The sequence below is a fragment of the Luteimicrobium album genome, from assembly GCF_030161555.1.
Taxonomy (GTDB): Bacteria; Actinomycetota; Actinomycetes; order Actinomycetales; family Cellulomonadaceae; genus Luteimicrobium; species Luteimicrobium album.
In genome coordinates this window covers 681,277-738,947 of the sequence record NZ_BSUK01000001.1, presented here as the reverse complement: position 1 = coordinate 738,947, position 57,671 = coordinate 681,277, and the positions used below count along the sequence as shown (strand labels likewise).

47 protein-coding genes, 1 tRNA gene and 8 pseudogenes (2 of these 56 only partly in view) are annotated in these 57,671 nt (G+C 73.1%); 39 read left to right on the top strand and 17 right to left on the bottom strand.

Going from position 1 to position 57,671, the window contains the following annotated elements:
* Positions 1 to 26, top strand: the 3' end of a protein-coding gene (locus tag QQK45_RS22875; protein WP_431310355.1) for a class I SAM-dependent methyltransferase. The gene continues 940 nt to the left of window position 1, outside the view; 26 of the gene's 966 nt are visible here — the last part of the coding sequence; its start codon lies off the left edge, out of view; the stop codon is at positions 24 to 26.
* Between the two features lie 49 nt (positions 27 to 75).
* Here QQK45_RS22875 and QQK45_RS03685 read toward each other — a convergent pair whose 3' ends face one another.
* Positions 76 to 561: a MarR family winged helix-turn-helix transcriptional regulator gene (locus QQK45_RS03685; protein ID WP_284294939.1), complete on the bottom strand. Its 486-nt coding sequence runs from the start codon at positions 559 to 561 to the stop codon at positions 76 to 78.
* A 57-nt stretch (positions 562 to 618) separates the two neighbouring features.
* On the opposite strand from QQK45_RS03685, the pseudogene QQK45_RS21870 reads away from it, so the two are divergent.
* Positions 619 to 1,287, top strand: a pseudogene (locus QQK45_RS21870) (LLM class flavin-dependent oxidoreductase); the annotation flags it as partial.
* Positions 1,173 to 2,975: an FAD-binding oxidoreductase gene (locus QQK45_RS03680; protein ID WP_348525145.1), complete on the top strand. Its 1,803-nt coding sequence runs from the start codon at positions 1,173 to 1,175 to the stop codon at positions 2,973 to 2,975. The pseudogene QQK45_RS21870 and the gene QQK45_RS03680, both read left to right, overlap by 115 nt.
* 49 nt (positions 2,976 to 3,024) lie before the next feature.
* Here the strand turns inward: QQK45_RS03680 and QQK45_RS03675 are convergent, their stop codons facing one another.
* Positions 3,025 to 3,636 (bottom strand): GtrA family protein, encoded by a 612-nt coding sequence (locus QQK45_RS03675; protein WP_284292102.1) that lies wholly within the window; start codon positions 3,634 to 3,636, stop codon positions 3,025 to 3,027.
* 24 nt (positions 3,637 to 3,660) lie between these two features.
* Here QQK45_RS03675 and QQK45_RS03670 point away from each other — a divergent pair, with 24 nt between their 5' ends.
* Positions 3,661 to 3,843: a hypothetical protein gene (locus tag QQK45_RS03670; protein WP_284292101.1), complete on the top strand. Its 183-nt coding sequence runs from the start codon at positions 3,661 to 3,663 to the stop codon at positions 3,841 to 3,843.
* Between the two features lie 95 nt (positions 3,844 to 3,938).
* Here the strand turns inward: QQK45_RS03670 and QQK45_RS03665 are convergent, their stop codons facing one another.
* From QQK45_RS03665 to QQK45_RS03650, 4 genes are all read right to left on the bottom strand, one after another.
* Positions 3,939 to 6,047, bottom strand: coding sequence for an ArnT family glycosyltransferase (locus QQK45_RS03665; RefSeq protein ID WP_284292100.1), 2,109 nt, complete (start codon positions 6,045 to 6,047; stop codon positions 3,939 to 3,941).
* Positions 6,044 to 7,357: a bifunctional glycosyltransferase family 2/GtrA family protein gene (locus QQK45_RS03660; RefSeq protein ID WP_284292099.1), complete on the bottom strand. Its 1,314-nt coding sequence runs from the start codon at positions 7,355 to 7,357 to the stop codon at positions 6,044 to 6,046. Before QQK45_RS03660 ends, QQK45_RS03665 begins: the two co-directional genes overlap by 4 nt.
* A 116-nt stretch (positions 7,358 to 7,473) precedes the next feature.
* Positions 7,474 to 8,085: a sensor histidine kinase gene (locus QQK45_RS03655; protein WP_284292098.1), complete on the bottom strand. Its 612-nt coding sequence runs from the start codon at positions 8,083 to 8,085 to the stop codon at positions 7,474 to 7,476.
* Complete coding sequence (locus QQK45_RS03650; protein ID WP_284292097.1) at positions 8,052 to 8,747, bottom strand: histidine kinase dimerization/phospho-acceptor domain-containing protein; 696 nt, start codon at positions 8,745 to 8,747, stop codon at positions 8,052 to 8,054. The genes QQK45_RS03655 and QQK45_RS03650 overlap by 34 nt, the downstream gene beginning before the upstream one ends.
* On the opposite strand from QQK45_RS03650, the gene QQK45_RS03645 reads away from it, so the two are divergent.
* The gene (locus tag QQK45_RS03645; protein WP_284292096.1) at positions 8,721 to 9,104 is read left to right on the top strand and encodes a hypothetical protein; all 384 of its coding nucleotides are present in this window, start codon (positions 8,721 to 8,723) and stop codon (positions 9,102 to 9,104) included. The genes QQK45_RS03650 and QQK45_RS03645 overlap by 27 nt on opposite strands.
* A gap of 151 nt (positions 9,105 to 9,255) precedes the next feature.
* On the opposite strand, the gene QQK45_RS03640 is transcribed toward QQK45_RS03645, so the two are convergent.
* From QQK45_RS03640 to QQK45_RS03630, 3 genes are all read right to left on the bottom strand, one after another.
* Positions 9,256 to 10,029 carry a response regulator transcription factor gene (locus QQK45_RS03640; RefSeq protein ID WP_284292095.1) on the bottom strand — a complete coding sequence of 258 codons (774 nt, stop codon included), beginning with the start codon at positions 10,027 to 10,029 and terminating at the stop codon, positions 9,256 to 9,258.
* Positions 10,030 to 10,092: 63 nt separating this feature from the next.
* A complete protein-coding gene (locus tag QQK45_RS03635) occupies positions 10,093 to 11,256 on the bottom strand; it encodes a hypothetical protein (protein ID WP_284292094.1) in 1,164 nt (387 codons plus the stop codon).
* A 2-nt stretch (positions 11,257 to 11,258) separates the two neighbouring features.
* A complete protein-coding gene (locus tag QQK45_RS03630) occupies positions 11,259 to 12,041 on the bottom strand; it encodes a TetR/AcrR family transcriptional regulator (protein WP_284292093.1) in 783 nt (260 codons plus the stop codon).
* 125 nt (positions 12,042 to 12,166) lie between these two features.
* On the opposite strand from QQK45_RS03630, the gene QQK45_RS21865 reads away from it, so the two are divergent.
* The 15 genes and pseudogenes from QQK45_RS21865 (at position 12,167) to QQK45_RS03545 (ending at position 30,027) form a co-directional block, all read left to right on the top strand.
* The gene (locus QQK45_RS21865) at positions 12,167 to 14,758 is read left to right on the top strand and encodes a glycoside hydrolase family 3 C-terminal domain-containing protein (protein WP_348525144.1); all 2,592 of its coding nucleotides are present in this window, start codon (positions 12,167 to 12,169) and stop codon (positions 14,756 to 14,758) included.
* Positions 14,759 to 14,858: 100 nt separating this feature from the next.
* Positions 14,859 to 16,553 (top strand): ABC transporter substrate-binding protein, encoded by a 1,695-nt coding sequence (locus tag QQK45_RS03610; protein ID WP_284292092.1) that lies wholly within the window; start codon positions 14,859 to 14,861, stop codon positions 16,551 to 16,553.
* Between the two features lie 183 nt (positions 16,554 to 16,736).
* Positions 16,737 to 17,915, top strand: coding sequence for an ABC transporter ATP-binding protein (locus QQK45_RS03605; RefSeq protein WP_284292091.1), 1,179 nt, complete (start codon positions 16,737 to 16,739; stop codon positions 17,913 to 17,915).
* Positions 17,912 to 18,892 carry an ABC transporter permease gene (locus QQK45_RS03600; protein WP_284292090.1) on the top strand — a complete coding sequence of 327 codons (981 nt, stop codon included), beginning with the start codon at positions 17,912 to 17,914 and terminating at the stop codon, positions 18,890 to 18,892. The genes QQK45_RS03605 and QQK45_RS03600 overlap by 4 nt, the downstream gene beginning before the upstream one ends.
* A 2-nt stretch (positions 18,893 to 18,894) precedes the next feature.
* Positions 18,895 to 19,995, top strand: coding sequence for an ABC transporter permease (locus QQK45_RS03595; protein WP_284292088.1), 1,101 nt, complete (start codon positions 18,895 to 18,897; stop codon positions 19,993 to 19,995).
* Positions 19,992 to 20,657 (top strand): annotated as a pseudogene (locus QQK45_RS03590) (ABC transporter ATP-binding protein); the annotation flags it as partial. The gene QQK45_RS03595 and the pseudogene QQK45_RS03590, both read left to right, overlap by 4 nt.
* Before the next feature lie 185 nt (positions 20,658 to 20,842).
* Positions 20,843 to 21,082, top strand: coding sequence for an oligopeptide/dipeptide ABC transporter ATP-binding protein (locus QQK45_RS03585; RefSeq protein WP_284294937.1), 240 nt, complete (start codon positions 20,843 to 20,845; stop codon positions 21,080 to 21,082).
* A 111-nt stretch (positions 21,083 to 21,193) separates the two neighbouring features.
* On the top strand, positions 21,194 to 22,255 hold the full coding sequence (locus tag QQK45_RS03580) for a phosphatase PAP2 family protein (RefSeq protein ID WP_284294936.1): 1,062 nt from the start codon (positions 21,194 to 21,196) through the stop codon (positions 22,253 to 22,255).
* Positions 22,256 to 22,295: 40 nt separating this feature from the next.
* Positions 22,296 to 25,024 (top strand): annotated as a pseudogene (gene topA, locus QQK45_RS03575) (type I DNA topoisomerase).
* Between the two features lie 322 nt (positions 25,025 to 25,346).
* The gene (locus QQK45_RS03570; protein WP_284294935.1) at positions 25,347 to 26,303 is read left to right on the top strand and encodes a Gfo/Idh/MocA family protein; all 957 of its coding nucleotides are present in this window, start codon (positions 25,347 to 25,349) and stop codon (positions 26,301 to 26,303) included.
* Between the two features lie 53 nt (positions 26,304 to 26,356).
* Positions 26,357 to 27,031: a dTMP kinase gene (gene tmk, locus QQK45_RS03565; protein ID WP_284292087.1), complete on the top strand. Its 675-nt coding sequence runs from the start codon at positions 26,357 to 26,359 to the stop codon at positions 27,029 to 27,031.
* A complete protein-coding gene (locus tag QQK45_RS03560) occupies positions 27,028 to 28,188 on the top strand; it encodes a DNA polymerase III subunit delta' (RefSeq protein ID WP_284292086.1) in 1,161 nt (386 codons plus the stop codon). Before tmk ends, QQK45_RS03560 begins: the two co-directional genes overlap by 4 nt.
* Before the next feature lie 488 nt (positions 28,189 to 28,676).
* A pseudogene (locus QQK45_RS03555) lies at positions 28,677 to 29,702 on the top strand (alpha/beta fold hydrolase); the annotation flags it as partial.
* Positions 29,597 to 29,860, top strand: coding sequence for an alpha/beta hydrolase (locus QQK45_RS03550; protein ID WP_284294934.1), 264 nt, complete (start codon positions 29,597 to 29,599; stop codon positions 29,858 to 29,860). The pseudogene QQK45_RS03555 and the gene QQK45_RS03550, both read left to right, overlap by 106 nt.
* Before the next feature lie 94 nt (positions 29,861 to 29,954).
* Positions 29,955 to 30,027: transfer RNA gene (locus QQK45_RS03545), tRNA-Thr, on the top strand.
* Between the two features lie 105 nt (positions 30,028 to 30,132).
* Here the strand turns inward: QQK45_RS03545 and QQK45_RS03540 are convergent.
* Positions 30,133 to 30,915 carry a class E sortase gene (locus QQK45_RS03540; protein WP_284292085.1) on the bottom strand — a complete coding sequence of 261 codons (783 nt, stop codon included), beginning with the start codon at positions 30,913 to 30,915 and terminating at the stop codon, positions 30,133 to 30,135.
* 240 nt (positions 30,916 to 31,155) lie between these two features.
* Here QQK45_RS03540 and QQK45_RS03535 point away from each other — a divergent pair, with 240 nt between their 5' ends.
* The 3 genes from QQK45_RS03535 (at position 31,156) to QQK45_RS03525 (ending at position 32,300) form a co-directional block, all read left to right on the top strand.
* On the top strand, positions 31,156 to 31,626 hold the full coding sequence (locus QQK45_RS03535) for a hypothetical protein (protein WP_284292084.1): 471 nt from the start codon (positions 31,156 to 31,158) through the stop codon (positions 31,624 to 31,626).
* Positions 31,623 to 31,790, top strand: a complete 168-nt coding sequence (locus QQK45_RS03530) for a hypothetical protein (RefSeq protein WP_284292083.1) — start codon at positions 31,623 to 31,625, stop codon at positions 31,788 to 31,790. The genes QQK45_RS03535 and QQK45_RS03530 overlap by 4 nt, the downstream gene beginning before the upstream one ends.
* Before the next feature lie 69 nt (positions 31,791 to 31,859).
* Entirely contained in the window at positions 31,860 to 32,300 is a 441-nt protein-coding gene (locus QQK45_RS03525; RefSeq protein ID WP_284292082.1) for an OsmC family peroxiredoxin, read from the top strand.
* A gap of 22 nt (positions 32,301 to 32,322) precedes the next feature.
* On the opposite strand, the gene QQK45_RS03520 is transcribed toward QQK45_RS03525, so the two are convergent.
* Genes QQK45_RS03520 through QQK45_RS03510 form a run of 3 tightly spaced genes read right to left on the bottom strand, consistent with a single transcriptional unit; the run spans position 32,323 to position 34,053 of the window.
* Entirely contained in the window at positions 32,323 to 33,129 is an 807-nt protein-coding gene (locus QQK45_RS03520) for an NAD-dependent epimerase/dehydratase family protein (RefSeq protein ID WP_284292081.1), read from the bottom strand.
* A gap of 17 nt (positions 33,130 to 33,146) precedes the next feature.
* On the bottom strand, positions 33,147 to 33,368 hold the full coding sequence (locus tag QQK45_RS03515) for a hypothetical protein (protein WP_284292080.1): 222 nt from the start codon (positions 33,366 to 33,368) through the stop codon (positions 33,147 to 33,149).
* A gap of 52 nt (positions 33,369 to 33,420) precedes the next feature.
* Complete coding sequence (locus QQK45_RS03510) at positions 33,421 to 34,053, bottom strand: TetR/AcrR family transcriptional regulator (protein WP_284292079.1); 633 nt, start codon at positions 34,051 to 34,053, stop codon at positions 33,421 to 33,423.
* Between the two features lie 138 nt (positions 34,054 to 34,191).
* On the opposite strand from QQK45_RS03510, the gene QQK45_RS03505 reads away from it, so the two are divergent.
* Both QQK45_RS03505 and QQK45_RS03500 read left to right on the top strand, forming a co-directional pair.
* Entirely contained in the window at positions 34,192 to 34,986 is a 795-nt protein-coding gene (locus tag QQK45_RS03505; RefSeq protein WP_284292078.1) for a hypothetical protein, read from the top strand.
* Positions 34,983 to 37,286 (top strand): YhgE/Pip domain-containing protein, encoded by a 2,304-nt coding sequence (locus QQK45_RS03500; RefSeq protein ID WP_284292077.1) that lies wholly within the window; start codon positions 34,983 to 34,985, stop codon positions 37,284 to 37,286. The genes QQK45_RS03505 and QQK45_RS03500 overlap by 4 nt, the downstream gene beginning before the upstream one ends.
* A gap of 279 nt (positions 37,287 to 37,565) precedes the next feature.
* On the opposite strand, the gene QQK45_RS03495 is transcribed toward QQK45_RS03500, so the two are convergent.
* The 3 genes from QQK45_RS03495 to QQK45_RS03485 form a co-directional block, all read right to left on the bottom strand.
* Positions 37,566 to 38,552 (bottom strand): IS110 family RNA-guided transposase, encoded by a 987-nt coding sequence (locus QQK45_RS03495; protein ID WP_284292076.1) that lies wholly within the window; start codon positions 38,550 to 38,552, stop codon positions 37,566 to 37,568.
* A gap of 392 nt (positions 38,553 to 38,944) precedes the next feature.
* A complete protein-coding gene (locus QQK45_RS03490; RefSeq protein WP_284292075.1) occupies positions 38,945 to 39,619 on the bottom strand; it encodes a DoxX family protein in 675 nt (224 codons plus the stop codon).
* Entirely contained in the window at positions 39,616 to 40,239 is a 624-nt protein-coding gene (locus QQK45_RS03485) for a TetR/AcrR family transcriptional regulator (protein WP_284292074.1), read from the bottom strand. The genes QQK45_RS03490 and QQK45_RS03485 overlap by 4 nt, the downstream gene beginning before the upstream one ends.
* A gap of 142 nt (positions 40,240 to 40,381) precedes the next feature.
* Between QQK45_RS03485 and QQK45_RS03480 the strand changes: the two genes are divergently transcribed.
* The 3 genes and pseudogenes from QQK45_RS03480 (at position 40,382) to QQK45_RS03470 (ending at position 44,474) form a co-directional block, all read left to right on the top strand.
* Complete coding sequence (locus QQK45_RS03480) at positions 40,382 to 41,008, top strand: GNAT family N-acetyltransferase (protein ID WP_284292073.1); 627 nt, start codon at positions 40,382 to 40,384, stop codon at positions 41,006 to 41,008.
* 200 nt (positions 41,009 to 41,208) lie between these two features.
* Positions 41,209 to 44,096: pseudogene (locus QQK45_RS03475) on the top strand (FAD-binding and (Fe-S)-binding domain-containing protein).
* Positions 44,097 to 44,166: 70 nt separating this feature from the next.
* Positions 44,167 to 44,474 (top strand): annotated as a pseudogene (locus QQK45_RS03470) (thiamine-binding protein).
* A gap of 34 nt (positions 44,475 to 44,508) precedes the next feature.
* Here the strand turns inward: QQK45_RS03470 and QQK45_RS03465 are convergent.
* Positions 44,509 to 45,132, bottom strand: coding sequence for a hypothetical protein (locus tag QQK45_RS03465; protein ID WP_284292072.1), 624 nt, complete (start codon positions 45,130 to 45,132; stop codon positions 44,509 to 44,511).
* A gap of 422 nt (positions 45,133 to 45,554) precedes the next feature.
* Between QQK45_RS03465 and QQK45_RS03460 the strand changes: the two genes are divergently transcribed.
* From QQK45_RS03460 to QQK45_RS03415, 11 genes and pseudogenes are all read left to right on the top strand, one after another.
* Positions 45,555 to 46,295: a restriction system modified-DNA reader domain-containing protein gene (locus QQK45_RS03460; RefSeq protein WP_284292071.1), complete on the top strand. Its 741-nt coding sequence runs from the start codon at positions 45,555 to 45,557 to the stop codon at positions 46,293 to 46,295.
* 164 nt (positions 46,296 to 46,459) lie between these two features.
* Positions 46,460 to 48,811, top strand: coding sequence for a lysylphosphatidylglycerol synthase transmembrane domain-containing protein (locus QQK45_RS03455; RefSeq protein WP_284292070.1), 2,352 nt, complete (start codon positions 46,460 to 46,462; stop codon positions 48,809 to 48,811).
* A 479-nt stretch (positions 48,812 to 49,290) separates the two neighbouring features.
* Positions 49,291 to 49,437: pseudogene (locus QQK45_RS22870) on the top strand (hypothetical protein); the annotation flags it as partial.
* A gap of 96 nt (positions 49,438 to 49,533) precedes the next feature.
* Positions 49,534 to 50,091, top strand: a complete 558-nt coding sequence (locus tag QQK45_RS03450) for a DeoR/GlpR family DNA-binding transcription regulator (RefSeq protein ID WP_284292069.1) — start codon at positions 49,534 to 49,536, stop codon at positions 50,089 to 50,091.
* A 146-nt stretch (positions 50,092 to 50,237) separates the two neighbouring features.
* The gene (locus QQK45_RS03445; RefSeq protein WP_284292068.1) at positions 50,238 to 51,341 is read left to right on the top strand and encodes an ABC transporter substrate-binding protein; all 1,104 of its coding nucleotides are present in this window, start codon (positions 50,238 to 50,240) and stop codon (positions 51,339 to 51,341) included.
* 297 nt (positions 51,342 to 51,638) lie between these two features.
* A complete protein-coding gene (locus QQK45_RS03440; RefSeq protein WP_284292067.1) occupies positions 51,639 to 53,117 on the top strand; it encodes a sugar ABC transporter ATP-binding protein in 1,479 nt (492 codons plus the stop codon).
* On the top strand, positions 53,110 to 54,081 hold the full coding sequence (locus QQK45_RS03435) for an ABC transporter permease (RefSeq protein WP_284292066.1): 972 nt from the start codon (positions 53,110 to 53,112) through the stop codon (positions 54,079 to 54,081). The genes QQK45_RS03440 and QQK45_RS03435 overlap by 8 nt, the downstream gene beginning before the upstream one ends.
* On the top strand, positions 54,078 to 55,097 hold the full coding sequence (locus tag QQK45_RS03430) for an ABC transporter permease (RefSeq protein WP_284292065.1): 1,020 nt from the start codon (positions 54,078 to 54,080) through the stop codon (positions 55,095 to 55,097). Before QQK45_RS03435 ends, QQK45_RS03430 begins: the two co-directional genes overlap by 4 nt.
* Before the next feature lie 100 nt (positions 55,098 to 55,197).
* Positions 55,198 to 56,567: pseudogene (locus QQK45_RS22865) on the top strand (MGH1-like glycoside hydrolase domain-containing protein); the annotation flags it as partial.
* Between the two features lie 75 nt (positions 56,568 to 56,642).
* On the top strand, positions 56,643 to 57,287 hold the full coding sequence (locus QQK45_RS22860; protein ID WP_431310319.1) for a glycosyl hydrolase family 65 domain-containing protein: 645 nt from the start codon (positions 56,643 to 56,645) through the stop codon (positions 57,285 to 57,287).
* On the top strand, positions 57,284 to 57,671 hold the 5' portion of the coding sequence (locus tag QQK45_RS03415) for a LamG-like jellyroll fold domain-containing protein (protein WP_284292062.1). The gene runs 665 nt beyond the window's last position; 388 of the gene's 1,053 nt are visible here — the first part of the coding sequence; its start codon is at positions 57,284 to 57,286; the stop codon falls past the right edge of the window. Before QQK45_RS22860 ends, QQK45_RS03415 begins: the two co-directional genes overlap by 4 nt.

The following is a 57,671-nucleotide window of genomic DNA, read 5'->3' as shown; positions in this document are numbered from 1 at the left end:
ACGGGTTCGTGACCCCGGCTCCCTGACGGAGGACCGGCAGCCGGGCCGGGTGCGGCTCGGCGGTGGCTGACGACCTCAGGCCGGCGACGACGACGCGTGCGCCGAGCGCCGGACGAGCCGCTGCAGGAGCTCGCGCTCGTCGTCGTCGAGCCCACAGAGCACGGACTCCTCGGCGACGCGCACGGCGTCCTCGAACCGGCGCAGCGCGGCGCGCCCGCTGGCGGTCGCGACGACCCGGCGCGCGCGCCGGTCGTGCTCGGCCTCGCGCCGCTCGACGAGGCCCTCAGCGACGAGGTCGTCGAGCAGGTAGGTCATGACCGTCCGGTCGATGCCGAGCGACTCGGCGAGCGCGGCCTGCGTGGGCGGCTCGTCGTGCACCACGGCGCCGAGCACCTGGAACCCGCGCGGGCCGTGGGGGATGCCGGCGAGCGCGAGGTCGACGGCGTCGTGCCAGCGGCGCAGCAGGATCCCGAGGGACTGCCCGAGGTCGACCCGGCGGCAGGCGTCGCTCACGGAGGAGCCGGACGCCGCCGGGCTCGTCGGGGTACCGAGGTTCGTCATGGTCACGACACCAGGATACGCTGGAATAGTCTGTTGGGAAGATCAGTTGCCGAACAGATGATTGGGCGGACCGACCGCCACAGCGAACGGAGCAGCATGAGCGACTACGGCCACGACCTCGTCTTCGGGTCCTTCCTCACCCCGCAGGCGGGCTCGCCCGACGACGTGGTCGGCCTCGCCGTCCTGAGCGAGGAGGTCGGCCTCGACCTCGTGACGTTCCAGGACCACCCCTACAACGCCGGGTTCCTCGACACCTGGACGCTCCTGTCGTTCGCCGCGGCCCGCACCGAGCGCGTGCACCTGTCGCCCAACGTCGCCAACCTGCCCCTGCGGCCGCCGGCCGTGCTCGCGCGCGCCGCCGCGAGCCTGGACCTGCTCTCGCACGGCCGCGCCGAGCTCGGCCTGGGCTCGGGCGCGTTCTGGGACGGTGTCGCCGCGATGGGCGGCACCCGGCTGACCCCGGGCGAGGGCGTCGACGCGCTCGAGGAGGCCATCGACGTCATCCGCGGCATCTGGGACGCCGACGACCGCACCGTCCTGCGCGCCGGCGGCGAGCACCACCACGTCGCGGGCGCCCGTCGCGGGCCGCGTCCCGACCATGCGATCGGCCTGTGGCTCGGCGCGTACAAGCCCCGCATGCTCCGGCTCACCGGTTCCCGGGCCGACGGCTGGCTCCCGTCCATGGGCTACCTGCAGCCCGGCGACCTGGCCCGCGGCAACGCCGTGATCGACGAGGCGGCCCAGGCAGCGGGCCGCGACCCGCGCGAGGTGCGGCGCCTGCTCAACGTCAACGGCCGGTTCCGGCCCGACGGCGCAGGCTCGGGCACGACCCACGGCGGCGGCGCGATCGACGGTCCCGTCGCGCACTGGGTCGACGAGCTCGTGCAGCTCGCGCTCGAGGACGGCGTCGGCACATTCATCCTGGGGTCGGACGACCCGCACGACCTCACCATCTTCGCCCAGGAGGTCGCGCCCGCGGTGCGCGAGCAGGTCGCAGCCGAGCGTGCGTCGTCGGGCACGGCGACCGGACCCGTGCGCAGCCCACGCGCGCTCGCGCTCCGCAGCGCCGGCATCGACTACGACGCGATCCCCGCTCGGCTGCGCGACGCGGCCGTCGAGCCGGGGACCGCGACTACGCGCACCAGCGCTCCGGCTACATCCGCGGCGGCAACCCCGGCCTCGTGCTGCGGGCGCACGACGCGCAGGACGTCGTCGAGGGCCTCGGCTTCGCGCGCGAGCAGCAGGCGCGCGGCGCGTGGGACGGCGCCGGCCGCCTCCCGTTCTCGGTCCGCAGCGGCGGCCACGGCATCTCCGGGCTGTCGACGAACGACGGCGGGATCGTCCTCGACCTCAAGGCCCTCGACGAGGTCACCGTCCTCGACCCGGCGTCGCGCCGCGTCCGGATCGGTGCCGGTGCGACCTGGGGCCACGTGGCCGAGGCGCTCGCCGAGCACGGCTGGGGCATGAGCTCGGGCGACTTCGGCGACGTCGGCGTCGGCGGGCTCGCGACCGCGGGCGGCATCGGGTTCATGGGCCGCAAGCACGGCCTGACGATCGACCACGCGGTCGCGTACGACGTCGTGCTGGCCGACGGCACGCTCGTCCACGCCACCGCCGACGAGCACCCCGACCTCTTCTGGGGGATGCGCGGCGCGGGCGGCGGGCTCGGGATCGTGACCGCGGTCGAGCTCGAGGTCTACGAGGTCCCGCCCGTCGTGCTCGCAGTGATGCTCTACGACGCGTCGGACGCGCGCGGGCTCCTCGAGGCGTGGGGCACGGCCGTCGAGGAGGCGCCGCGCGAGCTCACGAGCTTCCTCACCTTGCAGCCGGGGCGCGGCGAGACTCCGGGCCTCGCGCAGGCCATGACCGTGATCGCGTCCGACGACGTCCGGCTGGCCGAGCGGGCCCTCGAGCCCCTGCTCCGGGTCGGGCCGGTGCTGCAGCAGCAGGCGCAGCTCGCGCCGTACGCGGCGGTCGTCGCGCCGCAGGACGCCCCGCACGTGTCCGACGGCCCCGGCGGCACGTTCCGCAACACCCTCGTCGACCACCTCGACGACCGCACCGCGCGCGCCGCGGCCGACGCGTTCGAGACCGGCGGATTCCAGATGTTCCAGGTGCGCGCCGTCGGCGGGGCCGTGAACGACCTGGCGTCGGACGCGACCGCGTACGCGCACCGCGACGGGCAGCAGTTCGACGTGTCGGGTGTGGGCTTCGGGCACCCGGGGCTCCTCGACGCGGCCTGGGACACCGCGATGGACCCCGTCGCGCACGGCGAGTACGTGAGCCTGTCGACGGACCGCCGTCCGGAACGGATCGAGCGGGTCTATCCGGGTGCGACGCTCGAGCGGCTGCGCGACCTCAAGCGCCGCTACGACCCGGAGAACGTCTTCGACCGCAACCTGCCGCTCCTCTGACGCCGTACTACTTCGCGAGATACCCCGCCGGGGGCCAAAGTCGCAGGGGTCAGCGGGTGGGGGTGGAGCACGCCTCGCGCGGCGTGAACACCCAGAACCGGAAGAGCAGGAACCGCAGGGCGGTCGCGGCGAGGTTCGCGAGGCACAGCACGCCGAGCTCGAGGACGTGCGACGAGCCGGGCACCAGGACGCCGAGGAGCGCGAGCGCGCCCGACGTCAGCCCCCAGCCGAGCCCGAACACGAGCAACCCCTGCCCGTGGTGCCTGGCGGCCCCCTCGCGTCCCCGGACGCCGAACGTGTGCCGGCGGTTGAGCGCGGTGTTGAGGACGGCGGCGACGAGCTGCGCCGCGAAGTTGGCGGTCTGGTCGCCCCACGCGTCGGACAGCGTGAGGTAGAGCAGCGCGTAGACCGTCGTGCAGAGCGCGCCGACGCTCACGAAGCTGAGCATCTGGGCGAGGAGCGCCGCGTGCGGGTGGGCGGCGTGCGCGTGCGCGTGGCCTGGCCCGCGCTTGGCGACGCGCCCGGGCAGCGCGGCCTGGACGACGGCGAAGGGCACGCGCCCGATGACCAGGTCGCGGACGAGCACGGCGGCACCCCACAGGTTGCCGGTGGTCCCGGCGACGGGTTCCTCGTGGGCGTCCGAGCCCACGTCGAGGCTCACGCCCGGGGCGGTGCGGAGAGCCGCGTGGGTGACGTTCCGGGGGTCGAGCGGTGGACGCGCCGCACGGAGCGGTGCGCCTGGCTCGTCACCGCCGGAGGCCCTGTCGGCCTCGGCGCCGAGGTCGTCGCGGTCATGGTGGAGACGATCTTGCCACTGATTTTCGGTGCCTCCGACCACGCCTGGGAGTTCGGCGGAAGCACACCGTGAGCACCCTGGACACCGCCCGCCCCGCTGAGTGCGGAACTTTTGTGCGACACGCCCGGCGTGTCGCACAAAAGTTCCGCACTCAGCGGGGGCGGAGCTCACCGTGCCGAGTCCGTCGCGCCGCTGCTCAGGTCGTAGATCGTGACGCCGCCGACGGTCTGCGACTGGAACGTCTCCTCGACCCACGACGCGATCTGCGACGCCGCGTCCGACCCGCCCATCGAGGCTACGAATCCGCCGGATCCCGATCCGACGTAGTAGTGAATCTTCCCTTCGGCGACGTCCGTCTGGAACTGGGCGAGCGTCGGGGACGGGTCGGACCCGTTGAAGCCGCCGATCGGCATGACGGACTCGCCGGACGCGAGCTGGTAGCTCGCGGCGTTCTGCGACCCGGTGGTGGCCGCGGCCCAGTCGTACTCGTCCGCGTCGGTCTGGAGGAGCGTCGTGAGCTCGCTGCCCACGGAGGTGCCGTCGAGCAGGCCGCCCATGCCGCCGCCGAAGCCGGGAAGCTGGTTCTGGCCGCCGGTGCCCGCGCCGCCAGGACCACCCTGGCCGCCGGGACCGCCTCCACGACCGCCACCGGGGAACCCGCCACCACCCCCGCCCGGGCCGAATCCGGTGGACTCGACGGAGGGGCCCGCCGTCGGGAGCGAGCCGGTGTGGCCTTCCGTGAGCGTCTGCACGGAGTACGCGGCCGGACCGGCGAGCCCGACGACGACGGCGACCGCGGCCGCCCCGCGCAGGACGACCCGCCCCGCCGGGTCGCGGGTCCCGATGAGTCGGCCCGCGACGAGGGCGACCGCCGCGACGAACCCGCCGAACAGCACCACGACCCGCAGCCACGGCACGAACGAGGACGAACGGTCGAGCAGCACGTACGACCAGACGGCGGTGCCGAGCGTCGCGACGGCGAGCAGGCCGACGGCCCACCACGAGTCCCGGCGCCGCCACCACTCGGCCGCCCCGGCCCCGACGAGCGCCGCGAGCGCGGGGGCGAGCGCGACGGTGTAGTACGCGTGGAAGATGCCCGACATGTAGCTGAACACGAGCCAGGTCACGACGAGCCAGCCGCCCCACGCGACGTACGACGCGCGGCGCAGGTCGGTGCGGCGGGCGCGCGCCGTGAGCACGAGCCCGGCGACGAGGAAGAGCGCGGCCGCGGGCGCGAGCCACGCGATCTGCCCGCCGAACTCGGAGCCGAACAGGCGCCCGAGGCCGGTCGCGCCCCACATGCCGCCGCCCGTGCCCCCGCCGCCTCCGCCGACGGACCCGGTCTCGTTCCCGGTGATCCGGCCGAAGCCGTTGTACCCGAACGTGAGCTCGAGGAACGAGTTGTTCTGCGAGCCGCCGATGTAGGGCCGGGACCCCGCCGGCACGACGACCGTGAGCAGCACCCACCAGCCCGCGGTGACGACGAGCGCGCCCACCGCGAGCAGCGCGTCCCGGATCCGCCGCCCGACGGAGACGGGCGCCGCCCACAGGTAGGCGACCCCGAGCCCGGGCAGGACGAGGAACGCCTGGAGCTGCTTGGTGAGGAACCCGAGGCCGATCGCGGCTCCCGCGAGGAGCATCCAGCGGGTCCGGCCGTCCTCGACGGCACGCAGCACGCAGTACGTCGCCGCGGCCATGAGCGCGACGAGGAGCGCGTCGGGGTTGTCGAACCGGAACATGAGCGTCGCGACGGGCGTCAGCGCGAGGGCCGCGCCGGCGAGGAACCCGGCGCTCGTCCCGAAGGAGCGGCGCACCGCGGCGAACACGAGCCACACGCTCGCGACGCCCAGCAGCACCTCGGGCACGAGCACGGACCACGTGTTCAGCCCGAAGACCCGCACGGACAGCTCGGGCAGCCACAACGAGGCGGGCGGCTTGTCGACCGTGATCGACCCGGCCGCGTCCGACGAGCCCCACAGGAACGCCGACCAGCTCTGCGACCCGGCCTGGATCGCGGCCGTGTAGAACGAGTTGGACCACCCGTTCGAGCCCAGGTTGATCAGCCAGAACGCGGCCGTCGCCACGAGCATCCCGAGCACCCCGAAGCGCGCGGGGCGGCTCAGGCGCCCGGGGCGGGCGCCGTCGTCGGGCGGGGTGGGCAGGCCCGACGCCGGTCCCTCGCCCGCCTGCACCGTCCCGGCCGGGGCGGGGGTGACGGGAGAGACGGTGGCGGGCCCGGCAGGGGGCGACACGTGGGTCGTGAAGGGGACGGTCATCGGGACACCTCCGAGGTGCGGGGCGCGAAGACCCAGGAGCGGAAGAGGACGAAGCGCAAGAGCGTGGCCACGAGGTTCGCGGCACACAGGACGACCAGCTGGACGAAACCGGACGCCCCGGGGGACGCGGCGTGCAGGACCGCGAGCGAGCCGGCGGTGAGCGCCCAGCCGAGGGCGAAGACCACGAGACCCTGGCCGTGGTGCCGGGCGGCTCCGGTGCGCCCGCGGATCCCGAACGTGTGCCGGCGGTTGAGGCCCGTGTTGAGCACGGCGGTGACGGCGAGGCCGACGAAGTTGGCCCACTGCGACCCGAGCGGCTCGCGGAGCACGAGGAACAGCAGCGCGTACGCGAGCGTGCACACGACGCCGACGACGCCGAAGCTCAGGATCTGGTTGAGCAGGGTCTGGCGGCGGGTGAGCGCAGGCTGGGCGTCCGACGCGCGCCGCGGGAGCGCGGCCCGGACCTCGTCGAGGGGGATCCGGCCGGCGTTGAGGTCGCGCACGAGGCGCCAGATGCCGCGGAGGTCTGCGGTCGCGGTCGCGACGATGTCGACGCGGCTGTCGGGGTCGTCGACCCAGTCGACGGGCACCTCGTGGATCCGCAGGCCTGCGTGCTCCGCGAGCACCAGCAGCTCGGTGTCGAAGAACCAGCCGGTGTCCTCGACGAGCGGAAGGAGCTGGCGGGCGGCGTCGGCCCGGATCGCCTTGAAGCCGCACTGCGCGTCGGAGAACCGGGCGTGCAGCGTGCCGCGCAGCAGGAGGTTGTACCCGCGCGAGATCAGCTCGCGCTTGGGACCCCGGACGACCCGCGAGCTCGCGCTGAGCCGGGACCCGATCGCGACCTCCGAGTGCCCCGACAGGAGCGGGGCGACCAGCGGGAGCAGGGCCGCAAGGTCAGTCGACAGGTCGACGTCCATGTAGGCGAGCACCGCGGCGTCGGACGAGCCCCACGCCGCGTGCAGCGCGCGGCCCCGGCCCTTGGCGTCGAGGTGCACGACCCGCAGGCCGGGGAGCTCGTCCGCGAGACGGAGCGCGACGGCGAGCGTGCCGTCGGTCGAGGCGTTGTCGGCGATCGTGAGGCGCGCCGGGAACGGCAGTCCGCCCGTCACGTAGGCGTGCGCCCGGCGGACGGACGCCTCGAGCGTGCGGGCCTCGTTGTACACGGGGATGACGAGGTCGAGCGCGAGACCCGTGGCGGGGTGCTCGCCGGCGGCGCCGGCGGGAAGGCGTCGGGGTGTCGGTCCCGGCGGCCCGGACGTCGCGACCTCGGGCGGCGGGGCCGCCTCGTGGGGGAGCTGTGTCGTCGTCATGCCCACGACGATCCGCCGCGGACCTCAGCCACCCCCGGCAGGTCCTGTGAGCCGCCGATGAACGCCGAGGGTGACGTTGCGTGGTTGGGGTCGCGGGTGTGTCGCCTCGACGCGAGTCAGCGCGTTTCGTCCGAGTCAGCGGGAAATCCGCGCTGACTCGCGTGATTCGCGCTGACTCGGGTGCGTGGGAGCCGCACGGTGAAGGTGGTGCCGGTGGGCCGGCCGTTCGACGCGGTCGTGCTCTCGACCTCGATGGTGCCGTGGTGCGCGAGCACGATCGCGTGCGCGATCGCCAGCCCCAGCCCCGTCGACCCGCTGACGCGGTTGCGCGACGTGTCGCCCCGGCTGAAGCGCTGGAAGAGGTCAGGCACGAGGTCCGCGGGGATCCCGGGGCCGTCGTCCTGCACGATCACGACGACGTCGTCCGCGTCCGCGCGCACGCCGACCCGCACCCGGGTGCCGGGCGGGGTGTGGACGCGCGTGTTCCCGACCAGGTTCGTCAGCACCTGGCGGAGCCGGGCCTCGTCGCCGACAACGACGAGGTCGTCCCGGGCGTCGTCCACGGTCTCGAGGGTGTCGAGCGCGTCGAGGTCCAGCGTGGCGAGGTCCACGGTCTCGACGGCCGCGCCGTCGTCGGGGTCGCCGCCCAGGTCGAGCTCGTAGCGGTGGTCCGGGGAGGCTGCGTGCGCGTCGGTCACGGCGTCGACGGCGAGCGCGGTGAGGTCCACGGGCACGCTGTCGAGGGGGCGTCCGGCGTCGAGGCGCGCGAGCAGGAGGAGGTCGTCGACGAGCACGCCCATGCGCGACGCCTCGGACTCGATCCGGTCGAGGGAACGCGCGGTGGTGTCCGGCAGGGACTCGGGGAGCGGCGGACGAGCTCGGCGTAGCCGCGGATCGACGCGAGGGGCGTCCGCAGCTCGTGGCTGGCGTCGGCCACGAACTGGCGGACCTGCGTCTCGGACCGGTGCCGCGCGGCCAGCGACGTGCCGACGTTGTCGAGCATGCGGTTGAGAGCCGCACCGACCTTGCCGACCTCGGTGCGCTCGTCCGTGTCGCGCGGGTCGACGCCGTGCAGCGCCCCGACCTCGCCCTCGGCGAGCGGGAGCTGGGAGACGTGCTCGGCGACGTCGGCGACGCGGTCGAGCGGGGCGAGCGAGCGGCGCACGAGCAGCGAACCCACGACCCCCGCGATCACGAGGCCGCCGAGCGCGAGCGCGACCTCGAGGAGCACGAACTTCTGGATGGTGGCGTCCATCGTCGCGGTGGGGAGCGCGGTGATCGACGGCTGGCCGGTGCGGGTGGTCGTCGCGATGACCCGGTACGAGCCGAGGTCGCCGACGGAGACCTGGTGGACCTTGCCGTCGTGGGGCACCGCGACCAGGTCGGCCACCTCGTCGTCGCTGAGCGCGACGAAGCAGCCCGACTCGTCGAAGAAGCCCGCGTCGACGACCGTCCCGCCGGAGTAGAAGACGACGATCTGGCCCGCGCCCTGCCCGGGTGGCGGCGTCGACCCGCCCGGCAGGTTCGAGGTGTCGCCGCAGCGGGCGGCGAGCTCCTGCGCGTACTGGGTCCGACGGTCGCCGGGGTGCTGCCGGACGCCGCGCCGCCGTCGTCGGGGTCGGCGCTCGTCGAGCCCGAGCCGGTCGCGCCGCCGCCTGCCGATCCCTGCCCGGACCCCGAGCCGGGCGTCGCGCCACCCCCGCGGCCCGGGAAGTTCGACGACCGCTCGGAGGCGGCGCGGAGCTGATCGTCGAGCTGCCCGCTCAGGGAACCGCGCAGCGCGAGCGCGGAGACCACGGCGAGGACGGCGAGCAAGGCCACGAGGACCCCGGTGACCACCAGGACGAGCTGGCGGCGCAGGGTCAGGGGCCCCCGCGCGTCGGCGGCCCGGGGCAGCCTCACGCGCCGCGCGTGCCGGCCCCGACGGGGGCCCCGGCCTGCGACACGGCGGGCTTGAGCACGTAGCCCACGCCGCGGAGCGTGTGGATCATGGGCTCGCGGCCGGCGTCGATCTTGCGGCGCAGGTAGGAGATGTAGAGCTCGACGATGTTGGCCTGGCCGCCGAAGTCGTACTGCCAGACGCGGTCGAGGATCTGGGCCTTGGAGAGCACGCGCTTGACGTTGCGCATGAGGTACCGCAGCAGCTCGAACTCGGTGGCCGTCAGGTGGATCTCCTGGCCGTCCCGCGTGACCTCGTGGGCGTCCTCGTCCATCACGAGGTCGCCCACGGTGATCGTGGAGTCGCGCTGCGCGGTCGCGGACCCGCTGCGGCGCAGGAGCGCGCGGATCCGGGCGACGACCTCCTCGAGGCTGAACGGCTTGGTCACGTAGTCGTCGCCGCCCGCGGTGAGTCCGGCCACGCGGTCCTCGACGCCGTCGCGCGCCGTGAGGAACAGGACGGGCAGGTAGGGGTGGGTCTGGCGGATCCGCCGGAGCACGGAGAGGCCGTCGAGGTCGGGCAGCATGATGTCGAGGACGACGACGTCCGGGTCGACCTGCTGGGCGAGCTTGATGGCGCCCTGGCCGTCGAGCGCGGCCTGGACGTCCCACCCCTCGTACCGCAGGGCCGAGGTGAGCAGCTCGGCGAGGTTGGGCTCGTCGTCGACGACGAGGACGCGGACGGGAGAGCCGTCGGTCCGGGTGAGGCGGGGTGCGCTGGAAACCGTGGTCATGCGGCCACTGTGAACCCCGTGTGTGGAACGACGCTGAAGCGAACCTGTGTCGTGCCTGGGAGATCAGATCGGGGTGGGCGTCGTCCGGGAGAAGGCCCGGTACGGCCCGGGTCCGTGCGTCCCGCCCCAGCGCTCGTCCGCGGCGTGGAGCGCGGCGGCGCACAGGGCCGCGGTCGCGGGCAGCTCGTCGCGCAGGTGGGCCGAGCCCCACCGCCAGCGCTGGACCAGCAGCTCACGGTACGACGGCGACCGGCCCTCGGGTCCGACCGTCGGCCGGTCCTCGTGCGCGCTCGCGAGCAGCCAGGCGCCCGCCGCGAGGACGTACGCCCCGCACGCGGTCAGGACCTCCGTGCGCCACCCGGCGCCGTCGACCACGCCGGGAAGGTGCGGGCGAGCGCCGTCCTCGAACGCCTCGAGAAGCGCGTCCGGGTAGCCGTGGGGCGCGTCGAACACGCACCAGCACGTCGCGAACGGCAGCAGCGTGTACGCGGCGTCGAGCGCGAGGTGGTGGACGCTCGTGCCCTCGAGGTCCAGGAAGGTCCAGCCCGACGGCGTCCGCAGGGCGTTGTCGGGACAGGTGTCGGTGGGGGAGACGACGTCCGCGGCGCCGGGGGCGAACAGCGCGGCCATGCGCGCCACCTCGTCGTCGAGGCGGGCGCGGTCGTCGTCGGCGGTGCCGCCGGCGAGGTCGTCGAGCGCGTGCGCGCCGCGCGAGAGCAGCGCCGCGACGTCCTCGTCCCTCGCCCCGTGCTCGTCGAGCAGTCGGCGGACGTGCGAGGCCCGGGAGGCGCTCTCCGCCACCGTCCGCCCGAGCGTGCCGGCCCACGACAGCGACTCCGCCCAGGCCCGGTCGCGGTCCGTGGGTGCGCCGGGCGCGAGCAGCAGGTCGGCGAGCGTCGGCCAGGTGCCGGCGTCGGTCATCACGAGGAGCCGGCTGGCGTCGTCGTGGGCCAGCAGGTCGGGGGCCGCGTCGAGCGTGCGCAGCCCGACGAGCTCGCGCACGTAGCCGTCGGGGGTGTCGGCGGCCGGCCCGTCGCCCCGAGCCGGGAGGAACTGCTTGACGACGACGGTCTCGTCGTCCCGGTCGGCGCCCCGGGCGCGCAGCACGAGCGAGCGCTCGGAGCCGCCGAGGTCGACGGGGTCGGTCAGGGGCAGCCCGACGGCGGCCGATGCGGCGGCCAGCGCGGACGCCGTGCGGTCGTCGTCGGCGGCCGTCTCCCGGGCCACGGTCAGGCGGTGGGTTCCGGCGGCACGGGCCCGGTTCCCGCGGTGGGGTGCGGGCGGTCGCTGCCCGCGAGCGTCGCGGTGAGGATCGCCTCGATCGCGAACGCGGTCGAGTCGGCGAGGTCGACGGCGGACGGGTCGAGGAGCCACTGGGTCTGCAGACCGTCCATGACGGCGATGATCGAGCTGGCGGCCCGGTCGAGCGCGACGCCGTCGAGCTCGGGGTCCGTCACGGTCTCGCCGCGCGCGGCCGCCCGCTCGTGGACGACGGTGCGCAGGGCGTCGGCGATGTTGCCCCGCAGGATCGTGAAGCGCTCTCGGACCCAGTCGCTCGCGGGGTGGCCGTCGGTGACCGCCTCGCCCGTGAGGACCGTGTAGGTCTGGACGATGCCCCGCCGCGCAGCGTTGACGCGCGCGGTCGTCGTGAGGTGGCGGAACAGGTCGAGGCCGCCGGGGATGTGCTTGCCCTCGAGGTGCTCGACGTCGACCTGGTCCCGGTACTCGAGGACGGCCCAGAGCAGGCGGTCCTTCGAGCCGAAGTGGTGGAGCACGCCCGCGTGGGTGATCCCGACCTGGGCGGCCACCTCGTGGAGCGAGCCGTTGTGGTAGCCCCTCGAGCCGAACACGCGGGTCGCGGCGCGCAGGATCTCCTCGCGGCGCTCGGCGGTGGCACGGCGGGGACGGCGTGCGCGCGACGCACCCGTGGGTGCCTGTCCCTCTCCGGCCGGCGGGGGCGCCGGGATGGTCGCGACGGCGGCGGAGACCGCGTCGTCTGTTCCGCTCTTCATGACCGCAACCATATCGTGACCCGACGGGAGTTACTAACGAGTCAGTAAGTGTGGTTGTATGGCGCACGTCAACGAGCCACGGCGTCGGAGCCGGGCCACGAACCCCCAAGGACGGGAGCACGCGAGTGTCACTGGAGACCGCAGCCCGAGCCCGCACTGATGCGGAGCTCGCCGCGATCGCCGCCGAGCTGACGACCGAGGAGAAGGTCGCGCTCGTCGTCGGCGCCGGCATGTGGTCGACCACCCCGGTCGAGCACGTCGGGCTCCGTGGCGTCGTCGTCTCCGACGGCCCGGCCGGTGTCCGGGGGACCGGGGACGTCCCCGGCGAGACGTCCGCGTCGCTCCCCGCACCCAGCGCCGTCGCCGCCACCTGGGACCTCGAGCTCGTCGCCCGCGTCGGCGCTCTGTTCGCCGACGAGGCCCGCCGCCACGGCGTCGACGTCGTCCTCGCCCCGCAGATCAACCTCCAGCGCACCCCCGTGGGCGGCCGCCACTTCGAGTGCTACTCCGAGGACCCGGTCCTCACCGGCGCCATCGCCGACGCCCTCGTCCGCGAGGCCCAGGCCCGCGGCGTCGGGATGTGCGTCAAGCACTACATCGCCAACGACTCCGAGACCGAGCGCACCCGGTACGTCGCCCGCGTCGACGAGCGCACGCTCCGCGAGGTCTACCTCGCCCCTTCGAGCGCCTCGTCAAGGACACCGGCGCGTGGAGCGTCATGGCCGCCTACAACGGCTTCGACGACGGCGAGACCTCTGCGCCCCTCACCGAGCACGCACCCCTCGTCGAGGGTGTGCTCAAGGGGAGTGGGGCTTCGACGGGGTCGTCGTGAGCGACTGGGTCGCCACCAAGTCCGTCGCCCCCGCTGTGCGCGGCGGGCTGGACCTGCAGATGCCCGGCCCCGACGGGCCCTGGGGCGACGGGCTGCTCGACGCCGTCCGGTCGGGCGAGGTCGACGTCACCGAGCTCGACGACAAGGTCGTCCGCATCCTCCGGCTCGCCGACCGGGTCGGCGCACTCGGCGTCGCCGGCGCGACGCCCCCGCCCCAGGGCATCGCGCCGGCGCGGCTCCGGAGACGCCCGCGCTGCTCCGCGAGCTCGCCGCCCGCGCGATGGTCGTGCTCAAGGACGACGCCGGGCTGCTGCCCCTCGACCTCGAGTCGCTCGCGGTCCGTCCGGACGGGACGCCCGGCGTCGTCGCGCTGCTCGGCCCGGCGGCCGTGGAGCCCTTCGTCCAGGGCGGCGGGTCCGGCTTCGTCAACCCCGACCGCCTCGAGCTCCCCGTGCCCGCGCTGCGCGCGGCGCTGCCCGGCGGGGTCCGCCTCGACGTCCACGCCGGCGCTCGCTCGCGGCTCAACCCGCCCGAGATCGACGCCGCCGAGCGCTGCACCGACCCTGTCACCGGCGAGCCCGGCGTGCGCCTCGAGCTGCTCGACGCCGACGACCGCGTCCTCGAGACGCGGACCGACCCCACGTGGCGCGGCTGGTTCGCGAACACCGACCCCCGCGCCGTGACGCTGCGCGTCGTCGCCGACGTGCGCGTCGACGAGCCCGGCACGCACGAGCTCGGCGTCGGCACCGTCGGGCGGCACGAGACCGTCGTGGACGCGCGGGTCGTGTCCACCTCGGACCACGTCGTGGCCGAGGAGGTCATCCTCGCGTCCGAGCACAACAACCCCGCGGCCGCCGTCGTCGAGATCGACGTCGCCGAGCCCCGCACCGTCCGACTCGACGCGCGCCTCCAGGTCGTCCACCCCGTCGGCTACGACTCGTTCGTCCGAGGCGAGATCGTGCATCGGCTCCCCGGGCCGTCGGCGGAGGAGGACCTCGCGGCCGCCGTCGGGCTCGCCGCCGCCGCCGACCTCGTGGTGGTCGTCGTCGGCACGACCGAGGAGGTCGAGTCCGAGGGCTACGACCGGACCTCGCTCGCGCTCCCGGGCAACCAGGACGAGCTCGTCCGCCGTGTGATCGCGGCGAACCAGCGCACGATCGTGGTGGTGAACGCCGGCGCTCCGGTCGAGCTTCCGTGGCTCGACGACGCCAGGACGGTGCTCTGGGCGTGGCTCGCCGGACAGGAGGGCGGGGCCGCTCTGGCGGACGTCCTCGCAGGTTTCACCGAACCTTCAGGGCGCCTCCCCTGGACCCTCCCAGTTCGTTATCAGGACGTGCCCGTTCCGTCAGCGATCCCCCAGGACGGCGTCGTCCACTACATCGAGGGCGTCGACGTGGGCTACCGCGGCTGGGAGCGCCGGATCGTCGAGGACGGCGGACCGACACCCGCGGCACCCTTCGGTCACGGCCTCGGCTGGACCACGTGGGAGTACGAGGGCGCGACGCTCACCGCCGTCACCACCGAGGCGGTCGAGCTCGACGTCACCGTACGCAACACGGGGGCCCGCCACGGCCACGAGGTCGTCCAGGTCTACGTCGAGCCGCCCGTGCCCGACGCCGACCGGCCCGTCCGGTGGCTCGGCGGTTTCGCGACCGTCGCGGCCGACGGCGGCGAGAGCGTCGTCGCGCACGTCAGCGTGCCGCGTCGCGCCTTCGAGACGTGGGACGTCGCCACACACACGTGGACCCTGCCCGCAGGGGACCACCTCCTCCGGGCCGGACGCTCGGTGGCGGACCTCAGGGTCTCGCTCGCCGCGGCGCCCGCGCCCGATCCGCTCCAGACCAGCGGCCGGTCCACCGGCCCCGACCCTTCTTCGGAGGACTGACCGCACCCCCATAACCCGAACCGTCGAGCTGCGTCCGGTAACCTGCCGGCTCGCTCGTCGGACCGTACTTCGAAGAGCAACAGTGCAAGGAGGCACATCCGTGAAGATCCGAATCATGGCACCGGCGGTCGTCGGCGCGGCAGCCCTGGCCCTCGTGGTCGCAGGCTGCGGCGGCGGTGACGGGGACAACACCAAGAGCACCGGCGCCAGCACGCAGGGCGCCGGCGGCTCCGGCCAGGGCACCCAGCCGCTCAACATCGGCATGCCGAACGGCCCGGTCAAGAACATCTCGAACCCGTTCCTCAACACGTCGGCGGGCGCCGCGCTCGGCTACACCAACGTGATCTACGAACCCCTCATGCAGATCAACGACACGAAGCCGGCCGACCCGCCGACCCCGTGGCTCGCGAAGAGCATGGAGTGGAACAAGGACTACACCGAGGTGAAGATCACGCCGCGCGACGGCGTGAAGTTCAGCGACGGCACGCCCATGACGGCGGACGACATCGCCTACTCGATCCAGCTCCGGATCGACAACGAAGCCCTCAACACCGAGGGTCTGCCGTACAAGAGCGTCACGAACGACGGCGGCGTCATCACCGTGACGTTCAAGAGCTCGCAGTTCGTCAACCAGGCCAAGGTGTACGGCCTGATCGTCGTCCCGAAGCACATCTGGTCGCAGATCAAGGACCCGACGAAGGACCTCGTCCAGAACCCCGTCGGGACCGGCCCGTACGTCTTCAAGAACTTCTCGGGCCAGACGGTCACGCTCGACGCGAACAAGGACTACTGGGGTGGCGAGCTCGCCGTCCCCGAGCTGCGCTACACGGGCTACAGCGGCAACGACCCCCAGATCGCGGCCCTCCAGACCGGCCAGTCCGACTGGTCCTGGGTGTTCATCGCGGACTACGAGAACGTGTACGTCGCCAAGGACCCCGACCACAACAAGGTCTACTCGGCGACCGGCCTCGGCATCGACCAGCTCGTCCTCAACAACGAGAAGGGCGCGTTCAGCGACATCAACCTGCGCAAGGCGCTGAACATGGTCCTCGACCGCGAGAAGGCGGCGAAGATCGCGGAGTCCGGCCTGTTCCCGCAGCTCACGAGCGTGACGGGCATCCCGACGCCAGCCGGCGACACGTTCATCGCCGACAAGTACAAGGGCCAGAACTACTCGATCGACGTCGACGGCGCCAAGAAGCAGCTCACCGACAACGGCTACACGTACAGCGGCGACAAGCTCATGAAGGACGGCAAGCAGGTCTCCGTCGTCCTCCAGGACCCGGCGGGCTGGAACGACTACATCACGTCGCTGCAGCTCATCGCGACGTCGCTCAAGTCGATCGGCGTGGACGCGAAGGTCGAGACCCCCACGGTCGACGCGTGGACCGCCAACCTCAACACGGGTGACTTCGACGCGGCCCTGCACTGGACCGACGGCGGCTCGACCCCGTACCAGATGTACTCGAGCATGTTCGACCCGAACTACTACGTCCCGCTCGGCAAGAACGCGACGTGGGACATCGGTCGCTACAACAACCCGGACGCCAAGAAGACGTTCGACGAGTACATCGCGGCGACGGACGACACCGCCCGCAAGGCGGCCATGGACAAGCTCCAGGACTTCTGGGTGAACGACGTCCCCGCCATCGGCGTCGACGCCCGCCCGTCCGCGGCCGAGTACTCGACCAAGAACTACGTCGGCTGGCCGGACGAGCAGAACCCGTACGCGGACCCGCAGCCGACCAACAAGAACGCGTCGCTCATCCTCACCAAGCTGAAGCCCGCGTCCTGAGCCGGGTGACGGTCCCGCCGGCCTCGGTGCGTCGGTCGGCGGGGCCGTCCCCCATCCCGCAGTATCTGCGGCCGCCGGTCCACGCCGGGCGTCACGCCCGGCGTGGACGACGGCGGCCGTGCCGTGCCCCTCCCCGTCGCCGCGTCCACGGCCGTGCCGGCGGTACCGACCCCCAGGTGACCGATGAGTGACGAAGCTCTTGACCCCGCCGGCTCCGGCGGCCGCGCGGACTCCGCCGGCCGTGCCGGTGCCACCAGCCGAAAGGCAACGCGCCCGACCGTCGCCCGCGACGACGTCGTGCTCGAGGCCGTCGGCCTGACCAAGCACTTTCCTCTTCGCGGACTGCGCGCCACGGGCGCCGTGCACGCGGTCGACGGGATCGACCTCGCGCTCCGCTCCGGCCAGGTGATCGCCCTCGTCGGCGAGTCCGGCTCGGGCAAGTCGACGGTCGCGCGTCTCCTCGCACGGCTGTACCCCCAGACGGCGGGCACGATCCGCCTGCACGGGGAGGACGTCACCGCGAAGCGCGGCGCAGCGTTCCGTCGCTACGCGCGTCGGGTGCAGATGATCTTCCAGGACCCGTTCGCGTCACTGAACCCCGTCCACACGGTGCGGTACACGCTGACGCGCGCGGTCAAGATCCACAAGAAGGGCCTGAGCGGCGCGGAGCTCGAGGCGGCGCTCCATGCGCTCCTGGAGCGCGTCCAGCTCAACCCCGACCGTTTCATCGACAAGTTCCCGCACGAGCTCTCGGGCGGCCAGCGTCAGCGCGTGGCGATCGCCCGGGCGCTCGCCGCCGACCCTGAGGTCCTGCTCGCCGACGAGCCGATCTCGATGCTCGACGTGTCGATCCGCATCGGCATCCTCAACCTCCTTCAGGATCTGCGCGACCGGCTCGGCATCGCGATCCTGTACATCACGCACGACATCGCGTCCGCGCGGTACTTCGCGGACCGTACCTACGTCATGTACGCAGGCAAGCCGGTCGAGATCGGTGACTCGGAGTCCGTGACCCAGTCGCCGGCCCACCCGTACACCCAGCTTCTCGTCCGCTCGGCTCCCGACCCCGAGGACCTCGTCAGCGAGGAGCGCTCGGGCGGTCGCGGCGAGCCGCCGAACATGGTCAACCCGCCCGAGGGCTGCCGTTTCAGCCCGCGCTGCCCGTTCGCGACGGACGTGTGCCGCACCGCGACGCCGCCCCTGCTGCAGATCGGCACCGGGCGCCAGGTCGCCTGCTGGGGCTACGCGTCGCGAGTCGACGGAGGCACCGACGGCCTGCCCGCGTCGGCCGAGCTTCCCGAGCTCGGTGACGCAGCGGCACCCGTGACCGCCGCCACGACCACCTCGGAGGTGACCCGGTGAAGTTCCTGCTCCGCCGCCTCGGCTTCTACGTGCTGACCGCGTGGGCCGCCGTCACGCTCAACTTCTTCATCCCGCGCGTCATGAAGGGCGACCCCGTCCAGGCGCTCATCAACCGCTACCAGGGGCAGATCGACCAGGACGCCGTCCACTCGCTGTACGTGCTCTTCGGGCTCGACAAGAAGCAGAGCCTCTGGCAGCAGTACGTCGACTACTGGAACCAGATCCTGCACGGCAACCTCGGGATCTCGTTCACGTTCTTCCCGGAGCCCGTCTCGCAGGTCATCAAGGACGCCCTGCCGTGGACGATCGCCCTCGTCGGCATGGCGACGATCATCGCCGTCGTGCTGGGCACGCTCATCGGCACCTACCTCGGCTGGCGCCGCGGCACCTGGGCCGACTCGATCCTGCCCGTCATGACGTTCTTCTCGTCGGTGCCCTACTTCTGGCTCGGCCTGCTGTTCATCGCGCTCCTCGCGATCGCGGTGCCGATCTTCCCGGCCAACAACGCCTACACGCCTGGCATGACGCCGTCGTTCAGCTTCGCGTTCGTCCAGTCCGTCGTGCAGCACGGCTTCCTGCCCGCGCTGACGATCGTCCTGTCGTCCGTGGCCGGCTGGATCCTCGGCATGCGCAACATGATGGTCACGGTCGGGTCCGAGGACTACGTGACCGTAGCCCAGGCCAAGGGCCTGCCGGAGCGGCGCGTCATGTACGGCTACGCGGCCCGCAACGCCGTCCTGCCGCAGGTCTCGAGCTTCGCGCTCTCGCTCGGGTTCGTGGTCTCCGGCTCCCTCGTCATGGAGCTCGTGTTCTCCTACCCGGGCATCGGCGCGCAGCTGTTCGCGGCGATCGGTGCCAAGGACTACCCGCTCATGCAGGGCATCTTCCTCGTGATCACGGTGGCCGTGCTGCTGGCGAACATCGTCGCCGACGTGGTCTACGTGTTCCTCGATCCGCGTACCCGTCAGGAGGGCTGACGATGTCGAACCTGCCCATCGATCCCGCGGCCGCAGTCCCGGTCGACACCGAGAGCCTCGTCTCGAGCGCGGTCGAAGGTCCCTCGACGGACCCCGCTCACCGCAAGAAGAAGAAGTTCGTCTTCGTCCGGAACGCCAAGTCGATCACGGGCATCGTGATCCTCGTCGTGTTCGTGGTCCTGGCGCTCATCGGCCCGTGGATCGCGCCGCACGACCCCAACGAGACCACGCTCGACCTGCTCGCGGGCCCGTCCGGGTCGCACTGGCTCGGCACCGACCACCTCGGTCGCGACGTGTTCTCGCAGCTTCTCGTCGGCACACGGTCGGTCATGATCGTCGGCCTCGTGACGGGCATCGGCGCGACGCTTCTCGCGGTGCTCATCGGTGTGAGCGCCGGCTTCCTCGGCGGCGTCACGGACGAGCTGCTGTCCGCGCTGGCGAACATCTTCCTGGTGCTCCCCGCCCTGCCGCTGATCATCATCATCGCGACGCAGCTCAAGAACGTGAACAGCCTCATCATCGCGGCCGTGCTCGCGGCGACCGGGTGGGCGTGGGGCGCTCGCGTCCTGAGGGCCCAGACGTTGTCGCTACGAGGGCGGGACTTCATCGAGGCCGCGAGAGCGACGGGCGAGTCGACCTGGCGCATCGTGTGGTTCGAGACGCTGCCGAACCTCACCGCGATCATCGCGTCGAGCTTCGTCTCGACGGTCACCTTCGCGGTCCTGTCGCAGACCACGCTGTCGTTCATCGGCGTCCTGCCCCTGGACGACTGGAGCTGGGGCACCGTCCTGTACTGGGCGCAGGCGAACCAGGCCCTGTCGCGCGGCGCGTGGTGGTGGTTCGTCCCCGCCGGTCTGCTCGTGGCGATCCTCGGCATGGCCCTCACCCTGATCAACTTCGGCATCGACGAATTCGTGAACCCGCGGCTGAGGCTCGCCGGCATGTCCGCCCGCCAGATGCGCCGCAGCGGGATCCGCCCGCGCATCGGGTTCACGGCCCGCGTCCGTGACCTGCCGCGCACCTACGCCCACCCGACGCCCGTCGCCCACGCCACGCCGGTGGCCGCGACCTCGTCACCGGAGCCCAAGGAGACCGTCCGATGACCCCGCCCACCACGCAGGTCCGGACCGACAGGGCCGCGGCCCGGTCGTCCGACCGTCGGCCGATCCTCGAGATCCGCGACCTCGCCGTCGACTACGGCTACGGCGAGGACCGGGTGCACGCACTGCGCGGCGTGAACCTCACGCTCCACGAGGGCGAGGTCCTCGGCCTCGCCGGTGAGTCCGGCTGCGGCAAGTCGACGCTCGTCTACGGCGCCACGCGGTTGCTGCCCCCGCCGGGGCTCATCAGCGCGGGCGAGGTCCTCTACTACCCGGAGGACGGCGCCGAGCCGGTCGACGTCCTGCGCCTGTCGGACGCCGACCTGCGAGCCGGCCGCTGGCAGGACATCGCGGTCGTGTTCCAGGGTGCGATGAACTCGCTCAACCCGGTGTACCGGGTCGGCCGGCAGCTCATGGACGCGATCAAGGCGCACCGCCGCGACTCGACGTCGCAGGAGCGGGAGGAGCGGGCGCGTGAGCTCCTGGACATGGTCGGCATCGCACCCGAGCGGATCCGCTCCTACCCGCACCAGCTCTCGGGCGGCATGCGTCAGCGCGTGATGATCGCGATGGCTCTGGCGCTCGAGCCGCGCGTCCTCATCATGGACGAGCCCACGACGGCGCTCGACGTCGTCATGCAGCGGCAGATCCTCGAGCAGATCCAGGACCTGCGCGACCGGCTCGGCTTCTCGGTCATCTTCATCACGCACGACGTGTCGCTGCTCGTGGAGGTCGCGGACCGCATCGCGATCATGTACGCGGGCGAGATCGTCGAGGAGGCGAGCGGGAAGCAGGTCTACAAGGAGCCCCGGCACCCGTACTCGTACGGGCTGCTCCACTCCTTCCCCCGTTGCACGGCCCGCGCCGTGAGCTGCAGGGCATCCCGGGCTCGCCGCCGGACCTGCAGAACCTCCCCAGCGGATGCCCGTTCCGGACGCGGTGCGCGCACGCGATGCCGGAGTGCGCGGAGATCCACCCGGAGCTCGAGCCGACGGCGTTCGGCGAGGAGCGGCGCACCGTCGCGTGCCTGCTCCACACCCCGGGGCACACGGTCCCGCCCGAGCTCGCGGAGCAGACGACCGGGCGTTGACCCCGCGTGCGACGACCGATCCCGCAGCCGCGGGACCGGTCGTCGTCCACGTTCCGGCGCCGGAAACTCACGAAGATCCCCACGAACGTGGCCTACGGTGATCGGGTGACGATGCAGGCCTCCGCTGACCCCCGTGCCGCCCGTGCGGGCGTGCCGGCCGCGGCCGTGCCCGCTTCCCGGCCCGGCGACGGGTCGGACACCGCCGACGGGCCCTGGGTCACGGCCGGCAGCGCGCCGGACTGGCTGCGGCGTGCCGCCGCGCTCGCGCTTGCGGTCCTCTCGTCGACCGGCGTGTGGGTGCTGTGGGAGCTGTTCGTGAACAGCGCCCGCGGGCAGCGCGTCGACGAGCTCGCGCGGCGCGGCGCCACCTACGGGCAGGGCCACCTGTGGCGGCTCGCCGAACCCGTCCTCGACGTCGTCTCCGTGAGCTTCGTCGCGCTCGGCATCGTCGTGGCCATCGGGGTGGCGCTCCTGCGTCGCCGCTGGTGGCTCGCTCTCCAGGTCGCCGTGCTCGTCGGCGGGGCGAACCTCACGACCCAGGTGCTCAAGGCCGACGTCTTCACCCGTCCGCACCTCGCCGAGGGCTGGACGGGCGCGAACACCCTGCCCAGCGGGCACACCACGGTCGCGGCGTCGGTGTCGGTCGCACTGCTGCTGGTCGTCCCGCGCGGCGCGCGTCCGGTCGTCGCGCTCCTGGGCGGCGCGTACACCGCGGCCACCGGCGTCTCGACCCTGGTGGGCCAGTGGCACCGGCCCAGCGACGTCGTCGCCGGCCTGCTCGTCGTGTCGGCGTGGACCGGGCTGGTCTGCGCGTTCACGTCCCGGTCCTCGCTCGACGTCCCGCGGCTCGACCGGGAGGGCGCCCCGCGCCGCAGCCCGGGCTCCTACGTGGCCGCGATCGTCCTGATCGGCGCGGCCGGGCTGTCGGGCGCGGTCGCCCTGAGCGCCCTGCACGACGTCGACGCCGCGGTCCGCGCGATGGCCGGGGCCCTGTGGTCGGTCCGGCGGTCCACCGAGGTGACTGCGTATATTGGTGGCGCGTTCGGCGTGCTCGCGGCGACCTCGTTGGTCTTCGCGCTCATCCTCGCCGTGCGCCAGCTCACTGCGACCACGTCGCGCCCCGTGCCGGCGGCAGCCGCGGTACCCCACCCGGTCCGGCACGCTGCCGCGTGATCACACGCCCCGTCCGCCGGTCTCAACGGAAGCAGGAAGCATGCCCGGATCCCGCAAGCTCGTGATCGTCGAGTCGCCGACGAAGGCCCGCAAGATCGCGGGCTACCTCGGCGACGGCTTCGACGTGGAGGCGAGCGTCGGGCACATCCGCGACCTGCCGCAGCCGTCCGAGCTGCCCGCGGACATGAAGAAGGGCCCGTTCGGGAAGTTCGCCGTCGACGTCGAGCACGGGTTCGAGCCCTACTACGAGGTCTACCCCGACAAGAAGAAGAAGGTCTCCGAGCTCAAGAAGATGCTCAAGTCGGCCGACGAGCTCTACCTCGCGACCGACGAGGACCGCGAGGGGAGGCCATCGCCTGGCACCTCCTCGAGGAGCTCAAGCCCAAGGTGCCGGTCAAGCGGATGGTCTTCCACGAGATCACGCCCGAGGCGATCCGCCGCGCGCTCGACACCACCCGCGACCTCGACGAGAACCTCGTCGACGCGCAGGAGACCCGCCGCATCCTCGACCGCCTCTACGGCTACGAGGTCTCGCCCGTCCTGTGGCGCAAGGTCCGCCAGGGCCTGTCCGCGGGCCGCGTCCAGTCCGTCGCGACGCGACTCGTCGTCGAGCGCGAGCGCGAGCGCATGGCGTTCGTGCCCGCCGCCTACTGGGACCTCACGGGAGCCTTCGCGCCCGACGACGGCCCCGACGCGGGCCAGCGGTTCACCGCCCGGCTGGTCCAGCTCGGCGAGGCGCGCGTCGCCACCGGCCGCGACTTCGACGACCGCGGGCAGCTCACCGCCGCGGCGACGCGCGACCACGTCGTCACCCTCGACGAGTCGGCCGCCGACGCGCTCGTCGCCGGGCTCGACGACGTCCCGTTCGCCGTCCGCTCGCTCGAGACCAAGCCGTACACGCGCCGCCCCACCGCGCCGTTCACCACCTCGACCCTCCAGCAGGAGGCCGGGCGCAAGCTGCGCTGGTCCTCGCGGCAGACCATGCGCGTCGCGCAGTCGCTGTACGAGAACGGCTACATCACCTACATGCGTACGGACTCGCCGGCGCTGTCGGCCGAAGCCACGGACGCCGCGCGCCGCCAGGCCGCCGAGCTGTACGGCCCCGAGTACGTGCCCGCGTCGCCGCGGTCGTACGCGTCGAAGGCGAAGGGCGCGCAGGAGGCCCACGAGGCCATCCGCCCCGCAGGCGACTCGTTCCGCACGCCCGCCCAGGTCGCGTCCGAGCTGCGCGGCGACGAGTTCCGCCTCTACGAGCTCGTCTGGAAGCGCACGGTCGCGTCGCAGATGGCCGACGCGAAGGGCTCGACGGCGTCGCTGCGGCTCGCCGGCACCGTCACCGGCGCCGGGGCGCACGCCGGGACGGACGCCGTGTTCGCGGCGTCGGGCACCGTGATCACGTTCCGCGGGTTCCTCGCCGCCTACGAGGAGGGCACCGACGAGGCCGAGACCGGCTCCGACGCGGGGTCGAAGGACGACGCCCGGCTCCCGCGCGTCGCCGAGGGCGACGCCCTCAGCGGCAGCGACCTCGAGGCTGCCGGCCACAGCACCTCCGCGCCCGCGCGCTACACCGAGGCGAGCCTCGTCAAGAAGCTCGAGGAGCTCGGCATCGGCCGCCCCTCCACGTACGCGTCGACGATCTCCACCATCCAGGACCGCGGGTACATCACCACGCGCGGCCAGGCGCTCGTCCCGAGCTGGATCGCGTTCGCCGTCGTCCGGCTCCTCGAAGAGCACTTCGGCGAGCTCATCGACTACCGGTTCACCGCCACGATGGAGGAAGACCTCGACGAGATCGCCGCCGGTCAGCGGGACCGCGTCGCGTGGCTCACCGAGTTCTACTTCGGCGGCGACGCCGCCGGGGACCCCGGGCTCAAGGAGCTCGTCGACAACCTCGGCGAGATCGACGCGCGCGGCATCAACTCGATCGACATCGGCGAGGGCCTCCAGGTCCGCATCGGCCGCTACGGCCCCTACGTGGAGGACAACGGCGCCGAGGTCAAGGAGGGCGAGACCCCGCCCCGCGCCTCCATCCCCGACGACGTCGCTCCCGACGAGCTGACCGTCGACAAGGCCCGCGAGCTCCTCGCCGCCGGCGCCGACGACGGGCGCGAGCTCGGCGTCGACCCCGCCAGCGGGCACACCATCATCGCCAAGGCCGGCCGCTACGGCCCGTACGTCACCGAGGTCCTGCCGCAGCCCACGCTCGACCCCGGCCTGTCCGCCGCCGCGCTCAAGAAGGCCAAGGCCGCGCTGCCCAAGCCGCGCACCGGCTCGCTGCTCAAGTCGCAGTCGCTCGCCACGATCACGCTGGACGAGGCGCTCGCACTGCTGTCGCTGCCACGCGTCGTCGGCACGGACCCCGAGAGCGGCACCGAGATCACCGCACAGAACGGCCGGTACGGGCCCTACCTCAAGAAGGGCACCGACTCGCGGACCCTGCCCAGCGAGGAAGCGATCTTCACCGTCACCCTCGACGAGGCCCTCGCGATCTACGCGCAGCCCAAGCGCGGCCGCGGCGCCACCGCCGCCCCGCCGCTGCGCGAGCTCGGCGACGACCCCGTCTCCGGTAAGCCCATCGTCGTCAAGGACGGGCGCTTCGGGCCCTACGTGACCGACGGGACCACCAACGCGACGCTCCGCAAGGACGACGCCGTCGACGCCATCACCCCCGAGCGGGCGCAGGAGCTGCTCGCGGAGAAGAGGGCGAAGGGGCCGGCCAAGAAGCCGGCGCGACGTGCTTCGGCGCGGTCGACCGCGAAGGCGAAGTAGGGCGCCTTCCGTCGCTTGGGGCGGGCGGGGTGACCTCTCCTCGGTGTGCGCACCGCCCGCGTCGAGGGTGCGTCGCGTCGGGTTCCGTTGGTGGGGAGCGCAGGAACCACCCGTGCGGCCGGCCCTCCCCGCGAAGTGGGCCTCCGGGAGGGGCTTCGTGAAGTCGTCGAGATGCCGGGGTACTTCGCGGTGGGGCTCGGCGGGGTCCGCACGGATAATCTGAGGGCATGAGCACCGACGACGTCGTCCTGGCCGCGCAGGAGGCCGCAGCCGCCGCGGGGCTGGCCCCCGACCCCGGTCGGCGCCGCCCGTCCGGTGGGGCATCCTGGGCGCCGGTGGCATCTCCGGGTCGTTCGCGGAGGCCGTGCGGCGCTTCACCACCGGGACCGTCACCGCGGTCGGGTCGCGCGACCAGCGCAAGGCCGAAGCGTTCGCCGCCGCCCACGACGCCGGGCGCGCCCACGGCAGCTACGAGGACCTCGTCGAGGACGAGCACGTCGACGTCGTGTACGTCGGCACACCTCACTCCCACCACCGCGAGCACGCGCTCCTAGCTCTCGCCGCCGGCAAGCCCGTGCTCGTCGAGAAGGCGTTCACGCGCTCGCACGCCGAGGCCTGCGACGTCTTCGACGCTGCCCGTTCGGCCGGGCTCTTCGCCATGGAGGCCATGTGGACGCGGTTCCTCCCGCACGTCGCCGCCATCCACCGGACGATCGAGGCGGGGGAGATCGGTGAGGTCCGCACCGTTCTCGGCGACTTCAGCCAGGCGTTCCCCTACGACCCAGAGCACCGCCTCTACAACCCGGACCTCGCCGGCGGGGCGCTCCTCGACGTCGGGGTTTACCCGGTCTCCTTCGCTCACGACCTGCTCGGCTCGCCCGTCCGCGTGGGTGCCACCGGGACGCTGACCGACACCGGGGTGGACGGGCAGAGCGTCGTCGGGCTCGACTTCGGCGACGGGCGCTTCGCGTCGCTCCAGTCGTCGCTCTGGGTCAGGACGCCGGGCGCGGTCCAGATCGGCGGGACCGAGGGGTACCTCACGACCGATTCGGGCACCTACTCCGGCGGGGGCTTCACCGTAGTCCACAGCGATGGCACCGAGCGCCGGTACGACGGCTTCCGTGGCGAAGGCAAGCAGTACCAGGCCGCCGAGGTGGCGCGTTGCCTCGACGTCGGTCTCCTCGAGAGCGAGCGGATGCCCTGGCAGGCGACGCTCGACGTCATGCGCACGCTCGACGAGGTCCGCCGTCAGGTCGGGGTCGTCTACCCGGGCGAGTGACGGACGCCGACGGGGGACGGCCCGTGGGGGTGGCCCCCGATAGGGTGGTGCCCGTGGACGGGCCGAGCATCTTCATCTCCTTCGAGGGCGGCGACGGCGTCGGCAAGTCGACGCAGGCGCGCCTCCTCGGCGCATGGCTGGGCGAGGTGACCGGCCGCGAGGTCGTGCTGACCCGGGAGCCCGGGGGCACCCCTCTCGGCCAGGTGCTGCGCGACGCCGTCCTGCACGGGGACCACGTCGACCCGCGTGCCGAGGCCCTCATGTACGCGGCGGACCGCGCCCACCACGTCGCGACCCTCGTGCGGCCCGCGCTCGAGCGGGGCGCCGTCGTCGTCACGGACCGGTACCTCGACTCGTCGGTGGCCTACCAGGGCGCGGGGCGCGAGCTCGCCCCGGACGAGGTCGAGCGGATCTCCCTCTGGGCGACCCGCGGCCTGCTGCCCGCCGTGACCGTCCTGCTCGACGCCGACCCCACGGTCGCGGCGTCGCGTCGCGCCTCCGTCGAGGGGAAGGGCGCGCTCGACCGGCTCGAGTCCGTGGGCGCCGAGTTCGCGACCCGCGTCCGCGAGGCCTTCCTCGACCGGGCCACGGCCGAGCCCGACCGGTGGGTCGTCGTCGACGCGACGGGCACCGTCGACGACGTCCAGTCGCAGGTCCGGGTCGACGTCGCCGCGCGCCTCGGGCTGGGCGCGGCGGAGACGGCCGAGAACCGGGGGTCAGCGTCGTGAGCGTGTGGGACGACCTCGTCGGACAGGACGCCGCGGTCGCCGTCCTCCGGGGCGCGGTCGCGGACCCGAGCGCCATGACGCACGCCTGGCTGCTCACGGGCCCGCCCGGCTCCGGACGGTCCAACGCGGCCCGCGCGTTCGCCGCCGCGCTGCTGTGCCCGCGCGGCGGGTGCGGCGAGTGCCACGAGTGCACGACGGCGCTCGCGGGCACCCACGCGGACGTCGAGGTCGTCGCGACCGAGGCGACCATCCTGCGCCGCCAGGACGTCGAGCCGCTCGTCCAGCTCGCGCAGCGGTCGCCGTCGGGCGGGCGGTGGCGCATCATCGTGATCGAGGACGCGGACCGGCTCAACGAGACGTCGGGCAACGTCCTGCTCAAGGCCATCGAGGAGCCGCCGCCCCGCACGGTCTGGGTGCTGTGCGCGCCGAGCCCGCAGGACGTCCTCGTGACGATCCGGTCGCGCTCGAGGTCGGTCGTGCTGCGGGTCCCGCCCGTGGATGCCGTGGCCCGCCTCCTCGTGGAGCGGGACGGGGTGGAACCCGAGCTGGCGGACGCCGTCGCGCACGCGTCGCAGTCGCACATCGGGCTGGCGCGGCGCCTGGCCCGGGACCCGGAGGCCCGCGCCCGGCGGCGCGAGGTCCTGGACCTCGCCCGGCGCATCCGGGGTGTGCCCGACGCCGTCCTCGCGGCCGGGGACCTCGTCGAGGTCGCTCAGGCCGAGGCCAGGGCCGCGACGGAGGAACGCGACGCCGAGGAGAAGTCGCGGCTCTACCGGGCGCTCGGCGCCGAGGAGGGCAAGCCGCTGCCGCCCGCGCTCCGCTCCCAGCTCAAGAGCCTCGAGGAGGAGCAGAAGCGCCGCGCGACCCGCGCGCAGCGTGACGTCCTCGACCGCGCGATGACGGACCTGCTGTCGTTGTACCGCGACGTCCTCCTGGTGCAGCTCGGGGCGTCGGACGGCGCGTCCGGCGGCCGGGGGATCGACCTGGTGAACGTCGAGCTCGCCGACGCGGTCCGCACGCTCGCGGCGGACTCGACGCCCGAGCAGACGCTCCGGCGGATGGACGCGATCGGGACGGCGCGGGAACGGCTCGCGGCGAACGTCGCCCCGCTGCTCGCGGTCGAGGCGATGGCCGTGGCGCTGCGTCCGCAGGGCTGACGACGTCCCGGCACCGGCCACCAGCGGGAACGGTCAGCACCGGCCGGTACGGTGTCCCGGTGACCCGTGCTCGCCGAGTCCTCGCTCGCCTCCCACGCACCCCTCGCCCCTCCTCGACCCGCACCGCCGCCCTCGTGCGCCGTCGTCGGGCACCCCTGGCCGCTGCGGCCGCGGTGCTGGCGCTCGTGACCGCGCTCAGCGGGTGCACGTCCGGCTCCGACGACGACGGCGGGACGCCGAGCGTGACGTCCGGCGCCGCGGACACGGCGAGCGCGCCGAAGGGCTTCGAGTCGTACTACGGCCAGGACGTCACGTGGTCGAAGTGCGGCGACGGCTTCCGGTGCGCGACGCTCAAGGCGCCCGTCTCGTGGCAGGACGCGTCGTCGGGCGACATCGACCTGGCGATCAAGGTCCACACCGCGACCGGCAAGCGCGTCGGCGCGCTCCTCACCAACCCGGGCGGGCCTGGCGCGTCGAGCCTCGACTTCATGGACTCCGTCCCCGGCCTGTTCGGCTCGGACGTCCTCAAGGCGTACGACGTCGTGGGCTTCGACCCGCGGGGTGTCGGCAAGTCCACGCCCGTCGTGTGCCTCGACGACAAGGACAAGGACGCGCAGCTCTCCGCCTGGTACCCGGACACGGACGCGGGCCTCGCAGCGAGCGAGAAGGCCGCCGCCGCGTGGGCCGACGCGTGCAAGGCCAACACCGGGCCGGTCCTCGCGCACGTCGACACCCAGTCCGCCGCGCGGGACATGGACCTGATCCGTGCGGTGCTGGGGGAGAAGAAGCTCGACTACCTGGGCTTCTCCTACGGCACGCAGCTCGGGGCGACCTACGCGGGGATCTTCCCGGACAAGGTCGGCCGCATGGTGCTCGACGGCGCGATCGACACGACGCTGTCGTCGGACGAGATGGGGCTCGAGCAGGCCGTCGGCTTCGAGGACGCGCTGCGCTCGTACGTGAAGGACTGCGAGTCGGGCAAGGGCTGCCCCCTGACGGGCGGCGTGGACCACGGGATGGAACAGATCCACGACCTGTTCCTGCAGGCCGAGCACCAGCCCCTGCGGACCGGTGACGCGAACCGTCCGCTCACCGCCACGCTCGCGTTCTACGGTGTCGCCGTCACGCTCTACAGCCAGGACTCGTGGCAGTACCTGACGTCGGCGCTGTCCGAGGCGATCACGAAGGGGACGGGGACGCAGCTCCTCGCGCTCGCCGACTTCTACAACGACCGGAACGCGGACGGCACGTTCTCGACGAACTCCGCGGAGGCGTTCCGCGCCGTCGGCTGCCTCGACGACCCGGGCTCGAGCGACCTCACGACGCTCAAGACCCAGGCCGCGACCATCGAGGAGCAGGCGCCGACCGTCGGGTCGTTCTTCACGTACGGCGGGCTCACCTGCAAGCCGTGGCCGTACCCGCAGGTCGCCCAGGACTTCGACGTGCACGCCAAGGGCGCGGCGCCGATCGTCGTCGTCGGGACCACCGGCGACCCGGCCACCCCGTACCGCTGGGCGCAGGGTCTCGCGAAGACCCTCGACTCGGGCGTGCTGCTCACCTTCGAGGGGAGGGCCACACGGCGTACAGCGCGGACCACACGTGCATCGCGAAGGCCGTCGGGAGCTACCTCGTGGACGGCGACGTCCCCGCCGACGACACCACGTGCTCGTGACGCCTGGAGTCGCTTTGGAGTCTCGGCCTCCGGCCCGCTAGAGTAGGGCCCGCGCTCGACGGCGCGCCCTCCGGGGTGTCGTCACCGGACGCAGGCCGCCTTAGCTCAGTCGGTAGAGCGATTCACTCGTAATGAATAGGTCAAGAGTTCGATTCTCTTAGGCGGCTCAGACCGTCAGGCCCGGAACCTCACGGTTCCGGGCCTGATGTGTTTCTGGCTGACGCTGCTTCCGGCTGGGGCCGGGGCGTCGTCGCACCCGGCCCGGGCCGACGCTAACCCTTCATCGCGGAGACGACCTTCGGCGTCCCCTCCGACCGCTTCAGCCAGCCCTCGAGCGTGCCGTGCACGATCCACCGGTGGTCGTTGCCGTAGGCCCCCAGCCGAACCGAGTTGCACGTGGTGAGCGTGATGAGCCGCTCGGTCGGGGTCGCCCCGGGGTCGCCGGGCACGGGGGCGACGACGTCGGTCTGGTCGGGCAGGACCTGCTCGTGCCCCGTCACCTGGTACACGAACCAGTAGTCGTCGGTCTCGACCACGACGCTGTCGCCCTTGCGCAGGTCGGGCAGGTGGAAGAAGTTGTTGCCGTAGGTGCGGCGGTGTCCCGCGATCGAGAAGTTGCCGATCTGGCCGACCTGCGCCGTGTCCGTGTAATGGCCGGCGTAGGCCTTGTTGAGCACGTCGAGCGTCGTGCCCTCGGCGATGGGCATGCGGTTGCGGGTCTTGCCCTGCCAGGACGGGACGATGAGCACGCCGATCATCTGGCCGTACGGCACGGCCTTGACGACGGGGACGTGGTCGGTGTGCAGCGCGTTCTTGTCGACGGGCTTGGGGTTCGCCGGCTCGACCTGGGCGTAGAAGGCCTGGACCTGCTGGGCCGCGTGGCGCTCGGCCGGCACGGAGGTCCACCACAGCTGCCAGACGAGGAAGAGCCCGACCAGGATCCCGGCGGTGATGAGCAGCTCGCCCAGGACGCCGAGCGTGACCGAGAGCGCGCCCGCGCGCTGACGAGCCGGTTCCTCGACCTGGGGGCGCTCTAGCGCTGACGTCTCAGCCACGGGACAAGCCTCGCAGACTTTGGCCGCCGCCCGGGACACGCGCCGGGCGAACTCTTCTCGCCCAGCGTGTCGTGCTCGACCCCCACGCCGTCGTCCACAGGGCGATATCCGTGCTTGCGCACGCGCTGAGGATGCCCGCTAAGGTGATCGCGCACCACCGATCTGAAAAGAAGTGACGTGTAACGACCGAGCGAGAGCGCAGGGAGGCGCCCCATGACGGGACGACGGACGGTACGAACGATGGTGGCGGGTGTGACGCTCGCGGCGGCGGCGGCGCTGGCGACGACGGGGGCCGCCAGCGGTTCCAGCCCGACGGCGCAGGAAGGCGACGTGTGCACGGTCGCTGCCGGCACCGGCGAGCAGCACTGCTTCGACACGTTCAGCGAGGCGCTCGAGTCGATCACGGGCGAACAGGTCACGGACCCGGCCGTCGACGCCGGCGACCACGCCGCGATCGACCGGACCATCGAGGCGCAGAACGACCAGGTGCTGGCGGCGAACGCGAAGGTGCTCGCAGCGAGTGCGCCGAGCCTGCGGTCCGCGGCCTCGTTGACCGCGGCTGCGGCGTCGTCGTCGACCTTGCCCGTGCTCGGCGCGGTCTGGAAGAACAAGAACTGGTCGGGCAGCGCGAAGCTGCTCTACGCCGCGAACGGCTCGGGGTGCTACGGGGGACGACGTACGGGTTCCCCCACACGAGCTCGTTCGGTATGAACGATACGATCAGCTCGCTGACGACCTACCTCAACTGCGCGACCACGCTCTACAAGGACGCGAACTACAAGAGCACCAGCAAGACCTACCAGGTGGACACCGCGTACGTCGGTGACACGATGAACGACGAGGCGTCGTCGATCGTGTACCGCCCTAGGAGCTGACCTGCTCGCCCCCGGCCGCCCGCCGCCCGGGGTGCGGTGCGCGCGACGACCGTGAGAGAGGACGTACCCATGCCCACACGTATCGCGCGCACCGCCTGGAACGGCGGGCTGCAGGACGGGTCCGGCCAGGTCGAGCTGAGCAGCTCGCACCTGGCGACGTTCGACGTCTCGTTCCCGACGCGCTCGGCCGACGACGCGGGCGGGCACACGAGCCCGGAGGAGCTCATCGCGGCCGCGCACTCGGCGTGCTACGCCATGCAGCTCTCCGCGCTCATCGCCGAGGCCGGGGGTACCCCGCAGTCGCTGGAGGTCACGGCCGAGGTGTCGCTCGGACCGGACCCGGCCGGTGGCTTCCGGATCCCGGGGATCGCGTTGCGCGTCGTGGGCGAGGTCGACGGCCTGGACGAGGCGGGCTTCCTCGAGGCGGCCAACGCCGCGAAGGCGTCCTGCCCGGTGTCGAAGGCGCTCACCGGGACCACGATCACCCTGGACGCGCGGCTCGAGAGCTGAGTCGGCCTGCCCGCCGGGGGCGTCAGAGCTTGCGGCCGACGAGCGGCGGGCTCGGGAAGCCGCGCCCCCGCCCGACGGCGGCGGTCACCTCGCGCAGGGTGTCCGCCGTCTCGTGCCGCGGTGCCCAGCGCAGCACGGTCGCCGCGCGGCCGGCGTCGAGCACGGGGATGCCGAGGGCGAGGTCGAGCCAGTCGGGGGACAGCGGAGTGGCGTGGGCGCGCCACGCCAGGGCCAGGGCGCCGCGGGCGACACCCGGCGACACCTCCCGGAGCGACGACGCCCCGGTGGCGGCCGCGACGGCGTGCCCGTCGAGAACTTCGGGTGCGGCGACGTTGAACACGCCGGGATGCCGGCCCTGCACGATCGACCGGTACGCGGCCGCGAGGTCGTCGGCGTGCACGGCCTGGAGCCGCATGCCGTGCACCCAGGGGAGGACCGGCAGGTGGTCGCGCCGCAGGACGCGCGGTGGCAGGAGCCGGCCGAGGTAGACGTGACCGAGCTCGGTCGCGGCGTCGGGGTGGAGGACGAGCGGCGTCCGGACCCGTGTGACCGTGATGCCGGCGTGGCTGCGTTCGAAGCGGTCGAGCTCGCGCTCGACGGCCAGCTTCTGGATGCTGTGCAGCGACCCGGGGATGCCGGTGCGCGCCCACTGCTCGTCGCGGGGGAGCGGGTCCGGAGCCGGTGCGTATACCCCCGCGGACGATGCGACGACGACGTGCTGCGCCCCGCCCGCGGCCGCGGCATCGAGCACGCGTCGGGTCCCGTCCACGTTGACCGCGTCGAGACGGTCGGCGTCGTGGCTGGGCGCGGTGGCCCACGCGAGGTGCACGACGACGTCCGCGTGGTTCAGGGCGCCGCGCAGCCTGTCCCGGCTCTCGGGGAGTCGTCGCCCAGGTCGACGCGGACCCAGTCGGCACGGTCGTGGGGGAACGCGACGGTGCTGGAGCCGTCGGCGCGGGGCACCCGGCTCGCGATCCCGACGATCGACGTGACGACCGGCTCCTCGACGAGGGCGCGGAGCACCGCCGTCCCGACGTTCCCGCTGGCCCCGGTGATGGCGATGCGCACCCCTCAGTGGTACCCCGTCCCGCGCGAGGTGTCGACCTGACGGTGCGTCCGTTCAGGGCAGGAGGTGGGCCAGGCTGTCGACGACGACGGCCTCAACGGTCTCGCGGTCGTGCCGCCCCGTCGCGAGCCATCGGGCGATCACCGCCTCGACGAACCCGACCCAGCCGGCGGCGAGCAGGTCGAGCCGGCCCCGGGCGTCGTCGTCGGGCGCGGGCAGGCTGCTCCCGACGGCGCGCGTGAACCGGGAGAACAGGTGGGCGCGGACCTCGTCGAGGCGGGCGACGGTCGCGTCGTCGTCGCGGAGGGCCCCGGACCAGATGTCGGTCCAGAGCTGGCGTTCGGCGAGCACGGCGTCGAGCAGCGTGTGCACGACGACGGCCCGCTGCGCCCCGAGCCCCATGGTGCCGAGCGCGGGGTCGGGCACCGGATCGGCGTCGGGGGTCTGGCCGAGGGCGTCGTCGAGGGCGTCGATCGCGATCGCGGCGACGGCGCGGCGCAGCTCGACGGTCGAGCCGAAGTAATGGAAGACGAGCGCCTTGGAGGCGTGCGCGGCGGCGCCGACGTCGGCGGGGGTGACGGCGTCGAGCCCGCCGCCGCGCGCCATGCGGTGCGCGGTGCTGAGGAGCTCGTCGCGGCGGTCGTCCGCGGCACGGCGCCGGGGTGTCGCTCGCTGGTCCGTCGTCACCGGAGCCCTCCTCATCGTTGACCCTTGGTCAACAAGGGTAGTACCGTTGCCGTTGACCTTGGGTCAACACGCTTCCGGGTGGCCTGCCCCGCGCACCGCTGGTGAAGTGGCACCCAGTTCTCTCATCGAGGTGGACGCATGCAGATCGTTCTCGACGGGGTCGCCGTGCAGGGTCGGCGCGACCCGATGCTCGCGCCGTTCGACCTCACCTGGCGCACCGGTGAGGCCGTCCTCGTCGCCGCGGAGCCCGGGCACGGGCACACCGCGCTCGCCCTCGCCGCGACCGGCCGGCTCGTGCCGTCGTCGGGCACGGTCAGGCTCGAGGGCGCGCCGCCGGCCGACCCGCCGCTCTCGCTCGCCGACGTCACCGCGGTCGTCGACGTGCCGGGCGTGTCCGAGCCCGTCGAGTCCATCCCGGTCCGCACGCACGTCGCCGAGGACCTCGCGCTCGCCCGACGGCGCACGCTGCCCCGGGACGTCGCCGCCTGGGTCGCATCCCACGGCCTGGACGACGTCGCCGGCCTCCGCGTCGACCAGCTCGACGCGCTGACCCGCACGCGGATGCTCGTGGCGCTCGCCGCCGAGCGGGTGGACGTGCACTTCCTCGTCCTCACGCTGCCCGACCGCCACGGCGGCGCACCCGCCGGTTGGTGGGGAGTCGCGCGCGACGCCGCAGCCGCCGGCTACGGCGTCCTGGTCCAGTGCTCGCGCGCGTCGGCGCGACTGCTCGGCGCCGAGATCCCGCCCGACGTGACCGTCGACCCGCGGCGCGAGCCGCCGCTCGTCGCGCTCCGGGCGGCGTTCGCTCCGCCCGAGCCCGAGCCCGAGCCCGAGCCCGAGCCCGAGCCCGAGCCCGAGCCTGCGGCCGGGCCGCCTGACGTCGTCGAACCTGAGCCGCGCACCGACGCACCCGCCGAAGGAGCCGACCGATGACCGTGTTCCGACTCGGCTGGTCCGAGGTCCGCCGCAACCTGTCCGGCACGCTGCCGAAGCTCGCGATGATCGCGCTCGCGGTGATCCCGTCGCTGTACGCGGGGCTCTACCTCTTCGCCAACTTCGACCCGTACGGCCACCTGGACAAGGTCCCGGCGGCCGTCGTCGTGCAGGACGAGGGCACGGACGTCGCGGTCGGCACCGACACGTCGAAGACCGAGCACCACAACTACGGCGAGGAGGTCGCGGACGAGCTGACGAAGAGCGGCGGTTTCGACTGGGTCCGCACCACCCAGGACGACGCGGAGCGCGGCGTGCGGTCGGGCCGGTTCGACGCGGCGCTCGTCCTCGGACCGACGTTCTCGGCGGACCTCGCGTCGCCGGCGTCGTCGGACCCGCGGCAGGCCAGCCTGGTCCTCGTCACCAACGACGCGAACAACTACCTGGCGCGGACGATCGCGGACACGATCGTCGGGCAGGTCCGCGACACGCTCGCCCAGAAGGTCGGCACGCAGGCCGCGGACACGTTCCTGCAGGGCTTCGCGTCGATCCACACGAACCTCGCGGACGCCGTCACCGGGGCCGACAAGCTCCTGGACGGCGCGAAGAAGCTCGACACGGGCGCCGCGACCCTCGACTCGGGGGCCGCCACCCTCGCGACGGGCGCGGGCGACGCCGCCGACGGCGCGCGGCAGGTCTCCGACGGGGCTGCGTCCGCGCACGCCGGGGCGACGCAGCTCGCCTCGGGCACGTCGGCCCTGTCCGACGGCGCGTCGCAGCTCGCGTCGCAGACGCCAGCCCTCGCATCGGGGGCGACAAAGGTCGCGGCCGGGGCGTCCGACCTCGCGGACGGCGCCGGGACCCTCGCGGGCGGCCTCGACACGCTGCGCTCCCAGACCGCCGACCTGCCCGTCCAGACGTCGAAGCTCGCGGACGGTGCCCGGCAGGTCGCGGACGGCAACGCCCAGCTCGCGGGCGCCGCCGACCAGGTCCGTGACGCGGCCGACACCGCCGTCGACAACCTCGACGACGCCCGCGCCACCGTGTCCGACCAGCTCGACGACCTCGTCGACCTGGGCGTCCTCACGCGCGCCCAGGCCGACGACGTCCTGGCCCGGCTCGACGACGCGGGGCAGGCCGTGCGCGACGGCGTCGGCGACCTCGACACCCAGGTCGGCAAGGTCGACCAGCTCGCGACGGGCGCGCAGCAGGTCGCCGACGGCGCGTCCACGCTCGCGTCGAGCACGCCCGCGCTCACGCAGGGCATCGCGAAAGCGGCGACGGGTGCCGACACGCTCGCCGAGGGTGCCACGACGCTCCACACCGGGGCCTCGTCGCTCGCTACTGGTGCGCAGGCGGCGTCGGACGGTGCGGGACGGCTCGCGTCCGGCGCGAAGGAGCTCGACACGGGAGCCGCGTCGCTCGCGTCCGGGACCGCGACCCTGGCGTCGGGTGCGTCCTCGCTCGCGTCGGGGACCGCGAAGGTCGCCGACGGCGCAGGCGACCTCGCCGACGGCGCTCACACCCTCCACACGGGCGCGGGCTCGCTCGTCGACGGCACCCAGCAGCTCGCCGACGGCCTGCGCCAGGGCCTCGGCCAGGTGCCGAACCTCAGCGACGACCAGCGGGAAGCCACCGCCTCGACGATCGCCAACCCGGTCCAGGTCGTGTCCCAGCAGCTCTCCAAGGCCGGCAGCTACGGGGCCGGCCTCGCCCCGTTCTTCCTGTCGCTCGCGGCCTGGATCGGCGCGTACGTCACGTTCCTCATCGTGAAGCCGCTGTCCAAGCGCGCGCTCGCGGTCGGGCGGAGCGCCCTCCGGACGACCCTCGGCGGGCTCTTCACGCCCGCCCTCCTCGCGATCGTGCAGGTCGTCGTCATGCTCTCGGTCACGGCGCTCGCCGTCGGCGTGCACGTCGAGCACGTGCTCCTCACCGGGCTGTTCCTCGCGCTCGTCGCGATCACGTTCGCCGCGATCCTCCAGACCCTCAACGTCTACCTCGGCGCCGCCGGCCAGTTCCTCGGGCTCGTGCTCATGCTGACCCAGCTCGTGACCGCCGGCGGCACGTTCCCGTGGCAGACGATCCCCGAACCGCTCCGCACGTTCCACCGCTTCCTGCCCATGAGCTACTCCGTCGAGGGGCTCCGGCAGCTCCTCTTCGGCGGGAACATGGGGACCGTCTGGCGGGACGTCGCCGTGATCGTCGGGTTCCTCGTCGTCGCCGTCGGGCTCACGACGTGGGCAGCGCGGCGTCAGCGCGTCTGGCGGGCGCTGCAGCTCGAGCCCGAGCTCGTGCTCTGATATGTAGTCCCGTTCTGTCAAGTGGCAGGGTGAAGCGCCCGTCCTGGGCTGTGGCTCGGGGCGGGCGCTTCTCTTGCCCTTGGTGTGCGCGTGTCCGGGGCAGCGTGTCGTTGTCGACGCGTGGTCGAGACTGATATGCGCGGGTTGGGTACCGCATGACGGTGTTTCGGCAGGAGCGGGACCATCGATGTGTCTGAGGTCGAGCGTCGCCCGGGTGGGTTGCTCACGGAGCAGGCGTGGGTCGCTCCTCGCGCTGAGCACCGGTGGTGCACGGCAAGGTCAAGCTTGGTTGTCCGGTCCTGTGGGCCGGTAGTCGTGGGTGTCTGGGGTGTCGAGGGTGGCCAGGGACCAGCACCACCCGGCGAGCTCACGGGTGACTGCGGTCGTGGCCACGGTGTGCTTCTTGCCGCGGGCGTCGAACTTGACCCACCGGTGGTGCAGGCGCCGGTTGGCCAGGTCGGCTCGTTCGCGTGCGGCGGGTGGGGCGACGTCCATGCGTTCTTGCAGGACCTTGCCCACGACGTAGCGGGGCTTGTGCAGCCACGCGGACTCGATCAGCAGTCGGCGGGCGTGGGTGTTCCCGGCCTTGGTGATCGACCCGAGTCGGCGCGAGCCCCCGGAGGAGTGCTCGGACGGTGTCAGGCCGAGGAACGCGCCTATGCTCGAGCCGGTGAATCGGTGCCAGTCCCCGATCTGCACGGCGAGAGCGAACCCGGTCAGGGTCGCGATCCCGCGCAGACAGCACAGCCGGGTCACGACCGGGGCGAAGGAGGACACCGCGGCGAGGTCGGCGATCTGCGCGTCCAGGCGGTCGCGGCGGGCCTGGAGGTGGGTCACGAGCTCACGTGACTCCGCGAACGCGATGCGGGTCCCGCGCTCGGTGAACGTGATCTGGTTCAGCCAGGTCTCATGGGTTCCGGTCCACGCCCGCCCACCGGAGTAGATGTGCCCGTGACGCAGCAGCAGCTTGCCGAGCCGGTGGCGGGCGCTCATCAGTTCTGCGCGGTTGTCGAACCGGAGCCGGACCAGGTCCCGGGCCGATTCCTGCTCGAGGGTCGGCACGACGACGGGCGCGAGGTCGTCCACGCGCAGCAGCCGGGCGAGCAGCCGTGCGTCCCTCGCGTCGGTCTTGACCCGGCCCCGGGGCGCCCGGTTGATCTTCGACGGTGCGGCGACCACACATCGGATCCCCGCGCCCGTCAGGACGCGGGCGAGGTCGAAGCCCGTGGGGCCGGCCTCGTAGGCCACAGCAACCGGTCCGGGCACACGCCTGATCCAGTCCACGACGGGCCGATACTCCGGGCCGGGGCAAGGGTCAACTCGAACAGCTCGCCGGTGGCCGTGTCGATCGCGCTCGCCCGGATCGATCTCGCGTGCACGTCCAGGCCGACACTCGTACGCTCGGTGAACATCGGGGCCTCCTACGAATGTGGATAGGCCGGGCAGGGCAATCTGCTCGGCAACCCACGACTTTCGCAGCGAGGCCCCGTCCCAGCCATCCGACACGAACGCGCCGGACCCTCATACCGTCTGAACCCGCGCCGACGGTGACGTCGTGTTCGCCGATGGTGATGTGGCCGGGTTCGCGGGTGGGTGCGGCGAGGTGGTTCGGGCTGTCGTGCTTCGGCCCCGGGGCCGTGCGCACTCCTTGACGCCCTTCACCTCGTCCCCGCACCCACCCGCTCGGTCGTCGTCCCCGCCGCGAGGCAGCGCGTTTCGTCCCAGTCAGCGGGGAGTTCGCGCTGGCTCGGGTGATTCGCGCTGACTCGGCGGCGTCTGGATTCTTCCGGGGCGGGACGTGGGCTGTCGTGAGGGGTCGCGGTCGGCGTCGATCCCGCAGCCTCCGAGCTGTCGAGCATGCGATCGTGCACGGTCCGCCGCGCCGAGCATGCGGGCAGACACCTGTTCGGCGTCGAGATGGTGCCTGTTCGCATGGTCGGCGCGGACGCGGGAACCGCAGGTGGGGGAGTCAGGACGTCCCCGCGGAGACCACCAGCGCCAGCACCGAAAGCGCGAGCATCCCCAGGCAGTTGACCCAGAACGCCGACGTGAGGAACCGGGCGCGGACGTGCGAGACCGCCGCGACGAGGAAAGTACAGGACCGCGCCGGCGCTCGCTGCGACGGCCAGTCCGGGCGTGCTCAGCCCGACGAGCAGGCCCGCGACCGCGCCGAGCTTGATGACGATCAGGACCCACCACCAGTCGCGCGGGAACCCGACGCCGGTGAGGCAGTCGCGGATGAACGCGGGCGGCCGGAGCGACATCAGCACGTCGGAGAGGAGCGCCGCCGCGAGCAGGACGGCGGGCCACCACACGTCGGGGGCGTGGGTCATGAGGAAGCTCCTGGGGTCGGGCGGGCGGCGTCTCGGCCGGCCACGAAGGTGATGACGTCACGCAGCGCCTCGCGGGCGGCGTCGGCGTCGGGGTTGCCCTGGCCCGCCCACGCGAAGAGCGAGCCGAGGTAGGCGAGGTAGATCGTCCGGGCGCCCGCGGCGGGGTCGCGCGGGCCGTCGGGCGAGCGCTCCAGCGCGGCCTGGATCCGGGCGAGGAACCCCGGCACGAGCTCGCCGAACACACCGCCCGGGTGCCGTCCGGACATGAGGACCGCGCCGTACTCGCGGGCGAGGTCGAGATGCTCGGCGAACAGGGTGAGGAACGGTCCGACGACCGCGAGCACGGCGTCGACGACGTCGCCCGGGGCGCCGGGTCGTGCGGGCTCCGAGTCCGGGACGGGGAGGCCGTCCTGGAGGTCGCTGATCAGCGCGTCGAAGGTCGCGACGAGCAGCGCGTCCTTGTCCCCGACGGTCATGACGGTGCCGACGCTCACGCCGGCCGCGGCGGCGACGTCGCGGACGGTCGTCGCCCGGTAGCCCCGTTCGAGGAACAGCCGGGAGGCTGCGGCGACGACGCGCGCGTGGGTCTCGGCGCGCAGCTTCTGGCGGGTGGGCACCATGCGGGCTCCGTTCGGTGAACATGTTCAATGAACACGTTCACCTTAGGGCCGGGGTCCGCGGGACGTCACGGGTCCGCGCGAGGCAGGCGGGACTCCGCGATGAGCGCGGCGTCGTCGGCTCGGGCGTCCGTAGGCTGTCTCCGTGCCCGACGACGCCACGCCCGACGCCCCGCGGCGCGACCCCGTGGCCGCAGCCACCGGACCCGCGGCGACCCCCGCGGAAGGCGCGCCGCGCTTCGCGACCGCACCGCCGTCGTCGGTCCTGCTGCCCGGAGACCCGCCCGGGCGCCTGCGCGCGCTCGTCGCCGAGGACTGGCGGCTCGAGCAGGAGCTCTCGCGGACCCCGGATGTGCCGCGGTGGACCTACTACCCGCCCGACCTGTCCGACGACGACGCTCGCCGTCGTGTCGACCGCTCGCTCGAGCGGGCACGGGACGGGCTCGCGTACCGGTACGCCGTCGTCGGCCCGGGCGACCAGGTCGTCGGGTCCGTCGGCACGACGACCCCCGACGGTGTGCCCGAGGTCTTCTACGCCCTGCTCCCCGCGGGGCGCGGGCTGGGCCTCGCGACCCGTGCCGTCGCGGCGCTCGGCGACTGGGCGCTGGCGGCCGGGCACGACGAGGTCTGGCTCTCCACGCTCGACGGCAACGCGGCGAGCGAGGCGGTCGCGCGTCGCGCCGGCTTCGTGGCGCGCGACACGGTCACGACGGCGGCCCGCGGCGGCACTCTCGAGACGATGAACCGCTGGGTGCGCACGGCCGGATCCTGAGCGCGCGCGAAGCGCACGCGGGCTCGGTGTCAGAATCGACGCGTGACCGTCGACCTGCCTCAGCGCCCGTCCCCGACCGACCCGAGCTCGAGCGCCACGCGGTCCCTGTCCTCCGAACGTGCCCGTGACGAGCTCGCGACGGCGCTGCGGCGCGCGCTGGGCGTCCCGCACGAGGCGAAGCGGCAGAAAGTCCCCGGGGACTGGTCGTCGACACCTCGTCGCTGCGCCGGGCCGAGTACTCGACGGACGCCTCGAACTACCGGGTTGTGCCCGACGTCGTCGTGCTGCCGCGGTCCGTCGACGAGGCCCAGGCGGTCCTCGAGGTCGCGCGCGAGCACGCCGTCCCGGTGACGTCGCGCGGCGCGGGGACGAGCTGCGCGGGCAACTCGGTGGGTCCCGGGATCGTGATCGACTTCAGCCGGCACGTGAACGCGATCCTCGACGTCGACCCCGAGGCGCGCACGGCCCGGATCGAGCCGGGCGTCGTGATGTCGACGCTGCAGAAGGCCGCAGCGCCGCACGGCCTGCGCTTCGGGCCCGACCCGTCGACGCAGAACCGCGCGACCCTCGGCGGCATGATCGGCAACAACGCGTGCGGCCCGCACGCCGTCGCGTACGGGCGGACGGCGGACAACGTCGTCGAGCTCGACGCCGTCGACGGCCGCGGGCACCGCTTCACCGCGGGGGCGGGCGACGCGACCTTCGGCGCGATCCCCGGCCTCGCCGACCTCGTCCGGTCCAACCTCGCGCTCATCCGCACCGAGCTCGGGCGCTTCGGGCGCCAGGTCTCGGGGTACTCGCTCGAGCACCTGCTCCCCGAGCGCGGCTCGGACCTCGCGAAGATGCTCGTCGGGACCGAGGGGACGCTCGTCACGGTCCTCGGCGCGACCGTGAACCTCGTGCCCGTTGCGGGCGCACCCACGCTCGTCGTGCTCGGCTACCCCGACATGGCCGAGGCCGCCGACGCCGTCCCCGCGCTCCTCGAGCACCACCCGCTCGCGATCGAGGGCCTCGACGCGCGGCTGGTCGACGTCGTGCGGCGGGCCAAGGGCGCCGACACGGTCCCGGCGCTGCCCCCGGGCGGTGGCTGGCTCATGGTCGAGGTCGGCGGCGAGACCGCGGACCTCGCGATGGCGCGGGCCCGCGAGATCGTCGCCGCGTCGGGCTCGAGCGCGACCCGCATCCTTCCCGCCGGCCCCGAGGCCTCCGCCATGTGGCAGATCCGCGCCGACGGCGCCGGGCTCGCCGGGCGCACCCCCGCGGGCGAGCAGGCGTGGCCCGGCTGGGAGGACTCGGCCGTCCCGCCCGCGCAGCTCGGTGCGTACCTGCGCGACCTCGAGGCCCTCATGGCCCAGTACGGCGTCGACGGCCTGCCCTACGGCCACTTCGGCGACGGCTGCGTGCACCTGCGCCTCGACATCCCGCTCGAGACCTCGGGCTCGGTGCTCCGCACGTTCATGACCGACGCCGCGATGCTCGTCGCGAAGTACGGCGGCTCGCTGTCCGGCGAGCACGGCGACGGCCGCGCGCGGTCCGAGCTGCTCCCCGTCATGTACTCGCCGAGCGCGATCACCGCGTTCGAGGGCGTCAAGGGCTCTTCGACCCGCGCGACCTGCTCAATCCCGGCGTGCTCGTCCGCCCCAACCCGCTCGACGTCGACCTCCGCCGCCCCCAGGCCGCGCCCGTGCTCGCCAAGCCCAAGGCGTACCGCGAGCCCATCGGCTTCGCGTTCCCGCACGACCACGGCGACTTCACGCAGGCCGTGCACCGCTGCGTCGGCGTGGGCAAGTGCCGGGCCGACACGTCGGCGTCGGGTGGGTTCATGTGCCCGTCGTACCTGGCGACGAAGGACGAGAAGGACGTCACCCGCGGTCGCGCGCGCGTCCTGCAGGAGATGATCAACGGCTCGCTCGTCACCGGCGGCTGGCGCGCGCCCGAGGTGCACGACGCGCTCGACCTGTGCCTCTCGTGCAAGGCGTGCTCGTCCGACTGCCCGGCCGGGGTCGACATGGCGCAGTACAAGTCCGAGGTGCTGCACCGCGCGTACAAGAACCGGGTCCGCCCGGTCACGCACTACGTGCTCGGCTGGCTGCCGCGCTGGCTCCGCGTGGTCAACGTGGCGCCGCGGCTCGTCAACAAGGTGCTGTCGAACCGGACGATCGCCAAGGCCGTGCTGTGGTCCGGCGGGATGGACCCGCGCCGCCAGATGCTGCCGTTCGCGGAGATCCCTTTCCGCACCTGGTACCGCCGTGGGGGAGCGACGAACGGCGTGCCCGTCGAGGTCGCGTCCGAGCGCCGCGTGCCCGACGCGCGGTCCGGCGGCGCGCGCACCGACGCGCCCGAGCGCCCGCGCGTCGTCCTGTGGGCGGACTCGTTCAGCGACGGGCTCTCGCCCGAGGTGCCGCAGGCGGCGCTGAAGGTCCTCGACGCCGCCGGGTACGACGTCGTCGTGCCGGGGCAGGACGCGTGCTGCGGCCTCACCTGGATCACCACGGGCCAGCTCGACGGCGCCCGGAAGCGACTCGAGAACCTCCTGCAGGTGCTCGGGCCGTTCGCGGTCAACGGGCTGCCGATCGTCGGGCTCGAGCCGTCGTGCACCGCCGTGCTGCGCTCGGACCTGCTCGACCTGTTCCCCTACGACCCGCGCGCCCAGGCCGTCGCCGCCGCGACCCGGACGCTCGCCGAGCTGCTCACCGACCCGGCGACCGCTCCCCACGCCGCGTCCGGCTGGAAGGTCCCCGACCTGTCCGACGTGACCGCCGTCGTCCAGCCGCACTGCCACCAGCACTCGGTGATGGGTTTCCAGGCCGACGAGCGGCTCCTGCGCGAGGGTGGCGCCGACATCCAGGTGCTCGCCGGGTGCTGCGGCCTCGCCGGCAACTGGGGCATGGAGAAGGGCCACTACGAGACGTCCGTCGCGGTCGCGGAGAACGCGCTGCTGCCCGCGCTGCGCGACCTGCCGTCGCGCGGGTCCGACGACGGCGAGCGCGTCTACCTGGCCGACGGGTTCTCGTGCCGCACGCAGGCGTCCGACCTGGCCGACGTGCAGGGCAAGGCGCTCGCGCAGCTCCTCGCCGAGCGGCTCTGAGCCACGGCGCCGGACGGTCCGGGCTGCCTGTGCCGCGTCGGGCGGCGGGTGTGCGTGGCACGATGGCCGCATGATCGTCGCGTTCTCCGTCTCCCCGACCGGCACGGCGGGAGAGGACGGCTCCGTGTCCGAGGCGGTCGCGGCCGCCGTCCGCGTGGTGCGGGAGTCCGGACTGCCGAACCGCACCACCTCGATGTTCACCGAGATCGAGGGGAGTGGGACGAGGTCATGGACGTCGTCCGACGCGCCACGGAGGCCGCCGGCCAGGGCGCGCCGCGCGTGTCGCTCGTGCTCAAGGCCGACATCCGGCCCGGTCACGTGGGCGAGCTCGACGGCAAGGTCCGGCGCGTCGAGCGGCTCCTCGCCGACGAGGACTGACCAGCCCCTCGACCGTCGAGCGCGAGCGGCTACGCTATCGGACATCATCCGAGGCCGGTCCGCCGCACGTGGGAGCTGAGTCATGCCGTTGTTCGAGGTCGACGCGCGCCGCTCCGCCCTCGTGCAACCCCTCGCCCCGGGCGACACCGCGTTCATCCGGACGGCCGAGCCCGTCGTCGACGACCACGTCTCGCGCCTGCTCGGCGAGCAGATCTTCCCCGTCGTCGGGCGAGCCCCGGGCCAGCGCCCGGAGGACGCCCCGCACCTGCTCGCGCTCGATGCGGCCGGGCACCCCGTCGTCATCGAGATGGTGGCGCGCCTCGACGCCGCGTCCCTCGCGCTCGCGCTCGCGCACGCGGGCCGAGCCGGCCGGCTGACCCTCGCCGAGGTCGCGGAACGCTTCCCCGAGGGGCTGCCCGCCTTCGAGCGCGCGTACGACGAGTTCCGCCGCACGTCGCCCATCGCGCGGACCCGGGGGCAGCGCGAGGGCTCGCGCCTGCTCCTGCTCTGCGCCCAGGTCGACCCGGCGGTCACCGACGCGCTCGACTTCCTTCGCGTCACCAACCGGGCCGTCACCGCGCTCCGGCTGGGCGTCGTCACGGGACCCGACGGGCGCCGCCTCGTCGAGGTCGAGCCGCTGCACGGCGCGCGCCGCCACGAGGGCGCGGACGCCCCGTCGCGCGCCGCCGCGGCCCGCCCGGACGCCGTGCCCGACGACGACCTCGCCGACGCGACCACGATCCGCCCCGCCCTGCGCCGTCCGGTGGTCTCGCCCACGGCCGTCAACGGGACGACGGCGACCACGGGTGCCGCCGTGCCCGCCCCGGCCGACGACGCGCTCGCCCCCGCGAGCGCCCCGGAACGCGTCTCGGCGCTGCCCGAGCGTTCCGCGCTGTCCGACCGGTACGGACTGCCCAACCGCCGGTCGTTCTCGACGACCGAGCAGGTCGCCCCGCGGCGTCCGCGGCCACCAACGAGCCCGCGCCCGCACCGAGCTCCGGGCCCACGGCAGCCACGGGGCCCGGGCCCACGCGCGTCTCGACCCGGGCCGCGTCGCGCGCCGCCGCGGCGTCCGCGCCGGTGCCCCCGCCGCCCGTGCTGTCCCGCCCGCCCGTCGAGGACGACCCGCCCCGGAGCCGGTCGGCCGTCCGAGCCGCCGCACAGCAGGACCCGGCCGAGCTGTCGTCGCTCTCGCTGCCCGCGCCCACGAGCCCCGCCGTGCCCGCCCCGCCGTCGTCGTCGAACGCCTCGTTCGCGCCACGCGCGGAGGAGTCGGCGGCACCGCTGCCGTCCCGGCGCTCGCGGGCCGAGCGCCGTCGTGCCGCGGAGCACGGCTCCGACCCGCTCACCGGACCGGCGCCGACCCCGGCACCCGCGCGTGGCGCCGGCGTCGTGCCCCTGTCCGAGGCGCGCCCGGCGCACCCGACCGAGCACGCGACCGCTCCTCTCGACGCGTCTGTGCACCGCCTCTCGCCGCCGCTCACGCTCTCCGGCCCGGTGTCGTCGCCGCTCCCGGTGCCGTCGCCGCAGCTCCCGCTGCACGGCGACCCCGCCGACGACGACCCCGACCTGTTCATGCTCGCGCAGCACCTTGCCGCGCCGACGCACCTCGTGTGGGCGCGGCCCCGGCGCGGCGAGCGCTTCGAGGCGATCCTGCATCCCGAGGGGCAGATCGAGCTCCCCGGGACGGGCCGCTACCGCAACCCCGACGCCGCCGCGACGGCCGCGGTCGGGTCGCGCCGCGAGGACGGCTGGGACGTGTGGCGGCTCGGTGACGCCGGGCCCTCGCTGACCGACCTGTTCCGCGAGCAGTTCGCCTGAGCCTCGGAGCACCGATCTCGACCTCCCCGACGACCGTCCCGGACCGACGCGCGCCCGCGCCGGAGGTCGAGGGCACGCTCCTGCGCCCCCGCCGCTACCGCACGCACGACCAGACCCGCATCGTCGCGGCGTGCTTCTGGCTGGCGGCGGCGATCGCGATCCGCGTGCTGGGGCGGACCACGTGGGAGCTGTCCGTCGCCGACCTGTCCGAGCTCCTCGGCCGGATGCCCGCGCCCCTGCTCGATGCCGTCCGTGCGACGTTTGCGGGGATCGCGGGCATTTCCGTAGCGGTCCTGCTCGTCGGTGTCCTCGTCCGACGACGCTGGGTCGGGGCCTGGAGCGCGGCCGTCGCCGCGGTCCTCGCGGCGGGCGTCGCGGCGGTCGGCGTGGTCGCGGGGCTCGTGGTCGTCGACGAGACGGCGGCCCGGACCGCGGTCGGGATCGCGCTCGACCCTCGCCTCGTCGCCGCCGCGGCCGGCGCGCTGACGGTGGCGCGGCCGTGGCTCCCGCGCCGGTGGCGGTGGGCCTGCCCGACCCTGCTCGTGCTCTACGTCCCGGTCCTGCTCATCGCGGGCGGCACCGAGCTCGCGTCCCTGCTGGTCACGCTCGGGCTCGGCAACCTCGTCGGTGCGGTGGTGCTGCTGGCCGTGCGCTCGCCGTCGTGCCTGCTGCCGCTCGATGCGGTCCTCGACGAGCTCACCAGCCGCGGGCTCGAGGTCGAGGCCGTGCGGCTCGACCCGCCGGCGCGCGGTCCGTTCGTCGCGCACGTCGAGCTCGCCAAGGACGAGTGGAGCGGCACGGGGACCGCGCACCGGCTCCGCCTCGAGGTGCTCAGCGACGACGACCGCACCGCCGACGCGCTGGCCCGCCTCCGACGCCTCGTCACGCTCCGCCGGCCGGGCGACACGGTGCCGTTCTCGTCGCTGCGCCGCGCCGTCGAGCACGAGGCCCTCGTCGCGCTCGCCGCCGAGCGGGCCGGCGTCGTCACGCCCGGACGGATGCTGGTGGGCCAGCCGACCGCGAGCTGGATGATGCTCGGCACCACCGAGCCCGTCGGCACGCCGCTCACCGCACTGTTCCCGGACGCGACGGCGCGACGTCGGCGGCGCAAGGCGGCACCGGCCGCAGCGGCGACCCCGGACGGTGTGGACGCGATCGTGCCCACCCCGAGCGCGGAGGAGCTGCTCGACCAGCTCTGGGACGACATCGCGACGCTGCGCCGGGCGCGGGTGGCCCACCGCGCTGTGCGTCCCGCCGCGCTCGCCGTGCGCGACGACGGCCGGCTCGTCCTCACCGACTTCCGGTCCGGCCAGATTGCCGCGCCCGACGCCCAGCTCGACCTCGACCTCGCCCAGGGCCTGTACACCGCGGCGCTCGTCGCGGGCGCCGAGGCCGCGGTGCGGACCGCCGTCGCGCGGCTGGGCCCCGACCTCGTGGTGCGCGGCGCACAGGGGCTCGGACCCGTCGTCGTGCCGCGCGAGGCCCGCGGCCCGAAGCACGCGCGCGACGCACTCATCGAGGACGTCCGCCTCGAGGTCGAACGGCAGTGCGACGTCCAGGCCGTGCAGACGTACCAGCTCTCGCGCTTCAGCCGCCGCCAGCTCGTCCAGCTCGTCCTGCTCGTCGGGCTCACGTACGTGGCGCTGCCGCTCGTCGGGCAGCTCCCGCGCACGATCGAGGCCGTCCGGACCGCTAACCCCGTGTGGGCGGCCGTCGCGCTCGTCATCGCCGCGTTCGGCCCGGTGGCGGCCGCGCTGTCCCTGCGCTCCTGCACGACGGCGCAGCTCCCGCTCGGCCGGACGGTCGCCGTCCAGGTCGCGACGTCGTTCGTCGGGACCTCGACCCCCGCGAGCGTCGGATCCCTCGCCCTCAACGCGCGGTACCTCACGCAGACCGGCGGCCTTCCCATCGCGGCGGCGTCCGGCGTCATCGCGCTGCAGAGCGTCGTGCAGGTCGTCACACACGTCGGGCTGCTCGCGATCCTTGCCGTCGTCGCCGGGCAGACGCTCGACCTCTCGCACCTCGTCCCCGGCAAGTCCCTCGTGCTCCTCGTCATCGCGCTGCTGCTCGCGGTCGTCGGGGTCGTGCTCGCGGTGCCGCGCCTGCGCCGCACCGTCCTCACCCAGGCACGGATGCGCCTCCGGGAGGTCGTCGTCGAGCTCGGGTCTCTCGCCCGTCGGCCCGGACGGCTCGCGCTCGCCGTCGTCGGGTCGTGCGGCGTGACGCTCGCGTCCGCCGCGGCGCTCTGGGCGTGCCTCCTGGCGTTCGGAGGCGGCAACAAGTTCGTGGCGGCGGCGTTCGTGACCATGGTCGGCGCGACGCTCGCGACCGCCGCGCCCACGCCGGGCGGCGTCGGCGCCGTCGAGGCGGCCCTCATCGGCGGGCTCGCCGCGTTCGGCGTGCCGTCCGAGGTCGCCGTGCCCACCGCGTTCTTCTACCGGTTCCTCACCTGCTGGCTGCCGGTGCTCGCGGGGTGGTTTGTGCTGCGGTGGTTGCAGCGGCGGCGGTACGTCTGATCGGGTTCGCGAGGTCCGTGGTCGGGTTCGCGGGGGCCGTGGGCGGGTTCGCGGGCGGGTGCGGCGAGGTGGTTCGGGCTGTCGTGCTTCGGCCCTGGGAGCCGTGCGCACTCCTTGACGCCCTTCACCACCTCCCCGTACCCACCCGCTCGGCCGTCGTCCCACCCTCGCGGCCTCCGGCTCCGTCGGTCCGGCTCACCTTCCCCGCCCCCGAGGTCGCCGATCGTGGCCTCTCGCGTCGCGGAGCACGGCCCCGCACACCTCGCGCGTCGCCGAGCGCGGCGTTGCGCATGCGTTCGACACCGAGTCGGTGCGTCAGTCCGTGCTCGGCACGGGCGCGCGGGCGGGTCCCGCGCCCACTGACCGGGGTCCGGAGGATCTGGGCACTCTGTGAGCACGATTCGGTCACGTTCGTGCTCACATGATCGCTAACCGATCAAGATCGCGTACGGTGGTCGCGACGAGGCGATGGAGCGTCGCTGCTGAGGGAACGGAGAGCTGGTCGTGCACGCATTCGAACGTCGGCAGGCGATCGTCGAGCAGGTGCGAAGCCGTGGGCTCGCTTCCTGCGTGAGCTCGCGTCGGCCGTCGACGCGTCCGAGGTCACGATCCGGCGGGATGTGCGGATCCTGGAGCAGGAGGGCGTGATCGATCGCCGGCGGGGTGGAGCGGCCTGGCCCGGTGGTCTCACGCACGAGCAGACGTACCAGCAGAAGAGTCAGGTGGCTGCAGCTGAGAAGGCGGCGATCGCGGCGGTCGCGGCGGACCTGGTGTCCGAGGGAGACGCCGTCGTGCTGGGGGCCGGCACCACGACGCGCGAGCTTGCACGCCTGCTGGCGAAGTTCCAGGACCTCACGGTCGTGACGAACTCGGTGCTCGTGGCGGAGGAGCTGGCTCGCTCGTCGGTCGAGGTCGTGATGACGGGCGGCACGCTGCGCGGTTCGACGTTCGCGCTGGTGGGCAGCGCCGCGGAGTCCTCGTTGCAGGGCATCCGGGTCCGCCGCGCGTTCCTGTCGGGCAACGGCTTCACGGTCTCGCGCGGGCTCTCGACGCCGAACGCCCAGTCCGCGAGCATCGACCGCGCGATCGTGGGCGCCGCCCAGGAGGTCGTCGTGCTCGCCGACCACACCAAGCTCGGGGTCGACACGATGATGCAGACCGTCCCGGTCGAGGCGATCACGCACCTCGTGACGGACGAGCACGCCGACCCGGACCTGCTGGCACAGCTCCGTCCGCTGGGCGTCTCCGTGCACGTCGCACCCGTCGACGCGTCGGCGTAGCTGCCAGAGCGATCACGGTTTGGTCACGAACCTGACGCGTTGACGATCGATCCTTGCCACCTTCTGATCGTTTGGTGTTCAATATGGAGGTCGCATCACCCAACTTGCGCGAAGTCGCGCGAACCATCGAGATCAAAGGAGACATGATGGCTCTCACCTCCAAGCGGCGGACCGCGTCCGTCGTCGTGGTCGCCGGCACGGCGCTCGCCCTCGCGCTCACGGGTTGCTCCAAGAGCGCGGATGACAGCGGCGGGAGCTCGCCCACCGGCGGGGCCGCCGGCAACAGTGCCGCCGCCCAGCAGGTCCAGTCGACCGGTTCTTCCGGCGACAGCTGCACGTACACCACCTACGGCGCGGACAAGATCGACCTCAAGAACGTCACGGTCGGCTTCTCGCAGTCGGAGTCCACGAGCAACCCGTTCCGCGCGACCGAGACCCAGTCGATCACCGACGAGGCCAAGGCGCAGGGGATCAAGCTGATCCAGCGCAACGCGAACGCGAACGTCCAGCAGCAAAACACGGACATCCAGGACATGATCGCCCAGGGTGCCAAGGTCCTCATCGTCGCCCCGGAGAACTCGGACGGCCTCGCGCCGGCGTTCGCCCAGGCGAAGGCCAAGAAGATTCCGATCCTCACCATCGACCGCACGGTCAACGGCTCGGCCTGCAGCGACTTCATCGGCTTCATCGGCTCTGACTTTGCCGGCCAGGCGAAGATCGCCGCGCAGGACATGGCCAAGGCCCTGCCCGACGGCGGGAACATCGCGATCCTCCAGGGCACCTCCGGCAACAACGTCGCCGAGGCGCGCACGGACGGCTTCACGAAGGAGATCGCGGCGTCGTCGCCGAACCTCAAGGTCGTCGCCTCGCAGACCGCGAACTTCGACCAGGCGACCGGCCAGAAGGTCATGGAGCAGATCCTCCAGTCCAACCCGGACATCAAGGGCGTCTACGCCGAGAACGACACCATGGCCCTCGGCGCCATCCAGGCGATCAAGGCCGCGGGCAAGACCCCCGGCAAGGACATCCAGGTGATCGGCATCGACGGCACCGAGGACGCCGTCAAGGACGTCGCCGCCGGTGTCATGTTCTCCGACGTCGAGACCAACCCGCGGTTCGGCCCGCTGGCCTTCCAGGCGCTCACCGACTTCTACTCGGACAAGGGCACGCCGACGAACATCATCATCGCCGACCACCACTTCACGAAGGACAACGCCCAGGAAGCGCTCGACAACGGCGACGTCTACTGACGGACGCGCCGACGAGGGTGCGGCCGGCCGCACGGGTTCCCGGGACCACGGGACCCGTGCGGCCGGCCCGCAGAGACAGGCACCCTCTTCCGTGTACGACGACGTACCCGCGATGCTGAGAAAGGCCTCACCGATGGTCCAACCACAGGGCGCACAGCCGGTGGCCGCAGAGCCGACCGCCGCGCCGCCAGGCGGCACGGCCGCCCCAGCTCCCGTGCTCGAGGTCACGGGGCTGCACAAGTCGTTCACGGGCGTGCACGCCCTGCGCGGCGTCGACTTCGCGGTGCGCCCGGGGAGGTGCACGCGCTCATCGGCGAGAACGGCGCCGGGAAGTCGACCCTGATCAAGGTGATGACCGGGGTCTACGAGCCCGACGAGGGCGAGGTCCGGCTCCGCGGCGAGGAGGTCGCGTTCGCGAGCCCGCTCGCCGCGCAGGAGGCGGGGATCTCCACGATCTACCAGGAGGTCAACCTCGTCCCGATGATGAGCGTCGCGCGGAACCTGTTCCTCGGGCGCGAGCCGCGCAGGTACGGGCTCATCGACTCGACGCGCATGAAGCGCGAGGCCCGCGACATCCTGCGCGACTACGGCGTGCACGTGAACCCGGCGCGCCCGCTGCGCTCGCTCGGGCTCGGCGCGCAGCAGATGGTTGCGATCGCGCGGGCCGTGCAGATCGACGCGCGCGTCGTGATCATGGACGAACCCACGTCGTCGCTCGAGGCGCGCGAGGTCGAGACGCTGTTCGGCGTCATCCGCCGCCTGCGCGACCAGGGCATCGCGATCGTCTACGTGAGCCACCGGCTCGACGAGCTGTACCAGGTCTGCGACCGCGTCACGGTGATGCGGGACGGCGCCGTTGTCCGTGTCGACGACATGTCCGCCGTGGACCGCATCACCCTGGTCTCGCTCATGCTCGGCCGCGAGATCGGCGACGTGCGCACGCACGGCGCGACCGGCTTCGCGGACGCCGAGCACCAGGTCAAGGGCGCGCCCGTCGTGGCCGCGCGGAACCTGCAGCGGCGTCACCAGCTTGACGGGGTGTCCGTCGAGATCCGGCCCGGCGAGGTCGTGGGCCTCGGGGGTCTGCTCGGCTCGGGTCGCAGCGAGACCGCGAAGGCCATCATGGGTGCCCTCCCGCTCGACGGCGGGTCCGTCGAGGTCGGCGGGACCACCACCCGGCGCACGGTCGCCGCCTCGATCCGGGCCGGCGTCGTCATGCTCCCCGAGGACCGCAAGGCCGAGGGGATCGTGCCGAGCCTGTCGGTGCGGGAGAACATCGTGCTCGCGGCGCTCCCGCGGATCACGCGCGCCGGCCTGGTCGACCGGGCCAAGCAGGACGAGATCGTCGACTACTTCATGAAGCGACTGCGCATCAAGGCGTCGAGCCCGGACCAGCGGGTGTCGGAGCTCTCGGGCGGGAACCAGCAGAAGGTCCTGCTGGCCCGATGCCTGTGCCTCGACCCGAAGGCGCTGCTCCTCGACGAGCCGACGCGCGGCATCGACGTCGGCGCCAAGGCCGAGGTCCAGGGCGTCATCAACGAGCTCGCCGAGCAGGGCCTCGGCGTGCTCCTCATCTCGTCCGAGCTGGACGAGCTCATCGAGGGCTCCGACCGCGTCGTCGTGCTCAAGGACGGCCGCGTGGTCGGCGAGCTCACGGGCGACGACGTCAGCCAGGACACGCTCATGACGACCCTGGCCGAGGCCCCGCCCGAGCCGGACCTCGGTGCGCCGGGCGCACCTGAGCCGGACACCACCGAGGAGGAGAGGCATGACTGACGTCGCCGTCCGGCCGACGCCGGCCGTGCTCGACCGCAACCGGGTGGTCACCTGGTTGCAGGACTACGGCGTGTACGCCGCGATCGCCGTGCTGATCGCGATCAACACCGCGATCAAGCCGTCGTTCTTCTCGATGGACAACTTCCGGGTCCAGGCCTTCCAGGTGGTCCCGGTCCTGATCGTGGCGCTCGGCATGGCGCTCGTCATCACGACCGAGGGCATCGACCTCTCGGTGGGTGCCGTGATCGCGCTGTCGTCGGCCGTGATCCCGCTGTACCTGGGGTACGGGCCGTGGCTGTCGATCGTCATCGCGCTGGTCGCCGGGTGCGTCTCGGGACTGCTCGCGGGCCTCATGGTCGCGGTCGCGAACGTCCAGCCGATCATCGCGACCCTCGCACTCATGATCGGTGTCCGCGGGTTCGCGGTCATCCTGAACGGCGCGAGCGCGAAGTCCGTGACCGACGAGACGATCGGCGCGCTCGGCCTCGACAGCTGGTTCGGGATCCCCCAGGAGGTGTGGATCGCCGTCGTCATCGTGCTCGTCGTGGCCTTCGTGGTGCGCCGCACCGCGTTCGGCCGGCGGCTCACGGCGATCGGCGACAACCGGGCAGCGAGCGCTCTCGCCGGGCTTCCCGTCAAGCGCGTCCTCGTGGCCGTCTACATCATCTCGGGCCTGCTCGCGGCGATCGCGGGCGTCTTCCTCGTGGGGCACGGCGGCTACGCGGACCCGTCCAACTACGGCCTGAACTACGAGCTCAGCGCCATCACGGCCGTCGTCGTGGGCGGCACGCCGCTCACGGGCGGACGGATCAAGGTGCTCGGCACCGTCGCGGGCGCCGTCTTCATGCAGCTCGTGGCCGCGACCCTGATCCAGAACAACGTGAAGAACTCCTACAGCCAGATGGTCGAGGCCGTCATCATCATCGGGGCCGTGTACGCGGCGCGGGGACGGAGCGGACGATGAGCACACTCAGCCCGACCAGCGCGGCGGGCCCGGACCCCGCGGTCAACGTCGACGTCACCGGCGAGACCCGGCTCGAGCGGATCACCGGGATCGCGCAGCAGCAGGGCGGCCTCGTCTCCCTGGTGATCGTGTTCGTGGCGGCGTGCGCGTTCTCCGACGGGTTCGCCGACTGGGGGAACTTCCAGTCGATCCTCGTCGGCAACGCGTACACCTCGCTCCTGGCGCTCGGGATGACGTTCGTCATCCTCACCGGCGGGATCGACCTGTCGGTCGGCTCGATGTTCGCGCTGGGCGGCGTGCTCGCGGCCTGGGGCGCGGGGCACGGCGGCGTCCTCGTCGCGATCCTCCTGCCGCTCGTCGTGGCGGCCTTGTTCGGGCTGCTGCAGGGCACGCTCATCGCCAAGGCCCGGCTCGCGCCGTTCATCGTGACGCTCGCGGGCATGCTGTTCGCCCGCGGGCTCCTGCAGGCGATCTCGGCCGAGGGCACCGACACGTACCTGGTCCCCAAGGGCTCGGCGTTCCTGTGGCTCGGGGACGGCACGTGGCGCCCGATCCTCACCGCGGTGATCCTGTTCGTCCTCGGTGGGATCCTGCTCATGCGGACCCGGTTCGGCCAGGCGCTGTTCGCGATCGGCGGCAGCGAGAACGCGGCGCTCCTCATGGGCCTGCCCGTGGCGCGTACCAAGGTGCTCGTCTACGTGCTGTCCGCGACGATCGCGGGTGCGGCCGGGATGCTCAATGCGTCGCGTCTGCAGTCCGGCGTCACGAACATCGGCGTCGGGTACGAGCTGACGGCGATCGCGGCCGTGATCATCGGCGGGACGCTGCTCACCGGCGGCGCGGGGTCCATCCTCGGCACCGCCGCGGGCGTGCTGCTCCTCGCCGTGATCCAGAACCTCATCGGGGTGCACCTGTCGCAGTACGGCTCGTCCGCGTCCGACCTCGCCAACGGCCTGTTCCTCGCGGTCGTCGTGCTGATCCAGACGACGCTCACCCGCGTGAGGCGTCTTCCCTGACCGCGGCTCGGCCGGCGGGTGCCTCGGCGCCCGCCGGCCGAGCAGGGGCATCAGCCCTGCTCGTCCCACCAATCTGACAACGCTGTCGTGGAGGTTGACGATGATCACGCACCACTCCCGTGACCCACGGCCTCGTGCGCGCTGGCGCCGCGCCGTCGCAACCGCCGGCGTGCTCGCGCTCGTGGCCGGTCTCTCGCTCGTCGGAGCGGCGGGCGCGAACGCCCACGCCCGGCCGGGCACACCGCCCGACGGCGCACCGCACGGCGGCGCGTCCGCCCCGGCCTCCGCCTACCCGTCCGTCGGGGCGGGCACGCACGTGCTCGACGACGCGTCGTACCTCCAGGGCTTCGACGAGCCGGAGTGGTACGAGGCGAACATCCCGTTCGTCGACCTGCCGGACCAGACGATCCAGGACGTCTACTACTACCGCTGGCAGGTCGCCAAGGAGCACCTGCGCTACACGGACCCGGAGAACGGCTGGATCTCGACCGAGTTCCTCGACTGCTGCGGCTACGCGGCCCCGTACCAGGCGATCAACGCGGCGGCGGGGCACCAGCTCACCGAGAACCGGTGGCTGCGCGACACGAGCTACGCGGACGACTACCTCCGGTTCTGGCTCACCGGGCCGGGCGCGGGCGCGAAGCCCGCGACCGACGACGTCAACAAGGACACGACGGACTGGGCACACGAGTACAGCGTCTGGCTCGCGACCGCCGCCTACGAGCAGGCGCAGGTGACCGGCGACGTCGACGGGCTGAGGACCTGCTGCCCGCGCTCGTGAAGCAGTACCGCGGCTGGGACGGCCAGTACGACAAGACGCTCGGCCTCTACTGGTCGGTGCCCGTCTGGGACGCGATGGAGTACTCGGCGTCGTCGTACGAGTCGTCCGACCCGTACCACGGCGGCGCCGGCTACCGGCCGACCCTCAACTCGTACCAGTACGGCGACGCCCGCGCCATCAGCGCGATCGCGGGCTTGCTCGGCGACCGGGCGACGGCGCGCGAGTACGCCCAGCGCGCGTCGTCGATCCAGGCGTCGATGCAGAAGTGGCTGTGGGACCCGAGCCGGCACTTCTACTACGCCATGCCGCGCGACGACAACCCCGACCACCACCTCTCGAGCACGCGCGAGGAGATCGGCTACGTTCCCTGGATGTTCGGCGCGGCCGAGCCGCAGGACGCCACGGCGTGGGCCCAGCTCCTCGACCCGCAGGGCTTCGCGAGCGCGTTCGGACCCACGACCGCCGAGCGCCGCAGCCCGCTGTTCATGAAGGACGCCGGGAGCTGCTGTCGCTGGGACGGCCCGAGCTGGCCGTTCTCGACCTCGCAGACCCTCACCGGCCTCGCGAACCTGCTCGACGACTACCCGGCGCAGAGGACGATCACGAAGGACGACTACGCCGCGTCTCTGCTGACCTACGCGAAGACCCAGACGAAGAACGGGAAGCCGTACGTCGCCGAGGCGCACGACCCCGACGCGGACCGCTGGATCTACGACGGCACGAACCACAGCGAGGACTACAACCACTCGACGTTCGACGACCTCGTGCTCTCGGGCCTCCTCGGCCTGCGCCCGCAAGCCGGCGACACCCTGAAGATCCAGCCGCTCGTGCCCGCGTCGTGGGACCACTTCGCGGCCGAGAACGTCCCGTACCACGGCCACAACGTGACCCTGCTGTGGGACCGCGACGGCTCGCACTACCACCAGGGCGCGGGCCTGCGGGTGTACGTCGACGGGCGCCTCGCCGAGTCCTCGCGGACGCTGCGCGACCTCACGCTGCGCGTCGGGCGGACGGTCGCGACGTCGTCGGGCACCCACCTCGTGAACGACGCGGCCAACCCGCTGCGGACGGGCTATCCGCAGCCGATCGCGTCGTACACGTGGCGGTACGACGACGCCTGGAACGCGCTGGACGGCAAGATCTTCTACGCGAACCTCCCCGAGGACACCCGCTGGACGAACTACTCGTCGCCGAACGCGCAGGACTGGTACGGCGTCGACTTCGGGGCGCCGACCGTCGTGAGCGACGTGCGCTGGTACGGCTACGACGACGGCGGGGAGTCAGGCCCGCGGCGGACTACCGGCTGCAGTACTGGGACGGGTCCGCCTGGCAGGATGTGCCCCGGCAGGCGAGGTCGACGAAGGCCCCGGTCGGCAACGACCTCAACCGGATCACGTTCCCGGCCTTGACGACGTCGAAGATCCGTCTGCTCTTCACCAACCCGAGCGGCGCGTTCGTCGGGGTGAGCGAGCTGCAGTCGTGGTCGGCGTCCTCGACGGACGCGGCCGTGACCGTCGGCGGCGCCGGCGCGAGCGGCTCCGTCGTCGTCAGCGACGCGACGACCGTCTCCGTGACGGTGCGCGCCACGGGGAAGCGGAGCCTCACGTCTCCGCGTGTCGCGCTCGCGGTGCCCGACGGGTGGACGGCGAGGCCGACCGGCTCGCGGCCGGGCGTCGTGCACGCGGGCCGCGACGCGACCTGGCGGTTCACGGTGGCCGCGCCGGCGGACGCCGCACCCGGCTCGGCGGCGACGCTCACCGCCACCGCCACCTACCGCGCCGGACCCGCCGCCG

Coding starts and splice junctions, on each gene's coding strand:
- QQK45_RS03685 (WP_284294939.1), bottom strand. CDS start 561: ATGACGAACCTCGGTACCCCGACGAGCCCGGCGGCGTCCGGCTCCTCC.
- QQK45_RS03665 (WP_284292100.1), bottom strand. CDS start 6,047: ATGACCGTCCCCTTCACGACCCACGTGTCGCCCCCTGCCGGGCCCGCC.
- QQK45_RS03660 (WP_284292099.1), bottom strand. CDS start 7,357: ATGACGACGACACAGCTCCCCCACGAGGCGGCCCCGCCGCCCGAGGTC.
- QQK45_RS03640 (WP_284292095.1), bottom strand. CDS start 10,029: ATGACCACGGTTTCCAGCGCACCCCGCCTCACCCGGACCGACGGCTCT.
- QQK45_RS03630 (WP_284292093.1), bottom strand. CDS start 12,041: ATGAAGAGCGGAACAGACGACGCGGTCTCCGCCGCCGTCGCGACCATC.
- QQK45_RS03605 (WP_284292091.1), top strand. CDS start 16,737: ATGAGTGACGAAGCTCTTGACCCCGCCGGCTCCGGCGGCCGCGCGGAC.
- QQK45_RS03595 (WP_284292088.1), top strand. CDS start 18,895: ATGTCGAACCTGCCCATCGATCCCGCGGCCGCAGTCCCGGTCGACACC.
- QQK45_RS03580 (WP_284294936.1), top strand. CDS start 21,194: ATGCAGGCCTCCGCTGACCCCCGTGCCGCCCGTGCGGGCGTGCCGGCC.
- QQK45_RS03535 (WP_284292084.1), top strand. CDS start 31,156: ATGGTGGCGGGTGTGACGCTCGCGGCGGCGGCGGCGCTGGCGACGACG.
- QQK45_RS03530 (WP_284292083.1), top strand. CDS start 31,623: ATGAACGATACGATCAGCTCGCTGACGACCTACCTCAACTGCGCGACC.
- QQK45_RS03525 (WP_284292082.1), top strand. CDS start 31,860: ATGCCCACACGTATCGCGCGCACCGCCTGGAACGGCGGGCTGCAGGAC.
- QQK45_RS03505 (WP_284292078.1), top strand. CDS start 34,192: ATGCAGATCGTTCTCGACGGGGTCGCCGTGCAGGGTCGGCGCGACCCG.
- QQK45_RS03500 (WP_284292077.1), top strand. CDS start 34,983: ATGACCGTGTTCCGACTCGGCTGGTCCGAGGTCCGCCGCAACCTGTCC.
- QQK45_RS03490 (WP_284292075.1), bottom strand. CDS start 39,619: ATGACCCACGCCCCCGACGTGTGGTGGCCCGCCGTCCTGCTCGCGGCG.
- QQK45_RS03485 (WP_284292074.1), bottom strand. CDS start 40,239: ATGGTGCCCACCCGCCAGAAGCTGCGCGCCGAGACCCACGCGCGCGTC.
- QQK45_RS03445 (WP_284292068.1), top strand. CDS start 50,238: ATGGCTCTCACCTCCAAGCGGCGGACCGCGTCCGTCGTCGTGGTCGCC.
- QQK45_RS03435 (WP_284292066.1), top strand. CDS start 53,110: ATGACTGACGTCGCCGTCCGGCCGACGCCGGCCGTGCTCGACCGCAAC.
- QQK45_RS03430 (WP_284292065.1), top strand. CDS start 54,078: ATGAGCACACTCAGCCCGACCAGCGCGGCGGGCCCGGACCCCGCGGTC.